The sequence below is a fragment of the Mesorhizobium sp. GW821-FHT04C10 genome, assembly GCF_059420305.1.
Genome location: NZ_JBWKTL010000001.1, coordinates 1,184,094 through 1,238,761 on the forward strand (window position 1 = coordinate 1,184,094; position 54,668 = coordinate 1,238,761).

At 64.0% G+C, this 54,668-nt stretch carries 57 protein-coding genes and 1 pseudogene (2 of these 58 cut by a window edge); 32 read left to right on the forward strand and 26 right to left on the reverse strand.

Going from position 1 to position 54,668, the window contains the following annotated elements; translation table 11 throughout:
- The 4 genes in view from AC07UC_RS05665 to rlmN are tightly spaced (each overlapping or abutting the next) and all read right to left on the reverse strand, a layout consistent with a single transcriptional unit that may run on beyond the window.
- A protein-coding gene (locus tag AC07UC_RS05665) for a hypothetical protein (RefSeq protein WP_202325332.1) crosses the window boundary here: on the reverse strand, positions 1-176 show its beginning. Its footprint begins 301 nt before the window's first position; only the first 176 of its 477 coding nucleotides appear in the window; its start codon is at positions 174-176; the stop codon falls past the left edge of the window.
- Complete coding sequence (locus tag AC07UC_RS05670; RefSeq protein ID WP_140776137.1) at positions 173-622, reverse strand: hypothetical protein; 450 nt, start codon at positions 620-622, stop codon at positions 173-175. The genes AC07UC_RS05665 and AC07UC_RS05670 overlap by 4 nt, the downstream gene beginning before the upstream one ends.
- The gene (locus AC07UC_RS05675; RefSeq protein WP_140776135.1) at positions 619-1,056 is read right to left on the reverse strand and encodes a hypothetical protein; all 438 of its coding nucleotides are present in this window, start codon (positions 1,054-1,056) and stop codon (positions 619-621) included. The genes AC07UC_RS05670 and AC07UC_RS05675 overlap by 4 nt, the downstream gene beginning before the upstream one ends.
- Complete coding sequence (gene rlmN, locus AC07UC_RS05680) at positions 1,053-2,285, reverse strand: dual-specificity RNA methyltransferase RlmN (protein WP_019862081.1); 1,233 nt, start codon at positions 2,283-2,285, stop codon at positions 1,053-1,055. The genes AC07UC_RS05675 and rlmN overlap by 4 nt, the downstream gene beginning before the upstream one ends.
- Positions 2,286-2,452: 167 nt before the next feature.
- On the opposite strand from rlmN, the gene AC07UC_RS05685 reads away from it, so the two are divergent.
- Entirely contained in the window at positions 2,453-3,808 is a 1,356-nt protein-coding gene (locus AC07UC_RS05685; protein WP_494904580.1) for a chloride channel protein, read from the forward strand.
- A 55-nt stretch (positions 3,809-3,863) separates the two neighbouring features.
- Here the strand turns inward: AC07UC_RS05685 and AC07UC_RS05690 are convergent, their stop codons facing one another.
- The 3 genes from AC07UC_RS05690 to AC07UC_RS05700 all read right to left on the reverse strand — a co-directional run bounded on the left by AC07UC_RS05690 (position 3,864) and on the right by AC07UC_RS05700 (position 5,440).
- Positions 3,864-4,367: an invasion associated locus B family protein gene (locus tag AC07UC_RS05690; protein ID WP_140776129.1), complete on the reverse strand. Its 504-nt coding sequence runs from the start codon at positions 4,365-4,367 to the stop codon at positions 3,864-3,866.
- Between the two features lie 275 nt (positions 4,368-4,642).
- Positions 4,643-5,005, reverse strand: a complete 363-nt coding sequence (locus AC07UC_RS05695) for a YkvA family protein (RefSeq protein WP_127278702.1) — start codon at positions 5,003-5,005, stop codon at positions 4,643-4,645.
- 138 nt (positions 5,006-5,143) lie between these two features.
- A complete protein-coding gene (locus tag AC07UC_RS05700) occupies positions 5,144-5,440 on the reverse strand; it encodes a 4a-hydroxytetrahydrobiopterin dehydratase (RefSeq protein WP_494904583.1) in 297 nt (98 codons plus the stop codon).
- 104 nt (positions 5,441-5,544) lie between these two features.
- Between AC07UC_RS05700 and AC07UC_RS05705 the strand changes: the two genes are divergently transcribed.
- Positions 5,545-6,060, forward strand: coding sequence for a low molecular weight protein-tyrosine-phosphatase (locus AC07UC_RS05705; RefSeq protein ID WP_140776125.1), 516 nt, complete (start codon positions 5,545-5,547; stop codon positions 6,058-6,060).
- Here AC07UC_RS05705 and thpR read toward each other — a convergent pair.
- Both thpR and AC07UC_RS05715 read right to left on the reverse strand, forming a co-directional pair.
- Positions 5,964-6,560, reverse strand: coding sequence for an RNA 2',3'-cyclic phosphodiesterase (thpR, locus tag AC07UC_RS05710; RefSeq protein WP_140776123.1), 597 nt, complete (start codon positions 6,558-6,560; stop codon positions 5,964-5,966). The genes AC07UC_RS05705 and thpR overlap by 97 nt on opposite strands.
- A gap of 127 nt (positions 6,561-6,687) precedes the next feature.
- Positions 6,688-7,332, reverse strand: a complete 645-nt coding sequence (locus AC07UC_RS05715) for an arylesterase (RefSeq protein ID WP_140776121.1) — start codon at positions 7,330-7,332, stop codon at positions 6,688-6,690.
- A gap of 87 nt (positions 7,333-7,419) precedes the next feature.
- Between AC07UC_RS05715 and AC07UC_RS05720 the strand changes: the two genes are divergently transcribed.
- The 4 genes from AC07UC_RS05720 (at position 7,420) to AC07UC_RS05735 (ending at position 12,384) form a co-directional block, all read left to right on the forward strand.
- Positions 7,420-8,124 (forward strand): ABC transporter ATP-binding protein, encoded by a 705-nt coding sequence (locus AC07UC_RS05720; RefSeq protein WP_140776119.1) that lies wholly within the window; start codon positions 7,420-7,422, stop codon positions 8,122-8,124.
- Positions 8,124-10,673, forward strand: a complete 2,550-nt coding sequence (locus tag AC07UC_RS05725) for an ABC transporter permease (RefSeq protein WP_494904584.1) — start codon at positions 8,124-8,126, stop codon at positions 10,671-10,673. Before AC07UC_RS05720 ends, AC07UC_RS05725 begins: the two co-directional genes overlap by 1 nt.
- 252 nt (positions 10,674-10,925) lie before the next feature.
- The gene (locus tag AC07UC_RS05730; RefSeq protein ID WP_202325343.1) at positions 10,926-11,699 is read left to right on the forward strand and encodes a Bax inhibitor-1/YccA family protein; all 774 of its coding nucleotides are present in this window, start codon (positions 10,926-10,928) and stop codon (positions 11,697-11,699) included.
- Between the two features lie 118 nt (positions 11,700-11,817).
- The gene (locus AC07UC_RS05735; RefSeq protein ID WP_494904585.1) at positions 11,818-12,384 is read left to right on the forward strand and encodes a GNAT family N-acetyltransferase; all 567 of its coding nucleotides are present in this window, start codon (positions 11,818-11,820) and stop codon (positions 12,382-12,384) included.
- Between the two features lie 139 nt (positions 12,385-12,523).
- On the opposite strand, the gene AC07UC_RS05740 is transcribed toward AC07UC_RS05735, so the two are convergent.
- From AC07UC_RS05740 to AC07UC_RS05750, 3 genes are all read right to left on the reverse strand, one after another.
- The gene (locus AC07UC_RS05740) at positions 12,524-12,910 is read right to left on the reverse strand and encodes a DUF2794 domain-containing protein (protein WP_202325345.1); all 387 of its coding nucleotides are present in this window, start codon (positions 12,908-12,910) and stop codon (positions 12,524-12,526) included.
- A gap of 467 nt (positions 12,911-13,377) precedes the next feature.
- Entirely contained in the window at positions 13,378-13,788 is a 411-nt protein-coding gene (locus AC07UC_RS05745; RefSeq protein ID WP_494904586.1) for an endonuclease domain-containing protein, read from the reverse strand.
- Between the two features lie 65 nt (positions 13,789-13,853).
- Complete coding sequence (locus AC07UC_RS05750; protein ID WP_140776109.1) at positions 13,854-14,639, reverse strand: DUF1223 domain-containing protein; 786 nt, start codon at positions 14,637-14,639, stop codon at positions 13,854-13,856.
- Between the two features lie 179 nt (positions 14,640-14,818).
- Between AC07UC_RS05750 and AC07UC_RS05755 the strand changes: the two genes are divergently transcribed.
- The gene (locus AC07UC_RS05755) at positions 14,819-15,502 is read left to right on the forward strand and encodes a ceramidase domain-containing protein (RefSeq protein WP_494904587.1); all 684 of its coding nucleotides are present in this window, start codon (positions 14,819-14,821) and stop codon (positions 15,500-15,502) included.
- 75 nt (positions 15,503-15,577) lie between these two features.
- Here AC07UC_RS05755 and acnA read toward each other — a convergent pair whose 3' ends face one another.
- Entirely contained in the window at positions 15,578-18,268 is a 2,691-nt protein-coding gene (gene acnA / locus AC07UC_RS05760) for an aconitate hydratase AcnA (RefSeq protein WP_494904588.1), read from the reverse strand.
- A 285-nt stretch (positions 18,269-18,553) separates the two neighbouring features.
- On the opposite strand from acnA, the gene ccmA reads away from it, so the two are divergent.
- From ccmA to AC07UC_RS05780, 4 genes are all read left to right on the forward strand, one after another.
- On the forward strand, positions 18,554-19,162 hold the full coding sequence (gene ccmA / locus AC07UC_RS05765; protein WP_494904589.1) for a heme ABC exporter ATP-binding protein CcmA: 609 nt from the start codon (positions 18,554-18,556) through the stop codon (positions 19,160-19,162).
- Between the two features lie 211 nt (positions 19,163-19,373).
- Positions 19,374-20,039 carry a heme exporter protein CcmB gene (gene ccmB / locus AC07UC_RS05770; protein ID WP_494904590.1) on the forward strand — a complete coding sequence of 222 codons (666 nt, stop codon included), beginning with the start codon at positions 19,374-19,376 and terminating at the stop codon, positions 20,037-20,039.
- A 117-nt stretch (positions 20,040-20,156) separates the two neighbouring features.
- The gene (gene ccmD / locus AC07UC_RS05775; protein ID WP_056574565.1) at positions 20,157-20,324 is read left to right on the forward strand and encodes a heme exporter protein CcmD; all 168 of its coding nucleotides are present in this window, start codon (positions 20,157-20,159) and stop codon (positions 20,322-20,324) included.
- A complete protein-coding gene (locus tag AC07UC_RS05780; RefSeq protein ID WP_140776103.1) occupies positions 20,321-20,899 on the forward strand; it encodes a DsbE family thiol:disulfide interchange protein in 579 nt (192 codons plus the stop codon). Before ccmD ends, AC07UC_RS05780 begins: the two co-directional genes overlap by 4 nt.
- Positions 20,900-21,134: 235 nt before the next feature.
- Here the strand turns inward: AC07UC_RS05780 and AC07UC_RS05785 are convergent, their stop codons facing one another.
- A complete protein-coding gene (locus tag AC07UC_RS05785) occupies positions 21,135-21,299 on the reverse strand; it encodes a hypothetical protein (protein ID WP_140776102.1) in 165 nt (54 codons plus the stop codon).
- A 272-nt stretch (positions 21,300-21,571) separates the two neighbouring features.
- On the opposite strand from AC07UC_RS05785, the gene AC07UC_RS05790 reads away from it, so the two are divergent.
- A complete protein-coding gene (locus AC07UC_RS05790; RefSeq protein ID WP_140776101.1) occupies positions 21,572-22,492 on the forward strand; it encodes an SMP-30/gluconolactonase/LRE family protein in 921 nt (306 codons plus the stop codon).
- Between the two features lie 171 nt (positions 22,493-22,663).
- Positions 22,664-22,870 (forward strand): tautomerase family protein, encoded by a 207-nt coding sequence (locus AC07UC_RS05795; protein ID WP_013892236.1) that lies wholly within the window; start codon positions 22,664-22,666, stop codon positions 22,868-22,870.
- A 44-nt stretch (positions 22,871-22,914) separates the two neighbouring features.
- On the opposite strand, the gene AC07UC_RS05800 is transcribed toward AC07UC_RS05795, so the two are convergent.
- The 9 genes from AC07UC_RS05800 to AC07UC_RS05840 all read right to left on the reverse strand — a co-directional run bounded on the left by AC07UC_RS05800 (position 22,915) and on the right by AC07UC_RS05840 (position 31,331).
- On the reverse strand, positions 22,915-23,445 hold the full coding sequence (locus AC07UC_RS05800) for an NADPH-dependent FMN reductase (protein ID WP_494908897.1): 531 nt from the start codon (positions 23,443-23,445) through the stop codon (positions 22,915-22,917).
- Positions 23,446-23,486: 41 nt separating this feature from the next.
- Positions 23,487-24,107, reverse strand: a complete 621-nt coding sequence (locus tag AC07UC_RS05805; protein WP_140776099.1) for a pyridoxamine 5'-phosphate oxidase family protein — start codon at positions 24,105-24,107, stop codon at positions 23,487-23,489.
- 96 nt (positions 24,108-24,203) lie between these two features.
- Complete coding sequence (locus AC07UC_RS05810) at positions 24,204-24,878, reverse strand: septation protein A (protein ID WP_140776098.1); 675 nt, start codon at positions 24,876-24,878, stop codon at positions 24,204-24,206.
- Positions 24,879-24,923: 45 nt separating this feature from the next.
- On the reverse strand, positions 24,924-26,576 hold the full coding sequence (gene ftsY / locus AC07UC_RS05815) for a signal recognition particle-docking protein FtsY (protein WP_494908898.1): 1,653 nt from the start codon (positions 26,574-26,576) through the stop codon (positions 24,924-24,926).
- A gap of 440 nt (positions 26,577-27,016) precedes the next feature.
- A complete protein-coding gene (gene mtaB / locus AC07UC_RS05820; protein ID WP_494904591.1) occupies positions 27,017-28,357 on the reverse strand; it encodes a tRNA (N(6)-L-threonylcarbamoyladenosine(37)-C(2))-methylthiotransferase MtaB in 1,341 nt (446 codons plus the stop codon).
- On the reverse strand, positions 28,357-29,241 hold the full coding sequence (gene dapF / locus AC07UC_RS05825) for a diaminopimelate epimerase (RefSeq protein WP_202325351.1): 885 nt from the start codon (positions 29,239-29,241) through the stop codon (positions 28,357-28,359). The genes mtaB and dapF overlap by 1 nt, the downstream gene beginning before the upstream one ends.
- An 83-nt stretch (positions 29,242-29,324) precedes the next feature.
- Positions 29,325-29,486 carry a DUF1328 family protein gene (locus AC07UC_RS05830; RefSeq protein ID WP_032932257.1) on the reverse strand — a complete coding sequence of 54 codons (162 nt, stop codon included), beginning with the start codon at positions 29,484-29,486 and terminating at the stop codon, positions 29,325-29,327.
- Between the two features lie 203 nt (positions 29,487-29,689).
- On the reverse strand, positions 29,690-30,256 hold the full coding sequence (locus AC07UC_RS05835; RefSeq protein ID WP_494904592.1) for a hypothetical protein: 567 nt from the start codon (positions 30,254-30,256) through the stop codon (positions 29,690-29,692).
- Between the two features lie 70 nt (positions 30,257-30,326).
- Positions 30,327-31,331, reverse strand: coding sequence for an MBL fold metallo-hydrolase (locus AC07UC_RS05840; protein ID WP_494904593.1), 1,005 nt, complete (start codon positions 31,329-31,331; stop codon positions 30,327-30,329).
- A gap of 262 nt (positions 31,332-31,593) precedes the next feature.
- Between AC07UC_RS05840 and AC07UC_RS05845 the strand changes: the two genes are divergently transcribed.
- The 12 genes and pseudogenes from AC07UC_RS05845 to lpdA form a co-directional block, all read left to right on the forward strand.
- Complete coding sequence (locus AC07UC_RS05845; RefSeq protein WP_140776093.1) at positions 31,594-32,133, forward strand: protease inhibitor Inh/omp19 family protein; 540 nt, start codon at positions 31,594-31,596, stop codon at positions 32,131-32,133.
- 138 nt (positions 32,134-32,271) lie between these two features.
- The gene (gene zapE, locus AC07UC_RS05850) at positions 32,272-33,471 is read left to right on the forward strand and encodes a cell division protein ZapE (RefSeq protein WP_494904594.1); all 1,200 of its coding nucleotides are present in this window, start codon (positions 32,272-32,274) and stop codon (positions 33,469-33,471) included.
- Positions 33,472-33,835: 364 nt separating this feature from the next.
- Entirely contained in the window at positions 33,836-34,804 is a 969-nt protein-coding gene (gene mdh / locus AC07UC_RS05855) for a malate dehydrogenase (RefSeq protein WP_056574603.1), read from the forward strand.
- A 45-nt stretch (positions 34,805-34,849) separates the two neighbouring features.
- A complete protein-coding gene (sucC, locus tag AC07UC_RS05860; protein WP_494904596.1) occupies positions 34,850-36,043 on the forward strand; it encodes an ADP-forming succinate--CoA ligase subunit beta in 1,194 nt (397 codons plus the stop codon).
- A gap of 4 nt (positions 36,044-36,047) precedes the next feature.
- Positions 36,048-36,419, forward strand: a complete 372-nt coding sequence (locus tag AC07UC_RS05865) for a cupin domain-containing protein (RefSeq protein ID WP_140776090.1) — start codon at positions 36,048-36,050, stop codon at positions 36,417-36,419.
- Positions 36,420-36,422: 3 nt separating this feature from the next.
- A complete protein-coding gene (locus AC07UC_RS05870; protein WP_494904598.1) occupies positions 36,423-36,920 on the forward strand; it encodes a DUF1579 family protein in 498 nt (165 codons plus the stop codon).
- Positions 36,921-36,932: 12 nt separating this feature from the next.
- Positions 36,933-37,835: a succinate--CoA ligase subunit alpha gene (gene sucD, locus AC07UC_RS05875; RefSeq protein WP_140776088.1), complete on the forward strand. Its 903-nt coding sequence runs from the start codon at positions 36,933-36,935 to the stop codon at positions 37,833-37,835.
- Between the two features lie 136 nt (positions 37,836-37,971).
- Positions 37,972-40,959, forward strand: coding sequence for a 2-oxoglutarate dehydrogenase E1 component (locus AC07UC_RS05880; protein ID WP_202325358.1), 2,988 nt, complete (start codon positions 37,972-37,974; stop codon positions 40,957-40,959).
- Positions 40,960-41,001: 42 nt separating this feature from the next.
- Positions 41,002-42,282, forward strand: coding sequence for a 2-oxoglutarate dehydrogenase complex dihydrolipoyllysine-residue succinyltransferase (gene odhB / locus AC07UC_RS05885; RefSeq protein WP_494904600.1), 1,281 nt, complete (start codon positions 41,002-41,004; stop codon positions 42,280-42,282).
- A gap of 59 nt (positions 42,283-42,341) precedes the next feature.
- Positions 42,342-42,851: a hypothetical protein gene (locus AC07UC_RS05890; RefSeq protein WP_494904601.1), complete on the forward strand. Its 510-nt coding sequence runs from the start codon at positions 42,342-42,344 to the stop codon at positions 42,849-42,851.
- Complete coding sequence (locus tag AC07UC_RS05895; RefSeq protein ID WP_140776083.1) at positions 42,848-43,603, forward strand: SDR family oxidoreductase; 756 nt, start codon at positions 42,848-42,850, stop codon at positions 43,601-43,603. The genes AC07UC_RS05890 and AC07UC_RS05895 overlap by 4 nt, the downstream gene beginning before the upstream one ends.
- Positions 43,604-43,679: 76 nt before the next feature.
- Positions 43,680-45,095 (forward strand): annotated as a pseudogene (gene lpdA / locus AC07UC_RS05900) (dihydrolipoyl dehydrogenase); the annotation flags it as partial.
- A 735-nt stretch (positions 45,096-45,830) separates the two neighbouring features.
- On the opposite strand, the gene AC07UC_RS05905 reads toward lpdA, so the two are convergent.
- Both AC07UC_RS05905 and AC07UC_RS05910 read right to left on the reverse strand, forming a co-directional pair.
- Positions 45,831-46,898: a TraB/GumN family protein gene (locus AC07UC_RS05905; protein WP_202325362.1), complete on the reverse strand. Its 1,068-nt coding sequence runs from the start codon at positions 46,896-46,898 to the stop codon at positions 45,831-45,833.
- 327 nt (positions 46,899-47,225) lie between these two features.
- Positions 47,226-48,164, reverse strand: a complete 939-nt coding sequence (locus AC07UC_RS05910) for a tyrosine recombinase XerC (RefSeq protein ID WP_494904603.1) — start codon at positions 48,162-48,164, stop codon at positions 47,226-47,228.
- A gap of 119 nt (positions 48,165-48,283) precedes the next feature.
- Between AC07UC_RS05910 and rimM the strand changes: the two genes are divergently transcribed.
- Both rimM and trmD read left to right on the forward strand, forming a co-directional pair.
- Complete coding sequence (rimM, locus tag AC07UC_RS05915) at positions 48,284-48,883, forward strand: ribosome maturation factor RimM (protein WP_140776079.1); 600 nt, start codon at positions 48,284-48,286, stop codon at positions 48,881-48,883.
- Positions 48,880-49,578 carry a tRNA (guanosine(37)-N1)-methyltransferase TrmD gene (trmD, locus tag AC07UC_RS05920; protein WP_494904606.1) on the forward strand — a complete coding sequence of 233 codons (699 nt, stop codon included), beginning with the start codon at positions 48,880-48,882 and terminating at the stop codon, positions 49,576-49,578. The genes rimM and trmD overlap by 4 nt, the downstream gene beginning before the upstream one ends.
- On the opposite strand, the gene AC07UC_RS05925 is transcribed toward trmD, so the two are convergent.
- Positions 49,560-50,312: a sulfite exporter TauE/SafE family protein gene (locus AC07UC_RS05925; protein ID WP_494904608.1), complete on the reverse strand. Its 753-nt coding sequence runs from the start codon at positions 50,310-50,312 to the stop codon at positions 49,560-49,562. The two genes, trmD and AC07UC_RS05925, sit on opposite strands and share 19 nt — an antisense overlap.
- Positions 50,313-50,640: 328 nt before the next feature.
- On the opposite strand from AC07UC_RS05925, the gene rplS reads away from it, so the two are divergent.
- From rplS to AC07UC_RS05950, 5 genes are all read left to right on the forward strand, one after another.
- A complete protein-coding gene (rplS, locus tag AC07UC_RS05930) occupies positions 50,641-51,186 on the forward strand; it encodes a 50S ribosomal protein L19 (RefSeq protein WP_027042867.1) in 546 nt (181 codons plus the stop codon).
- A 564-nt stretch (positions 51,187-51,750) separates the two neighbouring features.
- Positions 51,751-52,692 carry an IS110 family RNA-guided transposase gene (locus AC07UC_RS05935; protein WP_494904609.1) on the forward strand — a complete coding sequence of 314 codons (942 nt, stop codon included), beginning with the start codon at positions 51,751-51,753 and terminating at the stop codon, positions 52,690-52,692.
- Positions 52,693-52,809: 117 nt separating this feature from the next.
- Positions 52,810-53,223: an organic hydroperoxide resistance protein gene (locus tag AC07UC_RS05940; protein WP_494904610.1), complete on the forward strand. Its 414-nt coding sequence runs from the start codon at positions 52,810-52,812 to the stop codon at positions 53,221-53,223.
- The gene (locus AC07UC_RS05945) at positions 53,220-53,756 is read left to right on the forward strand and encodes a MarR family winged helix-turn-helix transcriptional regulator (RefSeq protein WP_494904612.1); all 537 of its coding nucleotides are present in this window, start codon (positions 53,220-53,222) and stop codon (positions 53,754-53,756) included. The genes AC07UC_RS05940 and AC07UC_RS05945 overlap by 4 nt, the downstream gene beginning before the upstream one ends.
- 157 nt (positions 53,757-53,913) lie before the next feature.
- Positions 53,914-54,668 carry the 5' portion of a transporter substrate-binding domain-containing protein gene (locus AC07UC_RS05950; RefSeq protein ID WP_494904614.1) on the forward strand. Its footprint extends 43 nt past the window's final position, so only the first 755 of its 798 coding nucleotides appear in the window; the start codon lies at positions 53,914-53,916; its stop codon lies beyond the right edge, outside the window.

The window sequence follows — 54,668 nt, forward strand, 5'->3', positions numbered from 1 at the left end:
ACGAAGGGAATCGAAAAATACAGCGAGGCGGTTGCGGCCGGCTGCGCATGCTGCGGCGCATAGCCAAGCGAGGCCAGGAACAGGATGTTGAGGAAGGCGCTCGCCGCCAGCGACGCGACGACATAGCCGAACAGGATCATGGCAAGGCGCACGATATAGGCGACGAGACGGTTCATCCCGCATCCCGCTGTAGGGGACGGCCAGACTTGCGCCCCGCCAGGAGCCAGTAGACCGACCCGGCGGCGGTGCCGGCGGTGGCCAGGAACCCGAGAAAGCCCGGATTGAACACAAAGCCTCCAGCCGAGCCGGGAACGAAAACGCCAAATGCGATGGAGGTGATCGCACCCGTGACCGCGAAATAGAACCATCCCCGCAGCGACAGCCGTTCGGCAAGCAAGATCGCGGGGCCGACGATCAGCAGCGCGCAGATCGCCACGGTCAACACGGCGAGCGGGAACGAACCCAGCCAGTCGAATGTGAAGACCAGGGACCAGTTGCCGTATTCGATCCCTTCCAGAAGGGTGATCAGCAGCACAGGCACCAGGATTGAGGTCAGCACAGCGGCGACATAACCGACTGCTATGATGGCGAAGCGCTTGAGCCCGGCGAGGGGACGGTTCATCGGGCTGTCCTGATGCGCGTGTCGCTCGGAAGCAGTCCCATGACCAGCCGGTAGACGGCGCCGCCCAGGCTACCCGCGACGATCAGGGTAATCAGCAAGTCGAGCGCGGGCCGCGTCCGCGCCATCGGATAGATCTGCATGATCGCGAACATAACGGTCCCCACCAGGGCGCCGCCGAGGATCGAAAGTGTCCATCCCCGGCGCCCGGTCAGTTCCGATACCACAATCAGCGGTACCGCGGGCAGCGCGCCATAAATGGCGACTATTATCGTGCCCGCGACCAAGGCCACCACCTGGTCTTTCAGATCGAAGAAAAGCCGGCCGCTGCGCCAAAAGATGGAAGCGTCTTCGTACAAAAGAAACACAAGGGGCATGACGAGCGAGGCTAATGCATAGGAAATGGCAACAGCCGCCAGTCGCCAAGAAAAGCTCACGCTTCGCCGTGCCCCGCGATCATCATGGCTTCCAGTGCCAGCCGGTCGACCTTGCGCATGCGCTCCGATTCCGACTTGAGCTGACCGCAGGCGGCGAGGATGTCGCGGCCGCGCGGGGTGCGGATCGGCGAGGCATAGCCGGCATTGTTGATGTAGTCGGCGAATTTCTCGATCGTCTCCCAGTCCGAGCACTGATAGTTGGTGCCCGGCCATGGGTTGAACGGGATCAGATTGATCTTGGCCGGAATGCCCTTGAGCAGCTTGATCAGGCCCTTGGCGTCCTCGATGGAATCGTTGACGTCCTTCAGCATCACATATTCGAAGGTGATGCGCTTGGCGTTCGACAGGCCGGGATAGGCACGGCAGGCGGCGATCAGTTCCTTCAGCGGATACTTCTTGTTGATCGGCACCAGCAGGTCGCGCAGATCGTCATTGGTGGCATGCAGCGAGATCGCCAGCATGACGCCGATCTCCTCGCCGGTGCGGAAAATCTCGGGCACGACGCCGGAGGTCGACAGTGTGATTCGCCGCTTGGACAAGGAAAGCCCGTCGCCGTCGGAGGCGATCAGCAGCGCCTTCTTCACCGCCTCGAAATTGTAGAGCGGCTCACCCATGCCCATCATGACGATGTTGGACACCTTGCGGCCCTCGGCCGGCACGATGGCGCCATCCGGTGTGTCGCGGTCGGGGAAATCGCCCAGCCGGTCGCGCGCTGTGAGCAACTGGGCGAGAATCTCTTCCGCCGTCAAATTGCGCACCAGCTTCTGGGTGCCGGTGTGGCAGAAGGAGCAGGTCAGCGTGCAGCCGACCTGCGAGGAGATGCAGAGCGTGCCGCGGCCTTCCTCGGGAATATAGACGGTCTCAATCTCGACCGGCCGGCCGGCGCCGCGCGGCGGAAAGCGGAACAGCCATTTGCGGGTGCCGTCGGAAGAAATCTGCTCCTCGACAATTTCGGGCCGCGCGACGGTGAAATGCTTGTCGAGCTCGGCGCGCAGATCCTTGGAGATGTTGAACATGCCGGCAAAGTCGGAAACGCCGCGCACATACATCCAGTGCCAGAGCTGCTGGGCGCGCATCTTTGCCTGGCGCTCGGGCACGATGCCGGACGCAACGAGCGCCTCGCCAAGCTCTGCGCGCGTAAGGCCGATCAGCGACGGCTTCTCGGGCGCGGCGCGGGCGCGCAACGCGTCACGGGCACCCTCAGTGGTGAGGTCGAAGGAAAGGGTCATGGTCGCACTGATATAAGCGGTTTGCGGCCGATTTCATCCATCGTGCCGGGAACTGAAGCGCGGCGCATAGCACAGGTTGAGGGCAGAGTCATGCCGGGGTAGGGGAATAGGGTAGCAAGGCAGGTCCTACTGCCCTACTCCCTATTCCCTCCCCTTCGAGGACAAACATGGCCCTTCAATCGCGAAAATATCCTCTGCTGCGGCGCTCGCGCGCGATGTGGGGCTCGCGGCGCGTGTGGCAGCCGCGCCTGGTGTTCTGGGCCGGAGCGGTCTCGATCGGCGTCATCAGCGTGCTGTTCGCGGTGCTGGCCGACAAGGCGCAGGTGCTGTTCCATGTCATGATCGATGATGGCGGCGGCTGGCGCTTCTATCTGCCGCTCATGATCACGCCGCTTGGCTTCGTGCTGTGCGCCTGGCTGGCCCAAGCTTTCTTTCCGGGCTCGCAAGGCAGCGGCATTCCGCAAGCAATCGCCGCGCGCCATCTGCGTGACGACGACGATCGCAACCACCTGCTCTCATTGCGGCTTGCGGCCGGCAAGATCGCGCTCACCATCGTCGGCCTGTTCTGCGGCGCTTCCATCGGTCGCGAAGGCCCGACCGTGCAGGTCGGCGCCTCGCTGATGCTGCAGGCGGCGCGCTGGGGCGGCATGGCGCAGGCGCGGGGCCTGATCCTGGCCGGGTCGGCCGCCGGCATCGCGGCTGCCTTCAACACCCCATTGGCCGGCATCGTCTTCGCCATCGAGGAAATGGGTCGCACCTATGAAGCGCGCACCAACGGGCTGGTGCTGACGGCGGTCATCCTGGCCGGCATCGCATCGCTCGGCCTGCTCGGCAACTACACCTATTTCGGCATCTCCAGAGACACGATCTCGTTTGCCGCCGAGTGGCCGCTGGTGCTTGCCTGCGGCGTCATCGGGGGCGGCTTCGGCGCGCTGTTCTCGCTGCTGGCGCTGAAGATCACGCGGCGGATCCGCCGCTGGCACACACAGCAGCCCCTGGCTCGCGCGCTACTGGTGGCCGCATTCTGCGGGCTCGGCGTGGCGGTGATCGGCATTGCGTCGGGCGGGCTGACCTTCGGCACCGGATACGCGCAGGCGCGCGGCGCGGTGGAGGGTACGCCGCTGCCATGGCTCTTCTTCGTGGAAAAATTCCTGGCCGGGCTGCTGTCGATGGTTTCGGGCATTCCAGGTGGCATTTTCGCGCCCTCGCTGGCGGTCGGCGCCGGTATCGGCAGTTCGCTCGGCCTTTTGTTCGGCGCCAGCGCGGGAGCCGCCGCGCTGCTCGGCATGGCCGGCTATTTCGCCGGCGTGGTGCAGGCGCCGATGACGGCTTTCGTCATCATCCTGGAGATGACCGGCAACCACGACAATGTCATCGCGCTGATGCTGGCCTCGATGCTGGGCTACGGCACGGCGCGGATGATCTCGCACGAGCCGCTCTATCACGCGCTGTCGCGCGTCTTCATCGCCGAGGCGATCCGGCGTCGGCGGGCGGAGGCCGCGCCGGAATCCGGCCATGGCTGAAAAGCAAAAGGCCGGGCTTTACGGCCCGGCCTTTTGCGTCAAAGCTAGGCTCTGCCTATTTGCACTTGGCGATCGACGACAGCGCCGCCGAAATGCCCTTCAGCGAGAAGACATAGGAGGTGGGATTGCCGCGGCCGGATTTCGCCGTCACCTTCATGTCGGTGCCGGTCTTCATGGCGGCGATCAGCACGGGTTCCTCTGCCGCGTTCTCGACCCAGGCCGACTTGCCGCGGGTGAACATCGAGAACGACTTCTTGTCGATGGTGACGGTTGCCTTGGAACCTTCCTGGAAATTGTAGCCGGCAATGAACTGCGGCTCGTAGGACACCTGCTGGCCAGGCCGCTGGCTGACAAAGAAGAACATATCGCCATGGTCGAGCGTCGGCGGCTGCTTGTCGGTCGGCACGGTCAGCACGTAGCAGACCTTGCCGCCCTGCGCCTGATAGCTGTAGGTGCCCCAGGCATTGTGCTGGCCGATCTTGGTCGCCTGCTGCGCCAGTGCCGGCGCTGCCGAGGCCGCCAGGACCAGGCTCGAAACTAGTGCTATCAATCCGCGCATCGTCTTTCCCGTATTCCAAATGGTGCGGAGGCGGGCCGCTTGGCGTCCTGCCGTCGCTTCATTTTGATTTAATCTGGGTTACCAAACGGTGAATTTCCCTCAACAAAAGGACGCTCACCCCAGGAAACCGCCGCCATTCCCGCGCCGCCGCCCTTGTCGGCAGCCGGCGCGACGTCCCTTCGGCGACTTGGAGGCCACGAAAGCGGCAAGAGTTTGACTTTTCAACCGGAGCTGCGAACGCCTCCATCCACAAGATGCGCACCGCGCGAAGACGCTCAGCCCTTGTCGGCGATGGCGTCCTTGGCGGCCTGGCGATGCGCCGGCGTGATGTGGGCGCTGACGGCGGTGATCGCGGCAGTCAGCACGGCGATGTCGTCGGTGAAACCGAGGCCGAAGATGAAGTCGGGAATGAGGTCCACCGGCAGGACGAAATAGCCGAGCGCCGCCACCAATATGCCCTTGGCGCGCAACGGCGTGTTCTTGTCCATGGCGCAGTAATAGGCGGCGACGACGTCTTCCATGAAGGGGATCTGCCGCGCGGCCTTCTTCGCCGTGCGCCAGAATTTCTCGCGCACTTCGCCCTCGCCGCCCAGCCTGTCGCCAAAGCCGAAGAAATCAAAACCGGGTTGTTGCGCCATCAATGTCTCCTGGCGGGTCTCATGCGCATCCAGGCGCATGCCTCGCGGGGAAAATGTGGTGAAAGGTGAACCCGGGTGCAAGATGCCGGCACCGATTTGGGATTCTCCGCTGTCTTGGCGACCGTGCGATACCGGGCATCAACCACCGGCAAAGCGGTTCATTCTCTTCGCCAGTGCGATGTCGAGCGCCGTGACGCCGCCGGCGTCATGGGTGTTCAGCGTCACGTCAACGGTCTTGTAGACGTTTGACCAGTCGGGATGATGATCCATCTTTTCGGCCGCCAGCGCGACGCGGGTCATGAAGGCGAAGGCTTCGGAAAAATTGTTAAAGGCGAAGCTGCGCCTGATCGAGGCGCCGTCCGTGGCCAGCGACCAGCCGCCGAGTTCGGCAAGGGCAGCGGTGATGGCGTCCTTGCTGAGTTTTTCTCTCGTCATGATGATTTCCCGTGCTATCTCGAATTTGACCCTCACCATACTGCAAGTCGCCCAAAAGTGTTTTGCGGTTTTGGGGTTCCAAATGCACAAATGGCGCATATCGAATGAGCATAACGCCCATAAATTCCATCCTTTTCGTCTGTCTCGGCAATATCTGCCGGTCGCCGCTGGCAGAGGGCGTTTTTCGCGCCGTTTGGGCCGAGCGCGGCTGGGACCGCGATATCCGGCTCGACTCGGCCGCGACCAGCGGCTGGGAGGTCGGCTCGCCCCCCGATCCACGCTCGATCGCGGTCGCGATGCGTCACGGCATCGATATTTCCGGACAGCGGGCGCGCAAGATCACGCCGCAGGATTTCTCCCGTTTCGACCTGGTCCTTGGCATGGACCGCTCGAATGTCGCCGACCTCAAGGCGCTGGCTCCGGCCGCGCGGGACCGGGTGCAGCTCTTCCTGGAGTTCGCGCACGGACAGGCGCGCGACGTGCCCGATCCCTATTATGACGGGCCGGAGGCCTTTGCCGAGGTCTATCGCATGATCCGCGAGGCGTCGGAGGCGCTGGCGACACGGCTGGCCGCGCGGGCGTCGGTGCCCGACAGCGGCCAGGCCTCCTCGACGATATAGGGGCCGCCGCCGACCGAATCGCGCGACGACATCAGGACGAAGCGGCCGATACGAAATGGCAGCGTGGAGAAATTGCCGCGGGCCGAAAGATACTGGGCGACATCCAGCGGGCTCGAATTGCGCAGCCGCGCCAAGGTCACATGCGGCATGAACTTGCGCGGATCGGCGGGAATGCCGAGCCGCTGGCAGATGCGGTCGATCTCGCCCTGAAGCCCGGCCAGATCGGGCGAGGCGGAAGCGCCGGCCCACACCGCATGCGGCTTCTTCTGGCCAAAGGCGCCGACGCCGGACAGGGTCAGCGAGAATGAGGGCCGGTGGACACGGTCCAGCGCATTGGCGATCTCGTCGGCGACATGGCCCTCGACATCGCCGATGAAGCGCAGCGTCAGATGGTAGTTTTCGACATCGATCCAGCGCGCCCCGGGCAGGCCGCCCCGGAGCAGGGACAGCGAAAGGGCGGCGTCACGCGGAATTTCGAGGGCGGTGAAAAGACGCGGCATGAAGAGCCTCCCTTCCTCGAATCGAACTGTCATCCATAGCGAATCATCGATAGTCGAATGGAGCAAGAGGTTTATTGGTCACAGGCTTTGCCAAAAGTTTCCGCAAGGGAAAGCAGTTTATCCAGCCTCATGAGCCGCCCGGGACCGCCGCGATGGTCTTCTCGACCGTCGGCAGGATACGCTCGACCATCCGGTCGACACCGCTTGCGCTCGGGTGCATGCCGTCCTCGAGTTGCAGGCCGGGCTGTCCGGCGACGCCGTCAAGGAAGAACGGATAGAGCGCGACATCGTATTTCCCCGCCAGGTCCGGAAAGATGGCGTCGAAGGCGTTCTGGTAGTCGGCGCCGAGATTGGGCGCGGCGCGCATGCCGGCGAGCAACACAGCGATCTTGCGCTGTTTGAGCTTGCCGAGCATCTCGTCGAGGTTCTTCCTGGCGATGTCGGGCGAGATGCCGCGCAGCATATCGTTGGCGCCGAGTTCGAGGATGACCAACTGCGTGCCGTCCGGCACCGACCAATCGAGCCGCGCCAGGCCGCCGCTCGTGGTGTCGCCGGAAACGCCGGCATTGGCGACGGTAACGTCATGGCCCTTGGCACGCAGCGCTGCCTGCAATTTGTCGGTAAAGCCTTGACCGGGTCCAAGCCCGAAGCCCGCCATCAGGCTGTCACCGAAGCCGACGATCTTGAAGGGCTCGGCACGCGCCGACGAAATCGCGCCGCAAATGGCCAGGAAAAGGACCAGGCCTGCGGCTATCTGGCGTTTGAAAGACATGCGGCAGGCCCCATATGACCAAGGAATTCTTCCGGCGACGGCTTCCGGCAAGCAGAGCCATCATCCCTGATATAGGACGCTTTCATTTTGACAGAAGCCGTCATCGCGCTGAAAGACGTATCCCTGACGCTCGGCGAAGGCGCGTCGTCAGTCCATGTGCTGAAAGGCGTCAGCCTCGAGGTGGCGCCCGGCGAGGCGACTGGCATCGTCGGTCCCTCGGGGTCCGGCAAGTCGACCTTGCTGATGGTGCTGGCGGGTTTGGAACGGATCGATTCGGGTACGGTACGAATCGCCGGCGAGCTGCTCAATGGCAAAAGCGAGGATCAGATCGCTTCGTTTCGTGGCCGAAACATTGGCATTGTCTTCCAGTCCTTCCACCTCATCCCCAACATGACGGCGCTTGAGAATGTCGCGGTGCCGCTGGAGCTGGCCGGCCATGCCGATCCGTTTTCGGTGGCGGCGCGCGAGCTGGCGGCGGTCGGCCTCAGCGACCGCGTCACCCATTACCCCGGCGAACTCTCCGGCGGCGAACAGCAGCGCGTGGCGATCGCCCGGGCGCTGGCGCCCTCGCCGCGCATTCTCATCGCCGACGAGCCGACCGGCAATCTCGACCAGGCGACGGGACGGCAGGTCGCCGACCTGCTGTTCGCCAAGGCGGCCGAGCGCGGCATGACGCTGGTGCTTGTCACCCATGATCCCGCGCTCGCGGCACGCTGCGCGCGCCAGGTGTCGATGCGCTCCGGCCGTATCGAGGCGCCGACCCCACCGACCCCATTGAAGGTCACCGCCTGATGCCGCTGGCACGGACGCTGAAGCTCGCCGTCCGCTTTTCGTTGCGCGAGATGCGCGGCGGCCTGTCCGGCTTCCTGATCTTTCTCGCCTGCATCGCGCTCGGCGTCGCGGCGATCGGCGGCGTCAATTCGGTTGCCCGTTCGATCAGTGCCGGCGTCGCCAATCAGGGCCAGACGCTGCTTGGCGGCGATCTTCGCTTCCAGGTCAACCAGCGCGATGCCAGCCAGGCCGAACATGGCTTCCTCGACGGGCTGGGCGTTGTTTCGCGCACCGCCAGCATGCGCTCGATGGCGCGTCTGGCAGACGGCTCCGACCAGGCGCTGGTCGAGGCCAAGGCGGTCGACGATGCCTATCCGCTCTATGGCGCGCTGGAGACGGAGCCGGCGCTGACAAAGCAGGAATTGTTCGGCGAGGAATTCGGCGTCTTTGGCGCGGCGGCGCCCGATCTTCTGTTCGAACGGCTGCATCTCAAGCTCGGCGACCGGCTGAAGCTCGGCACCGCCACCTTCGAATTGCGCGCCAGGCTGGTCACCGAGCCGGATGCCGTGTCCGACGGTTTCGGCTTCGCGCCAAGGCTGATGATCTCGACCGAAGGCCTGGCCGCGACCGGGCTGGTCCAACCGGGCAGCCTGGTCGAAAACGCCTACAAGATCCGGCTGCCCGCCGATGCCGACGAGGCGCGGCTCAAGGCCATACAGGATCAGGCGGCCAGGGATTTTCCGGAAGCTGGCTGGTCGATCCGCACGCGCGGCAACGCCGCCCCCGCCCTGTCGTCCAACATCGAGCGCTTCTCGCAGTTCCTGACGCTGGTCGGGCTGACGGCGCTGGTGGTCGGCGGCGTCGGCGTCGCCAATGCGGTGCGCGCCTATCTCGACGGCAAGCGCGGCGTCATCGCCACCTTCAAGAGTCTCGGGGCTTCCGGCGGTTTTGTCTTCACCGTCTATCTCGTGCAAATCCTGATCATAGCGGCTCTCGGTATCGCCGCTGGTCTGGTGCTCGGCGCGCTGATGCCTTTTGCCGCAAGTGCCGCGCTTCAATCCGTCATTCCGGTGCCGGCGCAAGGCGGCTTCTACCCCGGCGCGCTCGGCATGGCGGCGCTGTTCGGGCTGCTGGTGACGCTGGCCTTCGCGCTGCTGCCGCTCGGACGCGCCCGCGACGTGCCGGCGACAGCGCTGTTTCGGGAGATGGGCCTGGAAGGCCGCGGCTTTCCGCGACTTGTCTATATTGCCTCCGCCATCGGCATCGCGCTGCTGCTGGCGGTTCTGGCCATCCTCTTTTCCGGCGACCAGCGCATCGCCTCGATCTTCGTCGGCGCCACCATCTTTTCCTTCCTGGTGCTGCGCCTGGTCGGAGCGTTGGTGCAATGGGTGGCAAGGAAGAGCCCGCGCGTGCGCTCCGTGGCGCTCCGTCTCGCCGTCGGCAACATCCATCGACCAGGCGCCTTGACGCCATCGGTGGTGCTGTCGCTGGGGCTCGGGCTGACGCTGCTGGTGACGTTGGCGCTGATCGACGGCAATCTGCGGCAGCAGATCTCCGGCAGCCTGCCGGAGCGGGCGCCGAACTTCTTCTTCGTCGACATCCAGAGCAGCGATGTCGATGCGTTCTCGGCCCTGGTCGGCAAGGAGGCGCCGCAAGGGACATTGGTCAAGGTGCCGATGCTGCGCGGCCGGGTGATGGCGCTCAACGGCGTCGCCGTCGACAAGGTCAAGGTGCCGGCCGAGGGCGCCTGGGTGCTGAAAGGCGATCGCGGCCTGACCTATGACGCCAGGCAGCCGGAAAACGCGACGCTGACCGAGGGCGAATGGTGGCCGGACAATTATACCGGCGAGCCGCTGGTCTCCTTCTCGGCGCAGGAAGGCAAGGAGATCGGGCTGAAGCTCGGCGACACCGTCACCGTCAATGTGCTTGGCCGCAACGTGACGGCCAGGATCGCCAACTTCCGCCAGGTCGTGTGGGAGACGATGGGCATCAATTTCGTCATGGTGTTCTCGCCCAACACATTCGCGGGCGCGCCGCATGGCTGGATGGCGACGCTGACCGAAAAGAGTGCCTCGACGGCCGACGATGCCCGTATCCTCAATGCCGTTACCCGCGCCTTCCCCGCGGTAACGACGGTGCGCGTCAAGGACGCGCTCGATGTCGTCAACCGGCTGGTCGGCCAGCTCGGCACCGCGATCCGGGCCGCGGCCGGGGTGGCGCTGTTCGCTTCGGTGTTGGTGCTGGCAGGCGCGCTTGCCGCCGGCAACCGGGCGCGCATCCACGACGCCGTGGTGCTGAAGACACTCGGCGCGACCAGGAGGACGCTGATAACGGCGTTCTCCCTGGAGTACATGCTGATCGGATTGGCCACGGCCATCTTCGCGCTGGCCGCCGGCGGCATCGCGGCCTGGTACATCGTCGCCCGCATCATGACGCTGCCATCGCATTTCATGCCGGAGGTGGCCGTGGCAACCATCGTCTTTGCGCTGGTCATCACGGTCGGCATCGGTCTTGCCGGCACCTGGCGGGTGCTCGGCCACAAGGCGGCGCCGGTGCTGCGCGACCTCTGATCCCTCTCTAATCCTTGGCGGGACTCTGGGGCGGAGCGAGCCCTCCGCAATTAAATCTTGGTAAGGATGCCGGCCCGGAAGCCCGGAGAATCGGTATTTCGACCTCTCACGAACCGTTACATCCGGTTACGGTCTTGTTCTTGACGCGAATAACCATCATATTTCGCCACAGGCATGCTGGAGCCCCGCCAGCGGCGCCTGGGTCCGCAAGAGGCCCGACACCGGACGGGGCAGAAGCAATAGAGGATTCCAATGGCTGATCCCATTCGCAATTATCAGACGTCGGCGGTGCCCGGCGTCCGCGCCGACATCGATCAGGGCCTGCGCGCTTATATGATCAAGGTCTACAATCTGATGGGGCTTGGCCTCCTCATCACCGGCCTTGCCGCCGTCGGCACGATCATGCTGGCCACCACCACCGATCCGGCCTCGGCTGTCGCAACGCTGCCGAGCGGCGAGATGCTGACGTCCTTCGGCTATGCGATCTTCGGGTCGCCGCTGCGCTGGGTGGTGATGCTGGCGCCGCTGGCCGCCGTGTTCTTCCTGTCGTTCAGGATTCAGTCGATGAGCATCGCTGCCGCGCAGACCACGTTCTGGGTCTATGCCGGTCTCGTCGGCCTGTCGCTGTCGTCGATCTTCCTGGTCTACACCACGGCCAGCATTTCGCAGACCTTCTTTGCCACGGCCGCCGCCTTCGGCGCGCTGTCGCTGTACGGCTACACGACCAAGCGCGACCTGACGGCGATGGGCTCGTTCCTGATCATGGGCGTGTTCGGCATCATCATCGCGTCGGTGATCAACATCTTCCTGCAGTCGTCGGCGCTGTCCTTCGCCGTGTCGGCGATCGGCGTCCTGGTCTTCGCCGGCCTGACCGCCTACGACACGCAGAAGATCAAGGAGATGTATTTCGAGGGTGACGTTTCCGATGTCGCCGGCCGCAAGGCCATCATGGGCGCGCTGAGGCTCTATCTCGATTTCATCAACCTGTTCATGTTCCTGCTCCAGTTCATGGGCGACCGCCGCTAAGGCACGCTTCATGGTCTGACTGGACCATCGGGTTTGAAAAGGGCGGCCCAACGGCCGCCCTTTTCTTTTGCGCCGGCGTTTGCTGTTATCGGAAGCAGACAGAAGGCCTGCATAAAGAATGTGCACTATCGTGATACGGCCGGCCACTTCGGCCGACCTCGACACCATCACCGAAATCTATGCCGACGCGGTGACCTATGGCACGGCGAGCTACGAACTGGAGCCGCCAGACCGCGCCGAGATGGGCACGCGATTCGCAACGCTCACGGCCGGCGGCTTCCCGTATCTGGTGGCGGAAAAGGACGGGGCTGTGCTTGGCTATGCCTATGCCGGTGCCTTCCGCCCGCGCCCGGCCTACCGCTTCATCGTCGAGGATTCGGTCTATGTCGCGCCCGAGGCCAAGGGCCAGGGTGTCGGCCTCATGCTGATGCGCAGCCTGATCGCGGCTGCCGAGGCGGCGGGCTTCCGCCAGATCGTCGCGGTGATCGGCGACGGCCATCCAGGCAGCGCCTCGGTCAAGCTGCATGAAAAGCTCGGCTTCCGCCACTCCGGCCGGCTCGAAGGCTCCGGCTACAAGCACGGGCGCTGGCTGGACACGGTGTTCATGCAGCTGTCCCTGAATGGCGGCGCGTCGTTGCCGCCGGATCCGGCCTCGCTGCCTGAGCGGAAGTTCCGCGGCGCTTGAGAGGAATTGAGGAACTGAGGAACTGAGGAACTGAAGAATTGGAGAAGAAGGCGGTTTCTTCAGGCGTCGAGCCCTTTTCTTAAATTCCTCAGTTCCTCAGTTCCTCAGTTCTTCAGTTCCTCAATTCCAATTGTCCCGCTCAAGCTCCCACAACCCTGAGCTTGCTGTCGAAGACGCCGAGCACGCGGCCGAGTTCTTGCCCGCGCTTGAGGATGCGGCCGCCGGCGGCGATAACGGCGAAGGCGCCCTGTTTGCGGGCCAGTTTCGGATCCTTGACGATCTGGAACAGCGGCACTTCGCTGGCCCGGCGGAAGACGGAAAACACGGCCCTGTCGGTGAGATGATCGATGGCATAGTCGCGCCATTCATTAGCGGCGACCATGCGTCCGTAGAGCCTGAGGATCTGGTCCAGTTCACGCCGGTCGAAGCGCACAGGCTGGTCGAGGCGCTCATGTCGCGCCTCGTGCAGCGGGATCAATATTGCGGATGCGTCACCATCCCCCGTCCCGCCGCTATCGTCGCTCATGCCTCGATCCTTCAAAATGAATCTTTGCCAACCAAAGTTGGCCCCTTCGCGTTGCAATTGCAAGAGCCGGCGAAGCGGTGCGGCGCCGCGCCGTTTCCGTTGCGTCCAGTCACGTTTGCAAACCGCATGTTGGAATTGGTGATGCTTCGCCACATTTCTGCCTTTATTTATCCGCGCTCATGCCCCAATGTCCGACGAATTTACCCGTGTTGCCTGAGACGGTTCGGTCCGGCACCGGCTCGTAAACCCCAAGCCCCCCGCCCACGGGTCAGCGTCGGATCGAACCAACCTCGGTTTTTCCTTGGAAAAATCAGGTGCGACGATCCCAAAACCTAAATGACCGGCGTCAGAAGCAAGCTGACGTCGGTTTTTTGTTGGCCTTTTCCTTCTCCCCCAGGGGGAGAAGGTGGATCGGCGCGCAGCGCCGAGACGGATGAGGGGTGTTCCAGCTTGACGCCGGCGTTCGATCACCGCCACGGTTGCAGGTTGAGATCCTGTACGTAGGCAATGATGGTGTCGCAAACGCCGTTCAAATCCTTCAGCACGTCGTCGTTCCAAAAGCGCAACACACGAAAGCCTCTCGCTGTCAGTTCCGCACTACGTGTGTTGTCGTAAGATGATTCAGCGTGTTGGCTTCCATCAATCTCGACAATCAGTCCTGCCTCGACGCAGACAAAATCGGCAATGTACTTTCCGACCGGCATCTGGCGCCGGAATTTCATCCCGTCGAGCCAGCGGCCACGCAGCTCTTGCCAAAGCCTGTCTTCCGCTTCCGTCATGTCGCGCCGAAGGGAGCGAGCGAAGCGACGTTTTGGCTGGTGGAACTGGCTGATGCGGCATTGCGCAAGATTAGTTCGACGTTGCGATCCGTCCAGCACCCCTCATCCGTCTCGGCGCTATCGCGCCGATCCACCTTCTCCCACAAGGGGAGAAGGAAGAGGCGCTACGGCTTGTGGATGAAGGCGGCGCCGAGGATGGGGCCCGGCATGCCGTCCTTGCCGACCGACTGCAAAAGGACGGCGCAGCCGCCCTTCTTGGTGATCTCGCTCAGCGGCAGTTCATAGCGCTGCGCCTTGCCGTGCCACATGCCGGCGGTCTGGATGCTGGTGACGGCGTTCCAATAGGTCATCTTGCGGCCGGAGTTCTCGCCCTGGGCGATCTTGACCGTCTGCGGCGGCTCGAAATAGACGATCACGACATGGGCATCGTTGGGTCCGGTGCCAGCGTCGCCGGCATCGATGATCACGCGGTCGCTGGTACGGCTGATCTTGATTGGCACATGCATGCCTTCGCCGGATTTCGCCATGCGGGCGAGCGCGCCGTTGACCTCGCCACGATTGGCGCCGTTGACATGCACGCGGCCATTGAGGACGGCCTGCGGCGTATAGACCGAGCGGCTGCCGAAGGCGCGCATATAGTCATTCTGCCGCTCGGTGTTTTCCTTGCGGCTCAGCGTGTCCTTCCAGCCGAGATAGTCCCAATAATCGACATGGTAGGAGAGCGCGACAATATCTTCCCTGGCGGCGAGTTCGGCGAAAAACGCGTCGGCCGGCGGACAGGAACTGCAGCCCTGGCTGGTGAACAGTTCGACCACGCCCAGCGGCTTGTCGGGCTGGGCTCTCTCGGCCTGGATTCTTTCGGCTTCGCCGGCATGGCCGGCATCGGCAAAAGCCGAGAAGGCCAGCGCAAACGCTGCCAGCCACAGTGATCTTCGCCAGGCCATGACCATTCCAATTCCCGCCGGTGGCGCCGGCTTTGTTCTGATTGGTTGAAATATGTGGCAGAAGCGGAAGTCAACGGGAAGTCACGTTGCGGTGAAATTTTTGCCATTGCAACCGAAGGTAAGGGCGCAATAGGAGAGACACTGCATTTCACGACGTGGTTCGATTCGGGGATGGCATCATCACCATGTGGCAAACTCTCCTGACCCCTGTCGATCTCTATTGCGAGCGGACCGGACCTGGACTTTGGGCCGAGCCGACGAATGCTTTGACTAACCTTGCTTTCATTATCGCGGGACTATGGGGTGTGCGGGAAGTACGCCGACTGAAAACCGGGACCTTCGCCGAAGTGCTGGCCTGGTGGGTGGTGGCGATCGGTATCGGCTCGACGATCTTCCATACCTTCGCCACCAAGGGCACGGTCTGGGTCGACGTGCTGCCGATCGCCGGCTTCACGCTGGCGTACACGCTGTTTAACCTGCGCCGCTTCCTCGGGATGGAATGGGGCAAGGCGATCGCGGTCTTCGTCGTCTTCTATGCGGTGGCCGGGGCGATAAGTTTCGCCGTGCCGGATTGGCTGCGCCAGGCGTCAAACGGCACGACGGGCTACCTGCCGCCGTTCCTGGCGCTCGCCTTTTTCGGTGTCTGGGTGACGGTGAGCGGCAACCGGGCCGGCTGGTACAATCTGACCGGGTCGGCGATCTTCGTGGTGTCCGTCATCTTCCGCATGATCGACCCGATGGTCTGCGCCGGCTTTCCGCTCGGCACGCATTTCCTGTGGCACATCTTCAACGGGCTGATGCTGGGCGTGCTGCTGGCCGCCGCGGCGCGGTATGGGGCGCCGAAGGGCAGTAGGGCAGTAGGGCAGTAGGGCAGTAGGGCAGTAGGGCAGTAGGGGTCTTGCCTCCCTACTCCCTTACTGCCCTACTGCCTTATTCCCTTCCGATTATGCCGCCAAGTCGCGCAGCACGTACTGCAAAATGCCGCCGTTCTTGAAGTAGTCGAGTTCATCCAGCGTATCGATGCGACAGATGATCGGCACGTTCTTCACCGAGCCGTCGCCATAGGTGATCTTGGCGGTCATCGTCTGGCGCGGCCTGATGGCGCTCAGGCCGTCGATCTCGACCAGTTCGTCACCCTTGAGGTTGAGCGAGGCCCACGAGGTGCCTTCCTCGAAGACGAAGGGGATGACGCCCATGCCGACCAGGTTCGAGCGGTGGATACGCTCGAAGGACTGGGCGATGACGGCGCGGACACCGAGCAGGTTGGTGCCCTTGGCCGCCCAGTCGCGCGACGAGCCGTTGCCGTATTCGACACCGGCGAAGATGACCAGCGGCACGCCTTCCTTCTTGTATTCCATCGCCGCGTCGTAGATCGATTCCTCTTCCTTCGACGGGTAGTGGATGGTGTAGCCGCCCTCGCGTCCGTTCTCGCCCAGCATGTGGTTGCGGATGCGGATGTTGGCGAAGGTGCCGCGCATCATCACCTCATGATTGCCGCGCCGCGTGCCGTACTGGTTGAAGTCGGCGACGCCGACGCCATGGTCGGTGAGGTACTTGCCGGCCGGCGAGGCGGCCTTGATCGAACCCGCCGGCGAGATGTGGTCGGTGGTGATCTTGTCGCCGAACAGGCCGAGCACGCGGGCGCCCTTGATGTCGCCGATCTTGCCGAAACCGGCGGTCATGCCGGCGAAATAGGGCGGGTTCTGCACATAGGTCGAGTTGTCGTCCCAGGCATAGGTCTGGCCTTCCGGCGCCTTGACGTTCTGCCAGTACTCGTCGCCCTTGAAGACGTCGGCATATTTGCGGGCGAACAGCTCGCGGGTGACGTTCTTCTCGATGAACTCCTGGATCTCTGCCGAGCTTGGCCAGATGTCCTTGAGGTAGACCGGATTGCCGTTCTTGTCCTCGCCGAGCGGCTCGGTGGTGAGGTCCTTTGTCACGGTTCCAGCCAGCGCGTGCGCCACGACCAGCGGGGGCGAGGCGAGGTAGTTTGCCTGGACGTCGGGCGAGACGCGGCCTTCGAAGTTGCGGTTGCCGGAGAGCACCGCGGCGGCAATCAAACCCTTATCGTTGATGGTCTTGGAGATCGGCGCCGGCAGCGGGCCGGAATTGCCGATGCAGGTGGTGCAGCCGAAGCCGACCAGGTTGAAGCCGATCTGGTCGAGCTCCTTCTGCAGGCCGGATTTCTCCAGATATTCGGCGACCACCTGGCTGCCGGGGGCGAGCGAGGTCTTCACCCAGGGCTTCTGCTTGAGGCCGAGCCGGTTGGCGTTGCGGGCGAGCAAGCCCGCGCCGATCAGCACGCTCGGATTCGAGGTGTTGGTGCACGACGTGATGGCGGCGATGACGACGTCGCCATGGCCGAGGTCATGGTCGGTGCCTTCGACGGCGTAGCGCTTGGAGATCTCCGCCGCCTTCTTGTATTCGGTCTCCATCGCCTTGGCGAAGCCGTCCGGAATGCCTTCCAGCGCGACACGGCCCTCGGGACGCTTGGGGCCGGCCATTGATGGCACGACGCTGCTCAGCTCGAGTTCGAGCAGGTCGGTGAAGACCGGGTCGGCCGAGCCCGCCTCGCGCCACATGCCTTGCGCCTTGGAATAGGCTTCGACCAGCGCGATGCGGCTTTCCTCGCGGCCCGACATCGTCAGGTAGCGGATGGTCTCCGAATCGACCGGGAAGAAGCCGCAGGTGGCGCCATATTCGGGCGCCATGTTGCCGATGGTGGCGCGGTCGGCCAGCGTCATGTTGGAGAGGCCCGGGCCGAAGAATTCGACGAACTTGCCGACGACGCCCTTCTTGCGCAGCATCTGGGTGACGGTCAGCACCAGGTCGGTGGCGGTGACACCTTCCTTCAGCTTGCCGGTGAGGCGGAAGCCGATCACCTCGGGCAGAAGCATGGAGACGGGCTGGCCGAGCATGGCCGCCTCGGCCTCGATGCCGCCGACGCCCCAGCCGAGCACGCCAAGGCCGTTGATCATGGTGGTGTGCGAATCAGTGCCCACGCAGGTGTCGGGATAGGCCGTGGTTTCGCCATCCTCGGTGTTGGTCCACACGACCTGGCCGAGATATTCGAGGTTAACCTGGTGGCAGATGCCGGTGCCGGGCGGCACGACGCGGAAGTTGCGGAATGCCTGTTGGCCCCATTTCAGGAACTTGTAGCGTTCCTCGTTGCGCTCGTATTCGAGCTCGACGTTGCGGGCGAAGGCCATCGGCGTGCCGAACTCGTCGACGATGACGGAGTGGTCGATGACGAGGTCGACCGGCACCAGCGGGTTGATCTTCTGCGGATCGCCGCCGAGCGAAGCCATGGCGTCGCGCATCGCGGCAAGGTCGACCACGGCCGGAACGCCGGTGAAATCCTGCATCAGCACGCGGGCCGGGCGATAGGCGATCTCGACGCCGGCGGTGCCCTTGTCGGTCAGCCAGCCGGCGACCGCCTGGATCGATTCCTTGGTGACGGAGCGGCCGTCCTCATTGCGCAGCAGGTTTTCCAGCAGCACCTTCATCGAATAGGGCAGCTGGGCGATGCCGGTGAGGCCGTTCTTCTCGGCCTCGACAAGGTCGAAATAGACATATTCGGTACCGCCCGCGGTCAGTGTGCGGCGGCAATTGAAACTATCGAGGGATTTTGACACGTGCGATCCGTCCTTGTCTGTTCAGCCTGAAAGGGAACGGACGCCGATGGCATGCAATCACGCGCAAAGGTGCGGGTACGGCCATTTCCGCTGTCCGCTCCCAAGCAACCCGAGCCGTTCAAGGCGGCGCGTGCGCTGGTTCGGCGCAAATTCTGTTCCCGCGCCGACCGCTGGCACGGATGCACCGCATATAGAGAATTTTCTGGAATAGTTCTAGACAGTTGGAGAGCAAATTTGTGCGATGCGGCAGCGCTCGCGAAACATTGTTTTCAGGGCAGGCGGGGAATGCGGCTTATCGCCGAAAATCTGGGCGGCGAACGCGGCGGCGAGGCGGTGTTTTCCGGCATTGGCTTCGACCTCGGAGATGGCCAGGCGCTGGTCGTCACCGGACCGAATGGATCAGGCAAATCAACCTTGCTCAGGATCATCGCCGGGCTGCTGCCGAAGGCGGAAGGTCGACTGCTGATCGAAGACGGCGGCGATGACTTTCCCTCGATTGCCTCGGCCTGTCACTATCTGGGTCACCAGAATGCGATGAAGACCGCGCTGAGCGTCACGGAAAATTTGCGCTTCTGGCGCGACTTCAACGGCGATGGAGATGTCGGGGTCGAAGAGGCGCTGGAAACGGTCGTGCTTGGTGGCATCGGGCATCTGCCGTTCGGCTATCTGTCGACCGGGCAAAGGCGCCGCGCGGCGATCGCGAAACTCCTGGTCAGTCACCGGCCATTGTGGCTGCTCGATGAGCCGACGGCGGGGCTGGACAAGGCCTCGGAGGAGCGATTCGCGGGGCTGATGGCGAGGCATTGCCGGTCTGGTGGGATGATCGTCGCGGCGACGCATCTGCCGCTGGGGATCGAGGGAGCGAAGGAATTGAGGATGGGGCAGTCCTTTTGATGACAGCACTCTACGGCGCCCCCCTCTGTCCTGCCGGACATCTCCCCCACGAGGGGGGAGATCGGCTGTTGGCCCGGCTTTCGCCAATCTCCGGCATCGCAAGAGGTGCGCCGACGGCGAAGCTGCCAATCTCCCCCCTTGTGGGGGAGATGTCCGGCAGGACAGAGGGGGGCGCGAAGGAACGCCAGCCTCAACTAGGGACCACATCATAATGTGGTCGCTCTTCCTGCGCGATGTCCGCCTCAACATCCGCGCCGGCGGCGGTGCGCTGACCGGCGTCATCTTCTTCCTCGCCGTCATCGCCACCATCCCCTTCGGTGTCGGGCCGGACCTGAAGCTGCTTGCCCGCATCGGTCCGGCGATCCTGTGGATCGGGGCTCTGCTCGCCTGCCTGCTCGGGCTCGACCGGCTGTTCCAGGCCGACCGCGAGGACGGCTCGCTCGATCTCCTGGTGCTCGGCAACGACCGGCACATGCTGGCGCTGACCGTGCTGGTGAAGTGCCTCGCGCATTGGGCGGGCAGCGTGCTGCCGCTGGTGATCGCCGCGCCCCTGCTCGGCCTGTTCATGAACATGGAGCCGCTCGCCATCGGCGCCACGGCGCTCACGCTTCTGGTCGGCACGCCGGCCATCACCTTCATCGGCGCGGCAGGTGCGGCCGTCGCGGTGGCGCTGCCGCGCGGTGGACTTCTGATCTCCGTGCTGGTGCTGCCGCTGACCATCCCGGTGCTGATCTTCGGCGTTTCGGCTAGCTATGGCGCGACGGCAAATCCCGATCCGTTCCTGCAGCCCTTCCTCATTCTTGCCGCGCTGACCTTGTTTCTTGCCGTGCTGGGGCCGGTCTCGGCGGCGCTGGCCTTGCGGCATGGAACGGATTGATGTCGCCGAAGGCTCGAAGGCCGCGACGCGGCGTCCGATTGCGAAGCCGATGGCGCGAAGCTAAGGGAAGGTCATGATCGGGTACGGTGAAATGATAGCGGGAGGGGAGCGAGGCGCATGAGTGCACACGCGCTCTATGTCACCGCGGCCTATGGCATCACCGCCATTGTGCTGGCCGGGCTGATCGTCTGGATCCTGCTCGACCAGCGGGCCCGCAAGCGCGAACTCGCCGAACTCGAAGCAGCCGGCGTGCGGCGCCGTTCCGACAAGGTGGCCAAGCCATGAGCAGCGAAACCGAAACGCCGACGCGCGGTCGACGCCTGTTCGTGCTGTTGCCGCTGCTGGTCTTCCTCGGCCTTGCCGGCCTGTTCCTGTCGCAGCTGCTTTCCGGACGCGATGTCTCGGAAGTGCCGTCGGCGCTCATCGGCCTGCCGGCGCCGCCGACAAACCTGCCGGCGCTGGAGGGCTCGAACCTGCCGGGGCTGGATTCGAAAGCGTTCGCCGGCAAGGTGACGCTGGTCAACGTGTTTGCGTCATGGTGCGCGCCGTGCCGGGAAGAGCACCCGGTGCTTCTGGCGCTGTCGCAGGACAAGCGATTCGTGATGGCGGCGCTGAACTACAAGGACCAGCCGGAAAACGCCCGCCGGTTCCTCGGCGACCTCGGCAACCCGTTCCAGGCGATCGGCGTCGACGAAGCCGGCCGCGCGGCGATCGACTGGGGCGTCTATGGCGTGCCGGAAACTTTCGTCATCGGCAAGGACGGCAAGATCGCCTACAAGCATGTCGGCCCGCTGACGGCGGAGTCGGCCCGGGATCTGCTGTTGCCTCAGATCGAGAAGGCGCTGGCAGCGCCGGGTTAAGCGCACCCCCTTCTTTCGTCATTCTAGGGCGAAGCAAGGAGCGAAGCGACGCGGCGCAGACACTAGGATCCATGCCGGGACGTTGGTGACAGGCAAAGCGAACCAGGATTGGGGACTCTTCGCCGCGGATAGAACCGCTATTCCGAGCCGCTGCATTCTTTCGCTTGAAGTCGCGGCATGGATCCTCGGGTCAAGCCCGAGGATGACGAACGCGCGAGGGCCGATCAGGCAGAGATCAGCCGTAGATCTGCTTGTGGATCTGGTAGAGCATTTCCGAGCGATCGGCGCGCATGTCAGCCAGATCGCGGCTCGAGAAGCTGTCGATTTCGGCGACGAGGCGGTTGTAGTGCTTGCGCTTGGCGATGCTGCTGCGAGCGCGGTTCATGAGATCGTTGAACATAGCAAGGGTTCCTTTCGTGCCGCATTTGTCGCGGCCGGTTGTTCCTCCCTTGATCGATACGGAGCATGACATAGGAATGGTGCATTGCAAAAAGAAGATGTTGCAATGCACCATTGCACGCAGCGCATAGCCGGTTAATCGAGTCCTAAGGTGCGTCGCGGCCGCATGGCAGCTTCCTCTCCGTTTTGTCATACAAATTGCGAAGGCGCCGTCTTGCCAGATCGATCGCGGGCTGGCTTGATCTGCCGTCACGTGATGCCGGGAGGAAATGCATGGCGGCCGCAGACTATTATGAAGTTCTCGATCCGCGCTTCGCGCGCCTGTTCAATGGCAGCGCGCAGGTGGAGAAGCTGTTCACCGGATGCCGCTGGGCGGAGGGGCCGGCCTGGTTCGCAGCCGGCCGCTATGTCGTCTGGTCCGACATTCCGAACAACCGCATGCTGCGCTTCGACGAGACGGACGGCAGCGTCAGCGTCTTCCGCCAGCCCTCGGGCAATTCCAATGGCAACACCGTCGACCGGCAGGGCCGGCTGGTCACTTGCGAGCACTCGGGCCGCCGCGTCAGCCGCACCGAGCATGACGGCTCGGTCACCACCATCGCCGCCAAATGGAAGGGCAAGCGGCTGAATTCGCCCAACGACGCGGTGGTGAAATCCGACGGCTCGATCTGGTTCACCGATCCGAGCTACGGCATCGACACCGACTATGAGGGCGACAAGGCCGAGAGCGAGATCGGCGCCTGCCACGTCTACCGGGTCGATCCCGATAGCGGGGAGGTCGAGGCCGTCATCACCGACATGGTCAGGCCCAACGGGCTTGCCTTCTCGCTTGACGAGAGCCTGCTCTACGTCGTCGACACCGGCCGCACGCATGGCGCAGAGAACCCGGCGCATATGCGGGTGTTCAATGTCGGCAAGCATGGCAAGAAGGTTTCGGGCGGCAAGGTCTTCGCCGACTGCACGGCCGGCCTGTTCGACGGCTTCCGGCTCGACGCCGACGGACGCATCTGGACCAGCGCCTTTGACGGCATCCATTGCTACGATCCGGACGGGACGCTGATCGGCAAGGTCAAGGTGCCCGAGGTGACCGCCAATTGCGTGTTCGGCGGCGCCAAGCTGAACTGCCTCTACATCGCGGGCACCACCTCGCTCTATTCGGTGCGGCTGATGGTGAACGGGGCCAAGACCTATTGAGGCTGCTGGACACTCTTCTTTGGCGGGTTTTGATGGCGCTCCTGCGCATAAAAGTGGCGCCCGCCGCGCCGAAGTTGCCGAAGTTGCCGAAGCGGCCACCATTCAGTCCGTCGGAGAGGCTTTCAAAGCAGCTTCTTGCCGGGAACCAGAGAAACCCAAGGGGAGAGCGTCATGCCATTCGTCAACATCCGCATCGTCAAGGAAGTGATCGCCGCCGATCCGGCAGGCAAGAAGGCTGATATCGCCAAGAAAGTCACGGCGGCCATCATGGATGCCACCGGGCTCGGCAATGACGATGTCTGGGTGGTTTTCGAGGAGGTCAACGCCCGCGACTGGTACGTCGGCAAGACTGATGTGGAGACGCTGCGGAAGGGGTAGCTCTTCCCTTCTCCCCTTCTGGGAGAAGGGAAAGGCTGCGCCGCTCAATGCGAGCGGATGAAATCCGCGAAACCCTGCACCGCATTGCGCATTGCCAGCACCTTTTCCGGCTCAGCCAAAATGGCCTCCATCTCCGCTGGCTTCTTGCCGAGCAGGGCGATCTCCAGCCCACCATCATACATCGCGAACGACATGGTGCGCATGATCTCGGCCAGCGCCGCCCGGGCGAACAGCGAGCGGGGCGAGGCGTGGGCCAGCATGGCCGGTTTGGCGACGGCGGCGTCGCGCGAGACCAGCCAGTCGAGCGCGTTCTTCAGCCCGCCCGGCACACCATGGGCATATTCGGGACAGGAGACGATGAGGCCGTCGGCGCCGGTGACGGCGTCGATCAACCTGGAGGCTTCGCGCGGCGTGCGCTCGCCCTCGTCGTCCGGATTGAAGATCGGCAGGCGGCCGAGCCCGTCATGGACGGTGACGCGGCAGCCAGGCGGCGCGTTGCGCGCCAGTGCCGCGAGCAAGGCCGAATTGGTGGAGGCGGCCCGCAGGCTGCCGGAGATGGCAATGATGTTCAGCACAGTCGGCGAGGCCAGTTCGGACGAATCGTGTCCGAAAAAGCCTACCACATGGTCTGCTTGTAATCGTCGTCGAGCCAGCGGTCGGTCGCCTCGGCCGAATCGGCGAGCGCCAGCTGGTCGCGCAGGATCTGGCCGAGTGTCGGCAGCGTGGCACGGTCGTACCAGCTCTCCGGCTTCCACAGATCGGAGCGCATGAAGGCCTTGGCGCAATGCATGTAGGTGGCCTTGACGGCGACGACGATGACACTTTGCGGCTCCTTGCCGTCGACGGCCAGGCGCTCGCGCAGATTGGCATCGACGGTGATGCGGGCATCGCCGTTGACGCGCAGCGTCTCGTTCATGCCGGGGATGAGGAAGAGCAGTCCGACCGAGGGATTGCGCAGGATGTTCTCCAGCGTATCCAGCCGGTTGTTGCCTGGCCGGTCGGGAATGGCGATGGTGCGGTCGTCGAGAATGGCGGCGAAGCCTGGCTTGTCGCCCTTCGGCGTCACGTCGGCATTGCCGGCGCCGTCGGACGAGCCGATCAGCACGAAGGGGCTCTTGCCGATGAAGGAACGGCAATGGCCGTCGAGCGCCTTCAGCTCCTTGCGGATCGAGCCGTCAGTCGGCCGCGGCGTCTTGTAGATCGTCCGCAATTCCTCGCGCGTGGTGACGAATTCCATGGCTCTCCCCCTCTTTTTTAGTTTGGCGCAATTCCCTAGGGAAACCGCGATGCGGTTTTCCCGGGAAAACCGCTTCACACTTTTCCTGGAATTGCTCTACTTGCCTGCCTTCTCTTCCCCGCTCGCCTTGTCGTCCAGCGAATGGCGCAGGATCAGCGGCATCTGGCTGAAGGTGAACAAAAGCGTGATCGGCATGATGCCCCAGACCTTGAAGGTAACCCAGGCATCGGTGGAAAAATTGCGCCACACCACTTCGTTGACGACGGCCAGGAACAGGAAGAACAGGCCCCAGCGGAAGGTGAGTTTTTTCCAGCCTTCGGCATCCAGCTTGAAGGCTGAATCGAAGACATAGCCGAGCAGCGACCTGCCGAAGAACAGGCCGCCGAGCAGCACGCCGCCGAACAGTGTGTTGACGATGGTCGGCTTCATCTTGATGAAGATGTCGTCCTGCAGATAGAGCGTCAGCGCGCCGAAGATGAAGACGACGACGCCCGAAACCATCGGCATGATCGGCAAGGTGCGGGTCAGCAGCCAGGAGGCGATCAGCGCGATGGCCGTGGCGGCCATGAACAGGCCGGTGGCGACGAAGATCGGGCCACCGAATTCGCCCAGGACAGGGAATTTCTGCACCAGCCATTCGCCGCGCGCATTGGCGAAGAAGAAGACCAGCAGCGGCCCAAGCTCCAGCACCAGCTTGAGCAGGGGATTGACGCCTTCCTTCTTCTCTTTCTGCGGGTCGGACGGATCGCGTTCGAGAATGGGTGGGTTCATGATCTTCCTTCTTACGCACGATCCCGTTCAAAAGGGATCATGCCGTTACGCCACTCCAGCGATCGCCCTGGCGAATTCGCTTGCCGAGAAAGGCTCGAGGTCGTCGACCTGTTCGCCGACGCCGATGAAATAGACAGGCAATTTGTGCTTTGCCGCGATCGCCACCAGAATACCGCCGCGCGCCGTGCCGTCCAGCTTGGTCATCACCAGGCCGTTGACGCCGGCGATGTTGCGGAAGATCTCGACCTGGTTGAGCGCGTTCTGGCCGGTGGTGGCGTCGACCGTCTGCAGCACGGTGTGCGGCGCTTCCGGATCGAGCTTGCCCAGCACGCGCACGATCTTTTCCAGCTCCGCCATCAGTTCGGTCTTGTTCTGCAGGCGGCCGGCGGTGTCGATGATCAGCACGTCGGAGCCGGCTTCCTTGGCCTTCTCGAAGGCATCGTAGGCAAGGCCCGCCGCATCGGCGCCGAGCTTGGAGGCGATGACAGGCGATTTCGTGCGCTCGCCCCAGATCTTCAACTGCTCGATGGCGGCCGCGCGGAACGTATCGCCGGCCGCCAGCATCACCGACAGGCCGCCATCGGTCAGTTTTGCCGCGAGCTTGCCTATGGTGGTTGTCTTGCCGGTGCCGTTGACGCCGACCACCAGGATGACATGCGGCTTGTGCGAGAGGTCGAGCTCCAGTGGCCGGGCAACAGGGGTCAGCACCTTCTCCACCTCGGCGGCCATGACGGTGCGCACGTCCGTGTCGGAGACATCCTTGCCATAGCGGCTGGCGGCCAGCGCGTCGGTGATACGAAGTGCTGTCTCCATGCCGAGGTCGGCGCGGATCAGCACATCCTCCAGGTCCTGCAGCGTGTCCTCATCGAGCTTCCGTTTGGTGAAGACGCCGGCGATGTTGCCGGTGAGTTCGCGCGACGAACGGGCCAGCCCGTCCCGCATGCGCTGGAACCACGATCGCCTCGGCGCCGCCTCCGGCGCCTTCACCGGCTCGGCCTTCTGCTCGACCTTCTTGGCGACCGTCACCTTGCCGGGGGCGGGTTTCGGCTCGGGCGCTGGCTGGGGCGCCGGTGCCGGGACAGGCTGTGGTTCGGGTGTGACCTCGACGATGACAGGCTGCGGCTCGACCGGTGCGAGTGTGGCTTCGGGCGGCGTGCGCTTTACCTCCCCCTCGATGGGGGAGGTCCCGAGCGCAGCTCGGGGGTGGGGGTGACTGGCGTCGGCGCTGTCACCCCACCCCGCCGCTTCGCGTCGACCCTCCCCATCGAGGGGAGGGTGAGGCGTCGGCGCGGCTTCAGCGAGCGGCGCTACTTCCTTGATGTCCGCGAGAGGAGGCAAAGGCGCTTGAGGGGCGGCGCCTGCCTCTGAAGTCGGCTGCGCGGAAGGCGCGGCCGGTGACGGCACTTCGACCGGTGCCGGCGTCTCAGCTGGAACCTCGGCAGGCGGCGCCGGCACTTCGATCGGCGCCGGCTCTGGCGGCCTTTCCGAAGGCGTCGGCGCAACATCCGGCTCGGCTGGGGCAGGGACTTCTTGCGGCTGCGGTTCAGGCGTGGGCTCCGGAGTTTCCGGGGGAAGCGGAATTTCCTCGGGCGTCGGCGGCTCTGGAGGCTCTGGCGCGGGGGTCGGTTCCTCCTGCGGCGCGGGCTGCGGCAGAGGTTCCGGCTCGGCTGGAACGGTCGGTTCCGGCGCCGGGGGTATGGTTGGAGCGGGCTCGGGTTTAGGCTCCTCGACAGGCGCCGGTTCTAGTGACGGAGCTGCATCTGGCTCGGCCGGTGCGCCCTCTACCTCCCCCTCGATGGGGGAGGTCCCAAGCGAAGCTTGGGGGTGGGGGTGACTGGCGCTGGCGTCGGCGCCATCACCCCTCCCCGCCACTTCGTGGCGACCCTCCCCATCGAGGGGCGGGTGGGGCGCTGGTTCTGGCTCGGTCGGAGCTATCGGCGCAAGTTCCGCCTCCGGCTGCGGCGCGTCGCGCTTCAAGAACTCCGGAACGACCTGCTCGGCCGCCGGCTTCAGGGCATCGAGCTGGTCCCATTTGATCGGGGGCAGCGGGGCGGTCTCGTCGATCCGCTCCTCGACAACCTCTTTCTTGCCGAACGAAAATATCTTCTTGAAAAAACCAGCCATGCTTTTTGCGTTTCTCAGGCGGCGCGGGCGGCAAGCGGGGCTGCGATCAGCCGGATACCATCGTGGCCAGTAATTGTCGCTTCGACGATCTCGCCCGGCGCGCCGGTGCCGAGCGCGGCAAGCGTGAAGCCTTCGGTGCGGCCAAGGCCGTCACGCTCGATCAGGATCGATTGCCGGGTTCCGGACAGCGAGGCCAGATGGCGCCGATACGCGGCTTCGCCAGCGGCGCGCAGCCGGGCGGCGCGCTGCTTGACCATCTCGCGGCGCAGCTGCGGCATGCGCGCGGCGGGCGTGCCTTCGCGCGGGCTGAACGGGAAGACGTGAAGGTGGGTCAGGCCGCATTCCTCGACGATTTTTATCGAGTTCTCGAACATGGCGTCGGTCTCGGTCGGAAAGCCGGCGATAATGTCGGCGCCGAAGACGATCGCAGGGCGCAATTTGCGCACATCCTCGCAAAACCGGATCGATTGGTCGCGCAGATGGCGGCGTTTCATGCGCTTCAGGATCATGTCGTCGCCCGATTGCAGCGACAGATGCAGATGCGGCATCAGCCTGGGTTCGGTGGCGATGGCTTCGAGCAATTCGTCATCGGCCTCGATCGAATCGATCGAGGATAGCCGCAGGCGTTTCACGTCGGGCACCTGCCTGAGAATGGTCTTCACCAGCCTGCCAAGCCTGGGCGAGCCCGGCAGGTCGGCGCCGAAGCTGGTCATGTCGACACCGGTCAGCACGATCTCGGCATAGCCGTTGCCGGCGAGCCGCTTGACCTGTTCGACCACGGCGCCCATCGGCACCGAGCGCGAATTGCCGCGACCGTAAGGAATGATGCAGAAGGTGCAGCGGTGGTCGCAGCCATTCTGGACCTGGACGAAGGCGCGGGCGCGGCCCTCGATGGCGTCGACCATATGGCCGGCGGTCTCGCGCACAGAGAAAATATCGTTGACGCGGGCCTTCTCGGTGTCGTTGACGCCGAAATCCGGCAGTGCGCGATAGGAATGCGCCTTGAGCTTCTCTTCATTGCCAAGCACGAGATCGACCTCGTCCATGGCGGCGAATTTCTCCGGTTCGGTCTGCGCGGCGCAGCCGGTGACGATGATGCGCGCCCCAGGGTTGTCGCGGCGCGCCTTGCGGATCGCCTGCTTGGCCTGGCGCACCGCCTCGCCGGTGACGGCGCAGGTGTTGAAGATGACGGCGCCACCATCCAGCGCGCCGAGACCGGCGCTCTCGGCCTCGCGCCGCATCACTTCGGATTCATAGGTGTTCAGCCGGCAGCCGAAGGTCACCACATCAATGCGGCTGGGGGCCTCGGAAAGGGAGCCGTCGACGTCAGGGCTCCTGGACAGAGCAACCGACATCAGGCCGCGCTTTCGGTGTCACGGGCCCAGGTGCCGGTCGAGGGATCGAAGCTGCCGGAAAATTCCCATTCGGCCGCACCCGTCAGGATGACGTGGTCATCGTCGCGCCATTCGACATGCAGCGTGCCGCCGCCGGGGGTCAACAGGCTGACGCTGCGCCCGGTCCGCTTGGTGCGCGCCGCTGCCACCACGGCGGCGCAGGCCGCCGAGCCGCAGGCCTTGGTCAAGCCGGCGCCGCGCTCCCAGGTGCGGATGATCATGCTCTCGGGAGACGTGACCTGGGCGATGGTGATGTTGGCGCGCTCGGGGAAGATCGGGTGGTTTTCGAGCAGCGGGCCGAAGCGGTCGAGCTCATAGGACCAGACGTCGCGGTCGACCCAGAAGATGGCATGCGGGTTGCCCATCGAGACGGCGGAAGGCGAATGCAGCACAGGCGCGTCGATCGGGCCGATCTGCAATTCGATCATGCGGGTGTCGCGGAATTCCTCGGCAAGCGGAATCTCCTGCCAGCCGAAACGCGGCATGCCCATGTCGACCGAGATCGTGCCGTCGGCATGCTCCCTGGCGTTGAGGATGCCGGCGCGGGTCTCGAAGGTGAAGGTTTTTTGGCCAGTCTCGGCGGCAAGCGCCTGGACGACGCAGCGCATGCCGTTGCCGCAGGCCTGCGCACCGGTGCCATCCGAATTCAGGATGTCGACATAGTAGGCCGTGCCCGGTGTCTTGGCGTCATGGATCGCCATGATCTGGTCGAAACGGGTCGCGGCATCGGCGTTCAGCGCAAGGGCGGCCGCCGCCGTCACCCGGTCGGCACGGCCGCGCATATCGGCGACGATGATTTCGTTGCCGATGCCGTTCATCTTGGCGAAGGGGGCGGTGCCTGCCATTCTTCCGGTCATTCCGTGTCCATTTGGCGCTATATGGCGGAAACGGGCGGGAATTACCAGTGCGCAGGCGCCTTCGAGGTCTCTTAGGTCACCGCGAAGATGCCGAGCACGACCAGCAGGAAGATGACGAGAACGATGCCGATGAGGATGCGCGCGCCGGTGGCGGCGGCTCCGGCCAGCGCCGGCATGCCGAGCAGGCTCGCCGCCGCGGCGATGATCAGGAGAATGATGATCCATTTGATCATGGGAATGCCTCGCAAACCGACAGATTTTGAAACCGCATGAAGAACGCGGCTGTCGTGCCTGGGTTCCCGCGGTTTGCGAGGCGATGTCAGTGCTAAAACCTAAAGCGCGTCGCGTTGAAGTGGATTCATGCGCCGCGCTTTAGGCCTCTGTTTTTATGCATGTCGCTGCTCCCAAAACCGGGATCACTTCTGGGCGACATGCATCAGCCCGCGATCTCGATATCGGTGCTGAAGGGTGCGGTCTTGGCCGAGTTCTGGTCATGCATGAGGAAATTGCATTTGTATTTCCCGGGCGGCAGTCCATCGAGGGACAGGTCGAGCTTGAAGAAGAGTTCGCGGTTGTGCGAGCGGGACGCGACCTGAACGCTGCCGATTTTCTCGAAGGTGCCCAGGGCTTCGCCCGAGTCCGAAAGCACGGTGAGGTCGACGGAAAGCGCGATCTGGCTGTTGCCGAGGCCGTCCGACCCGTAGCCATAGCCGACCGGTTCCATATAGAGCACGACCTTCTCGCCGGGCTTGTAGATGTGGTTGGCACGCTCGCTGTAGATGCCGAAGCCGCTGGCCGTGTCGACCTGTTTGACATTCTGCACGGCGAGCGGCATCGCTTGCCACAAGGCTTCCTCGGCGCCGCGGAATTTCTCCAGCGCGCCGGCTCCGTCCCCTGCCTGCAGTGCCTTTTCGGCGTCGGCGGCGCGATCGGCGATGTCTCCGGCATAGGCCACCGAGGTGGAGATTGTGGCAGCAAGCAGGGCAGCCAGGATCGATTTCATAGGATGCGTCTCCGTTCTTTGAGATGGTGGGCGAAACCCTCGTGGGGTAGACGCCAAACCCTGCCGGAGTTCAAGGCACTCTCCAGACTTCACCAGGCCGCAGGGCTCGAAAGCGCTCCCGTGGCATGCCCTCGGCGTCAAGCGCTTCGGCAAGTTTGCGGACCGGCTCGTCCATCGGCTCGTCGGTGAGCTGGAAGGTGCCCCAGTGGCAGCCGGCGGCGAAGGCGGCATCGCACAGCTTCATGCCTTGCACCGCTTCCTCCGGGTTCTGGTGCTGCGGCGCCATGAACCAGCGCGGCTCGTAGGCGCCGATCGGCAGGATGGCGAAGCGGAAGCCGCCATGTTTCGCCGCCATCAGCCGGTAGTTGATGCCGTCGTGGAAGCCGGTGTCGCCGGCGAAATAGATCTTGCCGCCCGGCGTCTCGATGACGAAGCCGGCCCACAATGCCATGCGCCGGTCACGCGCGCCGCGCGCCGACCAGTGATGCGCCGGCTCGATGTGGACGAAAACGCCGTTACCGAAATCGACCCTGTCACCCCAGTCATATGCCGAAAGACGCATGCCGGGAACCGCCTCACTGATTAGGACATCGTTGCCGAGCGGGGTGACCACCAGCGGATGATGGCCGGCCTTGAGCTGCTTCAGCGTGGCGAGGTCGAGATGGTCGTAGTGATTGTGGCTGACCAGGACGAGGTCGATCGGCGGCAAGTCGGGGAAGGCGATGCCCGGCGGATTGACGCGTCGTGGCCCGGCGAAGGAAAACGGCGAGGTGCGTTGCGACCAGACCGGATCGGTGAGGATGTTCAGCCCGGCGGTCTGGATCAGCAAGGTGGAGTGACCGACCATGGTCACCGTGAGTTCGGCACCCTCGACCTTCGCGGCTGGCCTTGCCTGCGAAAAGGGGCTCGGACTCGTCGCGGGCCATTTCGCGCGCTGGCCGTTGAACTGCCATTTCAGCAGATCCACGAAGCGGCCGGGCATCCGGCCGCCCGGATTGAAGAACAAGGTGCCATCGAAATGATCGCTGGGCGGACCGCTGTAATAGCGGTTGGCGGCTTTCTTTCTCGCGGCCAAGGTCTGCTCCAGCGTTTCGGCCTCTAGACATAGGTCCTGCGCCGATCGGCGCAAGCGCCGAATGGCGAAGGCGGAAGCTGGGATCGCGGAGGCCGAGCAGCAAGCCGTCCGGTCCATCCTGATTGCGATAAATTTGCAACAAATCTTGCTGCAAACCCTATTTTAACCATATCGGGTTGAAATTTCGCCACCTTCTCCATCTTGGTGGGGGTGAGAGATTGCGCGGACGGCGTCCCCCCAGCCGGATCCGACGGAGGTTGGAATGAATTTTTCGAAAAGCGGCTTGGTGGCCGTATCGCTGGCGGCGCTCGTTGCGAGTGGCTGCTCAACCTCACGGTTCTCGTCGATGGACGACCAGCAGCCGGCGCCACTGCAGCCGGCCCCGGCTGGCCAGGTGACCTCCAACCAGTTGCCGCCGCCGGCCTCGCCCGGCGCCACCGACCCGTCGCAGTTCCCGACCGCCCCGGCGAATACGCAGGTCGCGTCCTTGCCGCCGGACGGCTCGGCACCCGCCGGTGCCTCGGATCTCAGCGCGGCAAGCGTCGCCGGCGTCTGGAACGCCAGCGTTTCCGGCCAGAGCTGCAAGATCGCGACGCCGCAGACCAAGTTCGGCGCCGGCTTCCGCGCCGGGCCGCTGCACTGCCCGGCGCCGATCGATGGTATCAAGTCGTGGAATGTCGCCGGCAAGCAGCTGACGCTTTATGACGAGAATGGCGGTTCGCTGGCGCGGCTCTATTCCTCGGGTGGCTCGAAATTCGACGGTCAGACTTCCAGCGGGCAGCCGATTTCGCTTACAAGGTAAGCTGGATATGCCGATATTAAGGTGATGCCGGCCTGTGAACGGCGGCTTCTCGAAAGCCGACATTCTCGGCTTGGCCTGACCTGAATCTCAACACCTAGTCCTCCCCGGAGCATCCTGCTCTGAACAACGACGTGACCGATGCATCTGCGTGACGGCCTCCAGACCCATGCGACCGTCAGGCAGCGCTACGACCATCTGGTGGAAACCGGCGCGATCGAGCGCGATCCGGCGCAGGAGCGCATTGCCGCCGCGCTCGACCGGCTGACATCGGAAATCTCGGCAAAACGGCTGGCGCACAAATCCAGTGCGCTGGGCTGGCTGTTTGCCCGCAAGCGCGAGACGCGGGAAATCGTCAAGGGCCTCTACATCCATGGTGGCGTCGGCCGCGGCAAGACGATGCTGATGGACATGTTCTTCGAGCTGCTGCCGGTCCGGCGCAAGCGTCGCGTCCACTTCAACGACTTCATGGCCGACGTGCAGGACCGCATCCAGAAGCATCGGCAGGCGCGCAAGAACGGTGACGTCAAGGAAGACGATCCGATCCCACCCGTGGCAAAAGCCCTGGCCGAGCAAGCCTGGGTGCTGTGCTTCGACGAGTTTTCCGTCACCGACATCGCCGACGCGATGATCCTGTCCAGGCTGTTTTCGGCGCTGTTCGCCAATGGCGTGGTGCTGATCGCCACCTCGAACGTGGCGCCGGAGGATCTTTACCGCGACGGGCTCAATCGCCAGCTGTTCCTGCCTTTCATAGGCATACTGGAACGGCACGCACAGGTGCTGTCGCTCGACAGCGACAAGGATTACCGGCTGGAAAAGCTCGCCCGGACGCCGGTCTATGTCACGCCGGCCGACGCGGAAGCCGACCGCGCGCTCGACGAGGCCTGGCAGACGATGACGCGTGGCGCGCCGACGGCCGCGACATCGCTGACGCTGAAGGGCCGGCAAGTCGTGGTGCCGGCTGCCGCCGGCGACGCGGCGCGGTTTGCCTTCGCCGATCTCTGCGAAAAACCCCTCGGCGCGCGCGATTTCCTGGCGATCGCCGGACGCTTCTCGACGGTCTTCATCGAACACGTTCCGGTTCTGGGCGAGGGCAAGCGCAACGAGGCCAAGCGCTTCATCCTGTTGATCGACACGCTCTACGACCACCATGTGCGCCTGGTGGTGAGCGCCGAGGCGCCGCCGCAAGAGCTCTACGTGGCCAAGCGCGGTGTCGAGGTGTTCGAGTTCGAACGCACCGCGTCACGCCTGATCGAGATGCAGAGTCGCGACTGGCTGGAAGACTGGGCTGAGCGGCGGAAAGAGAAGCTCGCCCCGGAAGCGTCGCGCGCGCAGGCGTAAGGGGACAGTTTCCGAAAGGCCGCGATCCTTCTCGCTCCTTTTTCTCGCCGAGTTTTGACGCTCACATCCTCGGCGGCCAGCATCACAAGGGCGTCATCGCCTCTTCAAGCCTTCTGATTGTCATCCTAATTGTGTAATCTCAAGCAGATCGTCTTACAAACTTTGACGTTTACGTAAATCCCAAACCATCTAACCGATTGAAAACGCTCACTCCAAAATAATCGATTGAATTTATCTTGCACCGGGGCTATTGGGTGCGGCGAAATCTCGCGGGTTTCCTCAGCATTCCGGCCTCTTCCTCGGCACCGTCATCAAGTCGTCAAAGATTTCGGCGCAGTCACAGACAAAGGGAAAACATCCTCACATGGCACGCAACAAGATAGCGCTTATCGGCTCGGGAATGATCGGCGGCACGCTCGCCCACATGATCGGCCTCAAGGACCTCGGAGACGTGGTGCTGTTCGATATTGCCGAGGGCATCCCGCAAGGCAAGGGGCTCGATATCGCGCAGTCGTCGCCGGTCGATGGTTTTGACTCCCGGCTGACCGGCGTCAACGACTATGCCGGCATCGAGGGAGCGGATGTCTGCATCGTCACCGCGGGCGTGCCGCGCAAGCCGGGCATGAGCCGCGACGACCTGCTGGGCATCAACCTCAAGGTCATGGAACAGGTCGGCGCCGGTCTCAAGAAGTACGCGCCGAAGGCCTTCGTCATCTGCATCACCAACCCGCTCGATGCCATGGTGTGGGCGCTGCAGAAGTTTTCGGGCCTGCCCAAGACCCATGTCGTGGGCATGGCCGGCGTGCTCGACAGCGCACGCTTCCGCTATTTCCTGGCCGAGGAGTTCAAGGTTTCGGTCGAGGACGTCACCGCCTTCGTGCTCGGCGGCCACGGCGATTCCATGGTGCCGATGATCCGCTATTCGACGGTTTCGGGCATTCCGCTGCCCGACCTCGTCAAGATGGGCTGGACCTCGAAGGAAAAGCTCGACCAGATCGTGCAGCGTACCCGCGACGGCGGCGCCGAGATCGTCGGTCTGCTCAAGACCGGCTCGGCCTATTACGCGCCGGCCGCCTCGGCAATCCAGATGGCCGAAGCCTATCTCAAGGACAAGAAGCGCGTGCTGCCTTGCGCGGCGCACCTCTCCGGCCAGTATGGCGTCAAGGGTACCTATGTCGGCGTGCCCGTGGTGATCGGCGCCGGCGGCGTCGAGCGCATCATCGAGATCGACCTCAACAAGGCCGAGCAGAAGATGTTCGAAAGCTCGGTGGCGACGGTGCAGGGCCTGACCGAGGCCTGCGTCAAGATCGCGCCGCAGCTCGCCTCGAAGTGAACCCCACCAAAAACAACCCCGGCAAAGACCTGGAGATAGTTCCCCATGAACATCCATGAATATCAGGGCAAGGCGCTGCTGAAGAGCTTTGGCGCGCCGGTGGCCGAAGGCGTGCCGGTGTTCAAGGCAAGCGAGGCGGAAGCGGCAGCAAAAGCGCTGCCCGGCCCGCTCTATGTGGTGAAGAGTCAGATCCATGCCGGCGGCCGCGGCAAGGGCAAGTTCAAGGAACTGTCGCCCGACGCCAAGGGCGGCGTGCGGCTGGCGAAGTCGGTCGCCGACGTCGTCGCCAACGCCAACGAGATGCTCGGCCACACGCTGGTGACCAAGCAGACCGGTCCGGCCGGCAAGCAGGTCAACCGCCTCTATATCGAGGACGGCGCCGACATCGAACGCGAGCTTTATCTTTCGATCCTGGTCGACCGTTCCGTCGGCCGTATCGCCTTCGTCGTCTCGACCGAAGGCGGCATGGACATCGAGGCGGTCGCCCATGACACGCCGGAAAAGATCATCACCGTCGCCATCGACCCGGAAAAGGGCGTCACGGCGGATGATGTGAAGAAGCTCAACGCGGCCCTCAAGCTCGACGGCGACGCGGCGAAAGATGGCGGCACGCTGTTCCCGATCCTCTACAAGGCCTTTGTCGAGAAGGACATGAGCCTGCTCGAGGTCAACCCGCTGATCGTCATGAAGAATGGCCGGCTGCGCGTGCTCGACGCCAAGGTGTCGTTCGACAACAACGCGCTGTTCCGCCACCCGGACGTGCTCGAACTGCGCGACACGACCGAAGAGGACGAGAAGGAGATCGAGGCGTCGAAATACGACCTCGCCTATGTCGCGCTCGACGGCAATATCGGCTGCATGGTCAACGGCGCCGGCCTTGCCATGGCGACGATGGACATCATCAAGCTCTATGGCGCCGAACCCGCCAACTTCCTCGATGTCGGCGGCGGCGCCTCCAAGGAGAAGGTGACGGCGGCGTTCAAGATCATCACCAAGGACCCTGCGGTCAAAGGCATACTGATCAACATCTTCGGCGGCATCATGAAGTGCGACATCATCGCCGAGGGCGTCATCGCCGCGGTCAAGGAAGTCGGCCTCAAGGTTCCGTTGGTGGTGCGCCTGGAAGGTACCAATGCCGAGCTCGGCAAGAAGATCATCAACGACAGCGGCCTGAACGTGGTGTCGGCCGACGATCTCGATGACGCGGCCAAGAAGATCGTGGCGGCGGTGAAGGGCTGAGCGGATGCCTCCGCGCAAGATAAATCTGGTCGAGGCGGCGGATCAGAAGATCACCAAGGTCTTCGATCCGCACATCGCCGGCGACGTCAACGACAGCCAGGCGAAGGTCGCCAAGTTCGGCGAGGCTTTCGACTGGCACGCGCATGAGCATGAGGACGAAGCCTTCCTAGTGCTGCGCGGTCGCATCGCCATCGATTTCCGCGACGGTCCGGTCGAGCTCGGCGAGGGCGATTTCATCGTCGTGCCGCGTGGCGTCGAGCATCGGCCGCGTTCGCTGACCCAAGAGCCCGTGGTGCTGATGTTCGAGCCGTCGACGACGCTCAACACCGGCAATGCCAAGAGCGATCTCACCGTCACCGACCTGAAGCGGCTCTGACCGATGAACGCGGCTTCCTTCTCCTCGCTCTCGGCCGATCACCAGCGCCTGCAGGCGCTGGTCGGCGCGTGGCGTGGCGAGGAGGAGGTGGCGGACACACAATGGGCCGATGGCGGCACGGCGACATCGGAGGTGCTGGCGGAGGCACAATTCGGCGGCCTGTTCGTGGTGCAGCGCTACCGCCAGCGCCGCGACGGCACGATTTCCTTGGGTTCGCACAACGTGTTCGGCTTCGACCAGCAGAACAGCGTCGTCACCATGCACCAGTTCGATTCGATGGGTTTCGTGCCGGCCTCGCCGGCCACGGGCACGTGGAACGGCGGCGAGCTCAATCTGGAGCGGTCATCACCGCGCGGTTCGGCGCGCGTGACGTATATTTTTGACGATGCCGACACCTACCGCATGCGATTGCATTTCAAACCCGCCGGCAGCGATGCATGGCAAGACATGGTGAGCGGCGTCTACAAGCGCGTCTCGCCTTCCTCGATCAACGGCTTTTAGAAAAGGGCTCCGATGTCCATTCTCGTCGACAAGAACACCAAGGTGCTGGTGCAGGGCCTGACCGGCAAGACCGGCACGTTCCACACCGAACAGGCGCTGGCCTATCACGGCACCAAGATGGTGGGTGGCATCCATCCCAAGAAGGGCGGCGAGACCTGGACCGGGTCGAAGGGTGAAAGCCTGCCGATCTTCGCCACCGTCGCCGAAGGCAAGGAAAAGACCGGCGCCAACGCTTCGGTCATCTATGTGCCGCCGGCGGGCGCCGGCGAAGCGATCCTGGAGGCGATCGAGGCGGAAATCCCGCTGATCATCTGCATCACCGAGGGCATTCCGGTGATGGACATGGTCAAGGTCAAGGCGCGGCTCGACCGCTCGACCTCGCGGCTGATCGGGCCGAACTGCCCCGGCGTGCTCACGCCCGACGAATGCAAGATCGGCATCATGCCCGGAAACATCTTCCGCAAGGGCTCGGTCGGCGTTGTTTCGCGCTCGGGAACACTTACCTATGAGGCCGTGTTCCAGACCACCAATGTCGGCCTCGGCCAGACCACCGCCGTCGGCATTGGCGGCGATCCCGTCAAGGGCACCGAGTTCATCGATGTGCTCGAGATGTTCCTCGCCGACGACGAGACCAAGTCGATCATCATGATCGGCGAGATCGGCGGCTCGGCCGAGGAAGACGCCGCGCAGTTCCTCAAGGACGAAGCCAAGCGTGGCCGCAAGAAGCCGATGGCCGGCTTCATCGCCGGGCGCACGGCGCCGGCAGGCCGCACCATGGGCCATGCGGGCGCGGTCATCTCCGGCGGCAAAGGCGGTGCCGAGGACAAGATCGCGGCAATGGAATCGGCCGGTATCAAGGTCTCGCCGTCACCGGCGCGGCTTGGCACGACGCTGGTTGAAGCCATCAAGGGCTGAATCTGGCGCGGGTTATGGAATGAGGGCCAACGACGGTTCGTTGGCTTTTGAGGGGACAAGAAGGGCGGGTGAACCGCCCACTATCGCGGCTCTGCCGCAAACGTAAGGAGACGGAGCGCGGCTCCGCTGAAACGACATGGCAAGACAAGATCAGGCCAACGACCAATTTTCGCTCACCTCATTCCTCTATGGCGGCAACGCCGATTACATCGACGCGCTCTATGCCGCCTATGAAGACGATCCCGCCTCGGTCAATCCCGAATGGCAGGAGTTCTTCGCTGGTCTGAAGGACGATGCCGGCGATGTACGCAGGAACGCCAAGGGTGCCTCCTGGGCAAAACCCTCCTGGCCGCTGCAGGCCAATGGCGAGCTGGTGTCGGCGCTCGACGGCAATTGGGGCATTGTCGAGAAGCATCTGGAAAAGAAGGTCAAGGACAAGGCGGTCACCAACGGTGTCGTTCTTTCCGACGCCGACGTGCACCAGGCGACGCGCGATTCGGTGCGCGCCATCATGATGATCCGTGCCTACCGCATGCGCGGCCATCTGCACGCCAATCTCGACCCGCTCGGCATCGCCAAGCCGCTCGAGGATTACAATGAATTGTCGCCCGAGAATTACGGCTTCACCGAAGCCGACTACGACCGGCCGATCTTCCTCGACAATGTGCTCGGGCTCGAATTCGGCTCCATCCGGCAGATGCTGGAGATCCTGACCCGCACCTATTGCTCGACGCTCGGCGTCGAATTCATGCACATCTCCGACCCCGAGGAAAAGGCATGGATCCAGGCGCGCATCGAAGGCGCCGACAAGGAAATCTCGTTTACCGCCACCGGCAAGAAGGCGATCCTCTCGAAGCTGGTCGAAGCGGAAGGCTTCGAGCAGTTCATCGACGTCAAGTACAAGGGCACCAAGCGCTTCGGCCTCGACGGCAGTGAAGCGCTGATCCCGGCGCTGGAGCAGATCGTCAAGCGCGGCGGCCAGCTCGGCATGAAGGAGATCGTGCTCGGCATGGCCCATCGCGGCCGCCTGAACGTGCTCAGCCAGGTGATGGCGAAGCCTCACCGCGCCATCTTCCATGAGTTCAAGGGCGGCTCGGCAGCCCCCGACGAGGTCGAAGGCTCGGGCGACGTCAAGTACCATCTCGGCGCCTCGTCGGACCGCGAGTTCGACGGCAACAAGGTCCACCTGTCGCTGACGGCCAACCCTTCCCACCTGGAAATCGTCGACCCGGTGGTGATGGGCAAGGCGCGCGCCAAGCAGGATTACCTGTTCGGCCGCGGCCGCGAGGAGATCGTGCCGCTGGAAGAGCGCGCCAAGGTGCTGCCCCTGCTCCTGCATGGCGACGCCGCCTTCGCCGGCCAGGGCGTGATCGCTGAAATCCTCGGCCTGTCGGGCCTGCGCGGCCACCGCGTCGCCGGCACGCTGCATTTCATCATCAACAACCAGATCGGCTTCACCACCAATCCGCGCTTCTCGCGCTCGTCGCCCTATCCGTCCGACGTCGCCAAGATGATCGAGGCGCCGATCTTCCACGTCAATGGCGACGACCCTGAAGCCGTGGTCCACGCCACCAAGGTGGCGATCGAATTCCGCATGAAGTTCCACAAGCCGGTGGTCGTGGACATGTTCTGCTACCGCCGCTTCGGCCACAATGAGGGCGACGAACCGGCTTTCACCCAGCCGATCATGTACCGCAACATCCGCACCCACAAGACGACGGTGCAGATCTATGGCGACCGTCTGATCGCCGAGGGCCACATCACCCAGGCCGAGCTCGACCAGATGAAGGCCGACTGGCGCGCGCATCTGGAATCCGAATGGGAAGTCGGCCAGCACTACAAGCCCAACAAGGCCGACTGGCTCGATGGCGCCTGGTCCGGCCTGCGCACGGCCGACAACCAGGACGAACAAAGGCGCGGCAAGACCGCCGTGCCGGTCAAGACGCTGAAGGAAATCGGCAAGAAGCTGACCGAGGTGCCGAAGGGTTTCGAGGCGCACAAGACCATCATCCGTTTCCTCGAAAACCGCCGCGAGGCGATCGAATCCGGCGAAGGCATCGACTGGTCGACGGCCGAGGCGCTGGCGTTCGGCGCGATCCTGCTCGACGGCAATCCGATCCGCCTGTCGGGGCAGGATTCCGAGCGCGGCACCTTCTCGCAGCGCCATTCCGTGCTCTACGACCAGCGCGACGAGACCCGCTACATCCCGCTCAACAATCTGTCGGCGGCGCAGGCCGGCTACGAAGTCATCAACTCGATGCTGTCGGAAGAGGCGGTGCTGGGCTTCGAATATGGCTACAGCCTCGCCGAGCCGAAGGCGCTGACCTTGTGGGAAGCGCAGTTCGGCGACTTCGCCAACGGCGCCCAGGTTGTGTTCGACCAGTTCATCTCGTCGGGCGAACGCAAGTGGCTCAGAATGTCGGGTCTCGTCTGCCTGTTGCCGCACGGCTATGAGGGCCAGGGCCCGGAACATTCGTCCGCCAGGCTGGAGCGCTTCCTGCAGCTTTGCGCCGAAGACAACATGCAAGTGGCCAACTGCACCACGCCGGCCAACTATTTCCACATCCTGCGCCGACAGCTGAAGCGCGACTTCCGCAAGCCGCTGATCCTGATGACGCCGAAGTCGCTGCTGCGCCACAAGCGGGCGGTGTCGACGTTGCCGGAAATCTCGGGCGAGAGTTCGTTCCACCGGCTGCTGTGGGACGACGCGCAGCTGTTGCCCAACCAGGCGATCAAGCTCACCAAGGATTCCAAGATCCGCCGCGTCGTGCTGTGCTCGGGCAAGGTCTATTACGACCTCTACGAGGAGCGCGAGAAGCGCGGCATCAACGACATCTACCTGCTGCGTGTCGAGCAGCTCTATCCGTTCCCGGCCAAGGCGCTGATCACCGAACTGTCCCGCTTCCGCAACGCCGAGATGGTATGGTGCCAGGAGGAGCCCAAGAACATGGGCGCCTGGTCGTTCATCGACCCGTATCTGGAATGGGTGCTGGCGCATATCGACGCCAAGCATCAGCGGGTGCGCTACACCGGCCGGCCGGCGGCCGCGTCGCCGGCGACCGGCTTGATGTCCAAGCACCTAGCCCAGCTCGCCGCCTTGCTCGAAGACGCGCTCGGCGAATAAAGCAGGCGAATAGAACAGAACCGACAAGAACGGACAGGCACAATGGCTACCGAAATCCGCGTTCCCACTCTCGGCGAATCCGTCACCGAGGCGACGATCGGCAAATGGTTCAAGAAGGTCGGCGATGCCATTGCCGTCGACGAACCGCTGGTCGAGCTCGAAACCGACAAGGTGACGGTGGAGGTTCCGGCCGCGGCCGCGGGCATCCTTTCGGAGATCGCGGTCAAGGAAGGTGAAACGGTTGGCGTCGGCGCGCTTCTGGGGTCGATCTCGGCCGGCGGCGCCGCCGCCGCACCCGCGACCAAGCCGCAGGCCGTGGCGCAGGCTTCGAGCCCGGATGCGGCGCAGACCACCAAGCAGGCCGCGGCCGAGACCGCCAAGATCGCCGGCGATGCCGGCGCGGTCGAGCCGCGCTCGATGCCGCCGGCGCCGGCCGCCGCAAAACTGATCGCCGAGAACAATCTGTCGGTCGACCAGCTTTCCGGCTCGGGCAAGCGCGGCCAGGTGCTGAAGGGCGACGTGCTCGACGCCATCTCCAAGGGCGCGCCGTCGCAGCCGGCCGAGACGCCCAAGGCGGCTCCGGCGCCGATCGCGGTGCGTGCGCCATCCTCGGGTGACGATGCCTCGCGCGAAGAGCGCGTGCGCATGACCAAGTTGCGCCAGACCATCGCGCGGCGGCTCAAGGAAGCGCAGTCGACCGCGGCCATGCTCACCACCTTCAACGAGGTCGACATGTCGGCGGTGATGGCGCTGCGGACCAAGTACAAGGACGTGTTCGAGAAGAAGCACGGCGTGAAGCTCGGCTTCATGGGCTTCTTCACCAAGGCCGTCACCCACGCGCTGAAGGAAATCCCGGCGGTCAATGCCGAGATCGACGGCACCGACATCATCTACAAGAACTTTGCCCATGTCGGCGTCGCCGTCGGCACCGAGAAGGGCCTCGTCGTGCCGGTCGTGCGCGATGCCGACCAGATGTCGATCGCTGAGATCGAGAAGGAAATCGGCCGGCTGGGCATCGCGGCGCGTGACGGCAAGCTGTCGGTCGCCGACATGCAGGGCGGCACGTTCACGATTTCCAATGGCGGCGTCTACGGCTCGCTGATGTCGACGCCGATCCTCAATGCGCCGCAATCGGGCATTCTGGGCATGCACAAGATCCAGGACCGGCCGGTCGTGGTCGGCGGCCAGATCGTGATCCGGCCGATGATGTATCTGGCGCTGAGCTACGATCACCGCATCGTCGACGGCAAGGAAGCCGTGACCTTCCTGGTGCGCGTCAAGGAGAGCCTGGAGGATCCGGAACGGCTGGTGCTTGATCTCTAGGGGTTGGTGCTGATCCGGAGTTTACACTGCAAGCCGGAGGAAGGGATCTGCGCAGCAGGATGACGACTCGTCCCCTTAGGAGCGTTTTGATCTCGACCATCGTGGGCGGCATGGCGCTGGCTGTGGCCGGCGCGCATGCCGCCTGCCCGATCGAACTCGCGGTCTATGGCGATGCCCAGAGCGGCAGCGAGATCGACTTTACCCCGACCGGCACCTCGGCCACCGTCACCAATACATTCCGCATGATCCTCGACAACAATGTGGTGCTGAACGGCATCGTCATGTGGAACGAAGGTGTTTCCAGGCCGAACGGCGCGCTGATGTACAAATGCCCGGAAGGCGACACCACCGGCGATGAACTCGCCGCCTGTACCCCTTGGCACGGCGTCATCTATACGTCGGACGACAAGGGCAGCATCGGGCTCTTGCCGGCGGAAGGCGTCGATGCGCCGAAGACGCTGATCCTGCCGGATCTCGGTCCGATGCTGCATCAGTCAACCGCCTATGGCGGTAGCGGCTTTTCGAAAGTGCCGTCGGATGTGTTTACGCTGAAGGGATGTCAGGAATGAGCGAGGCGCAAAAAGTGCTGTTGGTCACCGGCGGCAGTCGCGGCATCGGCGCCGCCGTCTGCCGGCTCGGGGCCAAGGCCGGCTATCGCGTGGCAGTCAACTATGCCTCGAACCGGGCTGCCGCCGATGCGCTGGTCGGCGACATCAAGGCCGCCGGCGGCGACGCTTTTTCGGTCAAGGGCGATGTCGGCAGCGAGGCCGATATACTGGCCATCTTCGACGCGGTGGATCGCACCTGGGGCAGGCTCGATGCCTTCGTCAACAATGCAGGCATCGTCGACGCCAAGGCGCGCGTCGACGAGATGAGCGTGGCACGGCTCGAACGCATGATGCGCATCAATGTCGTCGGTTCCATCCTCTGCGCCCGCGAGGCGGTCAAGCGCATGTCGACCCGCCACGGCGGCAAGGGCGGAGCGATCGTCAATATCTCGTCGGCCGCGGCGGTGCTGGGCGCGCCGGACAATTATGTCGACTATGCCGCGTCCAAGGGCGCCATCGACACGCTCACCGTCGGGCTCGCCCGCGAGGTGGCGCTGGAAGGCATCCGCGTCAACGCGGTGCGGCCGGGCATCATCGACACCGACATCCACGCCTCCGGCGGACAGCCGGACCGGGTGGCTCTGATCCAGGACACGCTGCCGATGAAAAGAGCCGGCACCGCCGATGAAGTCGCCGCTGCCGTTCTCTATCTTCTATCCGACGCCGCGTCCTATACGACAGGCGCGATCCTGAATGTCAGCGGCGGCCGCTGAGCGCTCTCAAGCAGTTCGAGCATGATGTTATCCGAAAACCGCGTCGCACTTTTCGGCATCATGCTCAAAACAGAAGGACAGTATCATGGCTTATGACGTCGTTATCATCGGATCGGGACCCGGCGGCTATGTCTGCGCCATCAAGGCGGCACAGCTCGGGCTGAAGGTCGCGGTGGTCGAGAAGAACGCGACCTTCGGTGGCACCTGCCTCAACATCGGCTGCATCCCGTCCAAGGCGCTGCTTTATGCCTCGGAAATGTTCGCCGAGGCCGGCCATTCCTTCGATACGCTCGGTGTCGAGATCGCCGCACCGAAGCTGAACCTGAAGAAGATGATGGCGCACAAGGATGCGACTGTGTCGTCCAACGTCAACGGCGTCGCCTTCCTGTTCAAGAAGAACAAGATCGATAGCTTTCGCGGCACCGGCAAGGTGCTCGCGGCCGGCAAGGTGTCGGTCACCGGCGAGGACGGCAAGGTCGAGGAGATCGAGACGAAGAACATCGTCATCGCCACCGGTTCGGATGTCGCCGGCATACCCGGCGTCAAGGTCGATTTCGACGAGAAGGTGATCGTGTCGTCGACGGGCGCGCTGTCGCTGGACAAGGTTCCCGGCCATCTGGTGGTGGTCGGCGGCGGCGTCATCGGGCTCGAGCTCGGTTCGGTGTGGGCGCGGCTCGGCGCCAAGGTCACCGTGGTCGAGTTCCTCGATACGATCCTCGGTGGCATGGACGGCGAGGTCTCCAAGCAGTTCCAGCGGCTGCTCTCCAAGCAAGGCTTCGAGTTCAAGCTCGGCGCCAAGGTCACCGGCGTCGCCAAGGCCAAGAAGGGGGCGACCGTCACCTTCGAGCCGGTGAAGGGCGGCGCCGCCGAGACCATCGCGGCCGATGTCGTGCTGATCGCCACCGGCCGCCGCGCCTTTTTGGACACTCTTGGTCTCAAGGAAGCGGGCGTCGAGGTCGACGAGCGCGGCCGGGTCAAGACCGACGGGCATCTCAAGACCAACGTGCCTGGTATCTATGCCATCGGCGATGTCATCGCCGGGCCGATGCTGGCGCACAAGGCCGAGGACGAGGGCGTGGCGGTGGCCGAAACCATTGCCGGCCAGGCCGGCCATGTGAACTACGAGGTCATTCCGAGCGTCGTCTACACCAGCCCCGAAATCGCCTCGGTCGGCAAGACCGAGGAAGAACTGAAGAAGGCCGGCATCGACTACAAGGTCGGCAAATTCCCGTTCAGCGCCAATGGCCGGGCACGCGCCATGCTGCACACCGACGGCTTCGTGAAAATCCTCGCCGACAAGGTCAGCGACCGGGTGCTTGGCGTGCATATCGTCGGCTTCGGTGCCGGCGAGATGATCCACGAGGCGGCGGTGCTGATGGAGTTCGGCGGCTCGTCGGAGGATCTCGCCCGCACCTGCCATGCGCATCCGACGATGTCGGAAGCGGTGAAGGAGGCGGCGTTGGCCACCTTCTTCAAGCCGATCCATATCTAAGGCCTTTCATAAACTCTACTCCGGCGGCCATCTGGTGCGGCTTTCTCCGCTTCTCACAGCGCCGCGCGCCCTCTTGGACGCGCAAAGGACGCTGTGACACTTTTGACTGGCGCATGATCCTTTCCGAAAATCGGACCGTTTTTCGGGGTCATGCGCTGCACACGGACCCAAATGTCCGCTGCGCTCCGGTTCTCGAAAACCACACCAGCTGACTCACCGGAGCGAGTTTCTGGAAAGGCCTTCCAGGCGTCATCGCTCAAAGCAAAACGGCCCGCTTTTCAGCGGGCCGTTTGTATCTGGTATCGAGCCGATCAGTTGGCCGGTGCAGGCGCCGGAGCGGGTGCGGGCGCTGGTGCCGGAGCAGGCGCGGGTGCCGGCGCAGGGGCCGGAGCTGGCGCGGGAGCCGGTGCTGGCTCTGGTGCCGGAGCGGGCGCTGGGGCCGGGGCCGGTGTGCTGGCCGCCGGCGCTTCGGCGGGTGCCGGATGCTCGCCGCTTCTGCCGAAAACGTAATACGCGACAATCGCCAGGATAACGACGACCAGCGCAATCAGCCAGGGGCTGCCGCCACCGCCGCTTGGCCTGGGAGTGTCGTTCGATGGATTCGCCATAAAAGTGTCCTCCGTGGATGAAAATAATCAATCAACAGCCATCAACGCGCAACCGTTGAATGGGTTTCACGCTAGGGAAGGAAAGCGCCGAAAACGCGGCGTTTGGGTCCTTCCGCTGCCATCCGACTCAATTGACGGCGGTGACAGTATAGCCGGCTTTGCGGAAATCCTCGACCAGTCCTTCCGGGCCGGGAAGGTGCAGCGCGCCGACCGCCATGAAGGCGTTGCCTTTGGCCAGGATCGGCTCGGCATGATCGATCATCACCTTGTTGCGGCTGGTGATCATGGTTTCCTCGAAGGCCGCATAGCCGGCCGCGTCGTTCTGCTCTTCGGGCATGGCGGCGCGGAACAGCGGCCAGAACATGCCGGTTTCGCCGCGCTGGTAGAGCAGGATCATGGTTTCGTTGATGTCGTTGACCTTGTCGCCGAGCTTCAACGTGTCGACGAGGCCCTTCATGTGAAAGGCGAGCGGCAGCGAGGCCATGGCGCGCAGCTGGCTCTCGGCCGTTTCCAAACCTTCGACCGGCTTGCCGGCGGCCTTGGCGCCCTCGGCCAGCTTGACGTCAAGCACCGGGGCGCCGCCGGACTGGCGGGCGAGTTCGCAGGCCGGAAGCGCCATCATGGCCGAAAGCATCCACGGCTTCATCTTGGCGACGGTTGCCGGCGGAATGCCGCGCGCATCGAGCGCGGCATTCATGGCCGCCGCTTCGTCCGGCGACAGCAAGGACGACAGCGTCGTGGAGTCGGTGAACATCATCAGGTCCGGCTCCTTGAGCATCGCCGTCATCATCTTCTGCTTGTCGAGCACGTCGGTGGTCTCGATGATGAGGGTGCCGGCGGCGTCAAAAGCCTTCTGCGCCTGCGGCGGCAGCGTGGTGACGCGCGGGTCGGTCATGTGCATGGTGCCGAACAGGTAGGATGGCTGCTCGCCTGGTTTTTCCAGCTTCCACAACAGGCCCTTGCCGTTGAGCGTCGCGGCGGCTTCGGCCTCGATCTTGCTGTAGGCGGCAGGGCTGCTCTTCCGCAGGGCCGACACCATGTCGGCGCCGGTGCAGGTCGGGATTTCCGCATGTGCCCTGCCGGTCGCGAACAACAGCACGGCAAGGAAGGACAGGAAAAACAGCACGTTGAGCGCGACAAGCAGCTTCAGCGAGATGGAAGCTGCGCGGTCGGCGATGGCAATGACGCGTTTCATGACACCTTTTCTAGAGGTGAAAAGCGGCAAAACGGTTAATTGGGGGATTGAAATTGTCTTCGACCGGCTGTGACTTCGTCATCCACGGGCGGAGCAAGGAGCGAAGCGACGCGGCGTAGACCCGAGGATCCATGCCGGGACTCTCGAGCGCCGCAACGGTGCAGAATCCTGCTCCGCTGCACCCGTCAGTAAGGTCGCGGCATGGATCCTCGGGTCTCCGCGACGCCGCTGCGCGGCTGCTCCGCCCGTGGATGACGAAGTTGGGAACGCTTCGGCTAATCACGAATGTTTATGAGGCCACCGATACCTGTGCGGCGCCATCGGCGTTCACGCCCTCGGATGCGCCGATTCGTAGATTTCGAGCAGCCTCGCCGTGTCGACGCCGGTGTAGATCTGCGTCGTCGACAGGCTGGCATGGCCGAGCAGCTCCTGGATGGTGCGCAAATCGCCGCCTCTGCCGAGCAGATGCGTGGCGAAGGAGTGGCGCAGCGCGTGCGGCGTCGCCGTGTCGGGCAGGTTGAGCGCCGAGCGCAGTTTCGCCATGTCGCGCTGGATGATGGCCGGGTTGAGCGGGCCGCCGCGCGCGCCGCGAAACAACAGGCCTTTCGGGTCGAGATGATGGGGACAGAGCCGGCGGTATTCGGCGATTGCCCGGAGCGCCACCGGCAGCACCGGCACCAGCCGCGTCTTGCCGCCCTTGCCGGTGACGCGCAGCACCGTGTCGGCCTCCGAGGCTAGATCGGCGCCGGCGAGGCCGAGCGCTTCCGAGATGCGCAAGCCCGAGCCGTAGAGCAGCGTCAGCACGGCTGCGTTGCGGGCAGCGATCCAGGGCTCTTCCGCCAGTTGACCTTCCATGGACACAACCTGCTTGGCGTCGCTTGCGGTCAGCGGTTTGGGCAGTGACTTGGGCTGGCGCGGCGCGCGCAGGGCAGTGGCACCCGCCGCATTGGCGAGACCGCGCTGTTCCAGGAACCGCAGCAGCGAACGGATGCCGGCGAGACCCCGGCCGAGCGTACGGGCGCCGACGCCTTGGTTGCGGCGGGCAGCAAGGAAGCCGCGCAGATCGGCCGGGCGCAGATTGGCGATATCGGAAATGCCGGGCGAGCCGCCGCAATGGCCGGTAAGGAAATGCAGGAACTGGCGCGTGTCGCGCTCATAGGCCTCCACTGTCTCGGGTGACAGGCGACGTTCACGCGCGAGCATCTTCAGCCAGCTTTCACGCGCCGCCTGGAGATCGGGTTTGGCCGGGATGAGGAATTCCTGCATGACGGCATTCTCGAGTATTCGGGTTAGGAAGCGGTGAAGAGCCCGTCATTGAAATGACAGCGGGCGATCATTGAAATGACACCGGGCTGGGGCTAGAGCAGGCCAAAGGATATTTCGCGATGAGCAAGCCGCAAAACCCCGTCCAGATGGCCGTTATCGGCGCCGCCCACGGCATCAAGGGCGAACTCAGGGTGAAAACCTTCACCGGCGAGCCGATGGCGCTGGCCGATTATGGCCCGCTCTATGCCAGGGATGGCCGTGCCTTCCAGATAACGGACATAAGGCCGGCCAACACCGTCGTCGTGGTGCGCTTCAAGGGCATCAGCGACCGCAACGCGGCCGAGGCGCTCGCCGGCACGGAGCTGTTCGTCGACCGCTCGATGCTGCCCGACGATGGCGAGGAGGACGAGTTCTATCATGCTGACCTGATCGGGCTGGAAGTCCGCGACGATACGGGTGCCGCGCTCGGCAAGGTGGTCGCGGTGCACAATTTCGGTGGCGGCGACATTCTCGACGTGACGCTTTCCGGCCGCAAGGGTGTGCTGATCCCGTTCACGCAGGCCGCCGTTCCGCAGGTGTCGATCGCCGAAGGTTTTGTCCGCGTCGATCCGGCGGCAGCCGGGCTGGTCGAGGACGAGGATGGCGAAGCGCCGCGCGAGGAAGATTTCGATCCGAAAGGCAGGCCGCGCGGACCGCGCGACGCCGGGGGCAACCGGTGACGTTCAAGGCTTCGGTGCTGACGCTCTATCCCGAGATGTTTCCCGGCGCGCTCGGCCTGTCGCTGGCGGGCCGCGCGCTGGAGGCCGGCACATGGTCGCTGGAAGCCATACAGATCCGCGACTTCGCCACCGACAAGCACCGCACCGTCGACGACACGCCGGCCGGCGGCGGTGCCGGCATGGTGATGCGCGCCGATGTGTTGGCCAGGGCGATCGACCACGCCTCTGCGGGAGGCGATTTGCGTCCGCGACTTTTGATGAGCCCGCGCGGCAAACCGCTGACGCAGACGCGGGTGCGGGAACTCGCCGCCGGGCCGGGCGCCGTCATCCTGTGCGGCCGCTTCGAGGGTGTCGACCAGCGGCTGATCGAGGCTCGTGGCCTGGAAGAGGTGTCTATCGGCGATTTCATCCTTTCCGGCGGCGAGCCGGCGGCGCTTGTTCTGCTCGACGCGGTGGTGCGGCTGTTGCCCGGCGTGATGGGCAACGCCGTGTCCGGCGAGGAAGAGAGCTTTGAAAACGGCCTGCTCGAACATCCGCACTACACGAGACCGCAGGAATTCGAGGGACGGGAGATTCCCGAAGTGCTGATCTCCGGCAATCACAAGAAGATCGCGGCATGGCGGCGTGCGGAGTCGGAAGCGCTGACGAAAGAACGGCGGCCGGATCTGCTCGGCGATCAGCCCTTGCCGAAATAATAAAACGCCAGAAACAGGCCGACGGCGATGACGAAGCCGCGCACCACGTTCTGCGGCACGCGCTTGGCGATCCAGACGCCGGCATAGCCGCCCAGCGCGCCGCCGGGGATCATGACGATTGCCTGCGGCCAGGCGACGACGCCACCCGAGACGAAGACGACAATGGCGACAGCCGCGATGACCACCGCCAGCATGTTCTTCAGCGCATTCAGCCGGTGGTAGTCGCCGGCCTGCGTCAGGCCAAGCGTTGCCAGCATCATCACGCCCATGCCGGCGCCGAAGAAGCCGCCGTAGATGGCGGTGATGAATTGCGCCAGCGAGCCGGCGAGTGAGCTCACCGATGCCTCTTGGCCGGGTTTTGGCGCCGGCCTCAGCCATGGTCCGGCGGCAAACAGCGCCGTTGCGCCCAGCAGCAGCCACGGCACCAGGACGCGAAACGAGGGATTGTCGAGCGCCAGCAGGATCAGGGCGCCCGCCAGTGCGCCAATCGCCGAGATGAGGCAGAGCAGCAGGGCGCCGCGCCAGAAATGCCTGATGTCGTCCCGATAGGCTAGCGTCGAGGTGATGTAGCCTGGAAATTGGGTAACCGACGAGGTGGCGTTGGCGACGATCGGCGGCACGCCGACCAATGTCATGGCGCCAAAGGTGATGAAGGTGCCGCCGCCGGCGACCGCGTTGGCAGCGCCGGACAGGAAGCCCGCCAGGAAAAGCAGGATGGCGTCGAAGACAGACATGGAATGCCGCCGCGGAAACTGTGGTATTCCAGGCTTAGGAAGCCTGGCTGGCGGGCGCAACCCGGCAAGGCCGGTAATACAATGGTGCCATGCAGGCAAAAAAGACTCGTGCTCGGGCGTGACAAAGCGCCGAAATAGCTGTATGTGCGCGCCGAACCGGAAGAAAAATCTGCCGGGCCCGTCAACAATGACGGTGTAGTCGCCCCTGTCCGATGTCTTGGAGACAAAAATGTCTCGGAGACAAAGGACATAGCCGAGCGGTCAATGGAACTGCAAGGCGAGCGCAGGGCGCTCTGACTGTCGGAAGAACAAGAAGTGGACTATTGAGATGGATATTCTCCGTCAGCTCGAGGCCGAGCAGGCCGCCAAGATCGAAGCCAAGCGCAAGCTCCCCGAATTCCAGCCCGGCGACACCGTGCGCGTCCAGGTCCGCGTGACCGAAGGCACCCGCACCCGCGTCCAGGCCTATGAGGGCGTCGTCATTGCCCGCGCCGGCTCCGGCTTCCAGGAAAATTTCACCGTCCGCAAGATCTCCTACGGCGAAGGCGTCGAGCGCGTGTTCCCGGTCTACTCGCCGATGGTCGAGGGTGTCGAGATCGTGCGTCGCGGCAAGGTGCGTCGCGCCAAGCTCTATTACCTGCGCGATCGTCGCGGCAAGTCGGCCCGTATTTCGGAAAACACCGGCGTGCGCGCCCGCAAGCTCAACGATGAGGAGCGCGACGCGCTGAACGCCGAGAAGGCCCGCATCGAGGCCGAGAAGGTTGCCGCTGCCCAGGCGCTGGCCGCCGAGACGGCCGCCAAGGAAGCCGCCGAGAAGAAGGCCGCCGCCGAAGCTGAGGCCGCCAAGGCCGCTGAAGCGACCCCGGCCGAATAAGATTTTCGGCAATCTCATTCAAAAAGGCGGCTTCGGCCGCCTTTTTTCGTTTTGGCGAACAGCCAAGGGCCACCTTCAGTGATAGCCCTCCCGGTTCCCATCAAATTCACGTTTGCGGGCCACCTCAGCGATTGGCCGAAACATCTGCGCTTCGTCATCCACGGGCGAAGCAAGGAGCGCAGCGACGCGGCGCAGACCCGAGGATCCATGCCGCGACTTCTGAGCGCCGCTACGGTGCAGAACCGGCTGGTTTAGCGCTACCCTCAGTCTGAACCGCCGCGCTCGTGTCGACCGTCACGGCATGGATCCTAGGGTTTCCGCGACGTCGCTTCGCGACTGCTCCACCCCAGGATTGTTTGAGAAGGATCGGGTAGTCTGGCGGCCGGGACTGCGGCCCATCACAACCGGCAGTCCCGGCGGCAGGCGACCGTCCCTGGGATCGGGCAACACCCGACGTCATCATGGTCCCTGCCGTTTTTGTCCGCCATCGCTTGGAGAGTTGATTGGCCGCTGGCTCGCGCCACGCCCGCAAACAATCCGAAGCCTGACAAGGATACCACCAGCATGGCCTTCTTGCACCAACAACCGAAACTGTGCCTCGGCCTCGATATCGCCAAGGACACCATCACCGCCGCCGATGGCACCACCACCCATGTCATCGACAACCAGCGACGCACGATCCGCGCCTTCCTCAAGAGCCACAAGCAGGCAGACCTTGTGGTCTGTGAACCGACCGGTGGCCATGAAGGCCTGCTGCTCGAAGAGTGCCTGCGTGCCGGCATCGCCTGCCATCGCGCCGACACGCTCAAGGTCAAGAGCTTCATCCGCTCCTACGGCACCCACGGTAAGAGCGATGCCATCGATGCCGCGATGTTGAGAGCCTACGGTCGCGAACGCTGGGAAAAGCTGACCCTTTGGCAGGCTCCGGACCCCCACGAGACCCGCTTGCGCGCCTTGGTGCGCCGCCGCCAGGAGCTCATCGCCATCAAGATCGCCGAGAAGAACCGCGCCAAGGCACCTGGTGCTCGAGACCTCGCCGCCTCCTTCGAGGCCGTGATCAAAGTCGTCGAGCGTCAGATCCAGGCGATCGATGCAGCCATGCGCGAGCTGATCGCCAACAGCAGCGCCCTCAAGCATCGAGCCGCCATCTGCACGGCCATGGACAGTCTCGGCCCAATCGTGGCCGCCAAGCTGCTGGCCATCTTGCCCGAACTCGGCACCATGACACGTCGAAAGGCTGCCGCGCTTGCAGGGCTCGCGCCTCATCCAAACGACAGCGGACAAAAGCAAGGCTACCGCAAAATCCGTGGCGGACGACCGGAGATCAGGAGCATGCTCTACATGCCCGCATTGCACGCCGCTGCCGGAAGGGGCGAGTTCGCAACCTTCTACAAACACCTCATCGCCAACGGCAAAAAGCCAATGGTGGCCATCGCTGCAGTCATGCGAAAGATCGTCGTCACCCTAAACGCCAGGCTCAGAGACGCCACCATTCCTCAGAGTTGATGACGAAGTCCGGGATTCCCGCCGTCGTTCAAAGATAGCAAACACAGCAGCTAGAGGCTTGACGGCACATTATCTTTTGTACTAAATAATCGTACACAAGATAATTGGAGACATGATATGGCACTTTATACCGCACAGGCTCACGTCACCGGTGGCCGCGCCGGCCATGGCGAGACCAGCGATGGTCTGCTCAAAGTCGATCTGGCGATGCCCAAGGAGCTTGGTGGACCGGGCGGCGCCACCAATCCCGAGCAGCTTTTCGCCATCGGCTACGCTGCCTGCTTCGAAAGCGCCATCCGCTTCGTCGCGCGCAAACAGAAGCTGCCGCTCGAGGATGCGGCGATAACCGCCACCGTCAACCTGCTTCCCAATGGCGAAGGCTTCAAGCTCGGCGTCGCGCTAGCGGCGGAGACGAAAGGCCTTGATCAGGCGACTGCTGAGGCGCTTGTATCGGAGGCACACAAGATCTGCCCCTATTCGAACGCCATCAGGGGCAATGTCGACGTAGCGCTTTCGGTAAAGGCGGCATGACGACAAAAGTCGAAACGAGAGCCAAAAATGCCCCGGCGGAGGCCGCCGGGACGTTTCACGTGCCGCGGCTCGATCAGCAGCTGTGCTTCGCGCTCTACTCGGCGAGCGGGCTGATGACCAAGGTTTATCGCCCGCTGCTCGAGCCGCTTGGTCTCACCTATCCGCAATATCTGGTGATGCTGGCGCTGTGGGAGCACGCGCCGAGCACCATTGGCGCGCTTGGCGAAGCGCTGGGCCTGGATTCCGCGACGCTGACGCCACTGCTCAAGCGGATGGAGGCGGGTGGGCTCGTCACCCGCCGGCGCGATGCCGCCGACGAGCGCCGGGTGCTCGTCGAGCCGACCGCCAAGGGCCAGGCGCTGCGTGCTCACATGAAGCATGTGTCCGCCGCACTCGCCTGCAGCGTGCCGCTGGAGCCTGGCGACGTGAAAGTCCTGCACGCCACACTCACCCACCTTGTCGCCGGTCTGCGCAACGCTGTGACCGATGATCGATCAGCGGATGCGGAAGCGCCGGTCTCCGGCTCGAGATAAGCAGATCATCCCGAAATCCCTGAATTGAGGGCATTGGAATCCCCTTTCACGCGCGCTGACGCAGCGGACCGTCTTGCATGGCGTTTGCGGGAAGCTAAAGTCGGCGCCGGATTTCCTGTAAGCCCATCTGGGCGCTTTCAATTTTCGGGAGTGTGTCATGACCAAGTCGAAACTGCTGCTGGCCGGCCTGCTTGCCCTCGTCCTGGCGCCTGTTGCCGCTTTCGCGCAGGCGCTGCCCGACTTCGGCGGCAAAAAGGTGGTGGTGGTGACCGAAAACGCCTATCCGCCGCTGCAGTTCATCGACGCCAAGACCGGCAAGCAGATCGGCTGGGAGTATGACGCGATGAACGAGATCGCCAAGCGGCTCAACTTCAAGGTCGAGTACCAGAACACCTCCTGGGACGCGATGATCCAGGCCGTTTCCGATAACCAATACAACATCGGCATGACCGGCATCACTATCAAGGACGACCGCAAGGAGAAGGTCGATTTCTCCGACCCCTATATGCGCTCGGAGCAGTTCATGCTGGTGCGCGGCGACGAAAGCCGCTTCACCGACGCCAAGACCTTTGGGGCCTTCAAGGACGGGCTGATCGGCGCGCAGGCCGGCACCACGCCTTTCTACACCGCCGTCTACAGCGTGCTCGACGGCAATGAGCAGAACCCGCGCATCAAACTGTTCGAGACGTTCGGCGCCACGGTGCAGGCACTGAAGTCGGGCGACGTCGATGTCGTGCTGACCGACGGCACCGCCGGCAAGGGCTATGTCGATGCGTCGGAGGGCAAGCTGAAGCTCATCGGCGGACCGCTCGGCACCGAGGATTTCGGCTTCATCTTCCCGAAAGGGTCGGACCTGGTGAAGCCGGTCAACGCCGCGATCGCGGCGCTCAAGGCGGACGGGACGTTCGACGC

What these genes read in the sequence shown, in the direction of transcription:
- AC07UC_RS05670 (WP_140776137.1), bottom strand. Translation starts at nt 622, where the DNA reads ATGAACCGTCCCCTCGCCGGGCTCAAGCGCTTCGCCATCATAGCAGTC.
- rlmN (WP_019862081.1), bottom strand. Translation starts at nt 2,285, where the DNA reads ATGACCCTTTCCTTCGACCTCACCACTGAGGGTGCCCGTGACGCGTTG.
- AC07UC_RS05685 (WP_494904580.1), top strand. Translation starts at nt 2,453, where the DNA reads ATGGCCCTTCAATCGCGAAAATATCCTCTGCTGCGGCGCTCGCGCGCG.
- AC07UC_RS05690 (WP_140776129.1), bottom strand. Translation starts at nt 4,367, where the DNA reads ATGCGCGGATTGATAGCACTAGTTTCGAGCCTGGTCCTGGCGGCCTCG.
- AC07UC_RS05695 (WP_127278702.1), bottom strand. Translation starts at nt 5,005, where the DNA reads ATGGCGCAACAACCCGGTTTTGATTTCTTCGGCTTTGGCGACAGGCTG.
- AC07UC_RS05700 (WP_494904583.1), bottom strand. Translation starts at nt 5,440, where the DNA reads ATGACGAGAGAAAAACTCAGCAAGGACGCCATCACCGCTGCCCTTGCC.
- AC07UC_RS05705 (WP_140776125.1), top strand. Translation starts at nt 5,545, where the DNA reads ATGAGCATAACGCCCATAAATTCCATCCTTTTCGTCTGTCTCGGCAAT.
- thpR (WP_140776123.1), bottom strand. Translation starts at nt 6,560, where the DNA reads ATGCCGCGTCTTTTCACCGCCCTCGAAATTCCGCGTGACGCCGCCCTT.
- AC07UC_RS05715 (WP_140776121.1), bottom strand. Translation starts at nt 7,332, where the DNA reads ATGTCTTTCAAACGCCAGATAGCCGCAGGCCTGGTCCTTTTCCTGGCC.
- AC07UC_RS05725 (WP_494904584.1), top strand. Translation starts at nt 8,124, where the DNA reads ATGCCGCTGGCACGGACGCTGAAGCTCGCCGTCCGCTTTTCGTTGCGC.
- AC07UC_RS05730 (WP_202325343.1), top strand. Translation starts at nt 10,926, where the DNA reads ATGGCTGATCCCATTCGCAATTATCAGACGTCGGCGGTGCCCGGCGTC.
- AC07UC_RS05735 (WP_494904585.1), top strand. Translation starts at nt 11,818, where the DNA reads ATGTGCACTATCGTGATACGGCCGGCCACTTCGGCCGACCTCGACACC.
- AC07UC_RS05740 (WP_202325345.1), bottom strand. Translation starts at nt 12,910, where the DNA reads ATGAGCGACGATAGCGGCGGGACGGGGGATGGTGACGCATCCGCAATA.
- AC07UC_RS05750 (WP_140776109.1), bottom strand. Translation starts at nt 14,639, where the DNA reads ATGGTCATGGCCTGGCGAAGATCACTGTGGCTGGCAGCGTTTGCGCTG.
- AC07UC_RS05755 (WP_494904587.1), top strand. Translation starts at nt 14,819, where the DNA reads ATGTGGCAAACTCTCCTGACCCCTGTCGATCTCTATTGCGAGCGGACC.
- ccmA (WP_494904589.1), top strand. Translation starts at nt 18,554, where the DNA reads ATGCGGCTTATCGCCGAAAATCTGGGCGGCGAACGCGGCGGCGAGGCG.
- ccmB (WP_494904590.1), top strand. Translation starts at nt 19,374, where the DNA reads ATGTGGTCGCTCTTCCTGCGCGATGTCCGCCTCAACATCCGCGCCGGC.
- ccmD (WP_056574565.1), top strand. Translation starts at nt 20,157, where the DNA reads ATGAGTGCACACGCGCTCTATGTCACCGCGGCCTATGGCATCACCGCC.
- AC07UC_RS05780 (WP_140776103.1), top strand. Translation starts at nt 20,321, where the DNA reads ATGAGCAGCGAAACCGAAACGCCGACGCGCGGTCGACGCCTGTTCGTG.
- AC07UC_RS05785 (WP_140776102.1), bottom strand. Translation starts at nt 21,299, where the DNA reads ATGTTCAACGATCTCATGAACCGCGCTCGCAGCAGCATCGCCAAGCGC.
- AC07UC_RS05790 (WP_140776101.1), top strand. Translation starts at nt 21,572, where the DNA reads ATGGCGGCCGCAGACTATTATGAAGTTCTCGATCCGCGCTTCGCGCGC.
- AC07UC_RS05795 (WP_013892236.1), top strand. Translation starts at nt 22,664, where the DNA reads ATGCCATTCGTCAACATCCGCATCGTCAAGGAAGTGATCGCCGCCGAT.
- AC07UC_RS05805 (WP_140776099.1), bottom strand. Translation starts at nt 24,107, where the DNA reads ATGGAATTCGTCACCACGCGCGAGGAATTGCGGACGATCTACAAGACG.
- AC07UC_RS05810 (WP_140776098.1), bottom strand. Translation starts at nt 24,878, where the DNA reads ATGAACCCACCCATTCTCGAACGCGATCCGTCCGACCCGCAGAAAGAG.
- mtaB (WP_494904591.1), bottom strand. Translation starts at nt 28,357, where the DNA reads ATGTCGGTTGCTCTGTCCAGGAGCCCTGACGTCGACGGCTCCCTTTCC.
- dapF (WP_202325351.1), bottom strand. Translation starts at nt 29,241, where the DNA reads ATGGCAGGCACCGCCCCCTTCGCCAAGATGAACGGCATCGGCAACGAA.
- AC07UC_RS05830 (WP_032932257.1), bottom strand. Translation starts at nt 29,486, where the DNA reads ATGATCAAATGGATCATCATTCTCCTGATCATCGCCGCGGCGGCGAGC.
- AC07UC_RS05835 (WP_494904592.1), bottom strand. Translation starts at nt 30,256, where the DNA reads ATGAAATCGATCCTGGCTGCCCTGCTTGCTGCCACAATCTCCACCTCG.
- AC07UC_RS05845 (WP_140776093.1), top strand. Translation starts at nt 31,594, where the DNA reads ATGAATTTTTCGAAAAGCGGCTTGGTGGCCGTATCGCTGGCGGCGCTC.
- zapE (WP_494904594.1), top strand. Translation starts at nt 32,272, where the DNA reads ATGCATCTGCGTGACGGCCTCCAGACCCATGCGACCGTCAGGCAGCGC.
- mdh (WP_056574603.1), top strand. Translation starts at nt 33,836, where the DNA reads ATGGCACGCAACAAGATAGCGCTTATCGGCTCGGGAATGATCGGCGGC.
- sucC (WP_494904596.1), top strand. Translation starts at nt 34,850, where the DNA reads ATGAACATCCATGAATATCAGGGCAAGGCGCTGCTGAAGAGCTTTGGC.
- AC07UC_RS05865 (WP_140776090.1), top strand. Translation starts at nt 36,048, where the DNA reads ATGCCTCCGCGCAAGATAAATCTGGTCGAGGCGGCGGATCAGAAGATC.
- AC07UC_RS05870 (WP_494904598.1), top strand. Translation starts at nt 36,423, where the DNA reads ATGAACGCGGCTTCCTTCTCCTCGCTCTCGGCCGATCACCAGCGCCTG.
- sucD (WP_140776088.1), top strand. Translation starts at nt 36,933, where the DNA reads ATGTCCATTCTCGTCGACAAGAACACCAAGGTGCTGGTGCAGGGCCTG.
- AC07UC_RS05880 (WP_202325358.1), top strand. Translation starts at nt 37,972, where the DNA reads ATGGCAAGACAAGATCAGGCCAACGACCAATTTTCGCTCACCTCATTC.
- odhB (WP_494904600.1), top strand. Translation starts at nt 41,002, where the DNA reads ATGGCTACCGAAATCCGCGTTCCCACTCTCGGCGAATCCGTCACCGAG.
- AC07UC_RS05890 (WP_494904601.1), top strand. Translation starts at nt 42,342, where the DNA reads ATGACGACTCGTCCCCTTAGGAGCGTTTTGATCTCGACCATCGTGGGC.
- AC07UC_RS05895 (WP_140776083.1), top strand. Translation starts at nt 42,848, where the DNA reads ATGAGCGAGGCGCAAAAAGTGCTGTTGGTCACCGGCGGCAGTCGCGGC.
- AC07UC_RS05905 (WP_202325362.1), bottom strand. Translation starts at nt 46,898, where the DNA reads ATGAAACGCGTCATTGCCATCGCCGACCGCGCAGCTTCCATCTCGCTG.
- AC07UC_RS05910 (WP_494904603.1), bottom strand. Translation starts at nt 48,164, where the DNA reads ATGCAGGAATTCCTCATCCCGGCCAAACCCGATCTCCAGGCGGCGCGT.
- rimM (WP_140776079.1), top strand. Translation starts at nt 48,284, where the DNA reads ATGAGCAAGCCGCAAAACCCCGTCCAGATGGCCGTTATCGGCGCCGCC.
- AC07UC_RS05925 (WP_494904608.1), bottom strand. Translation starts at nt 50,312, where the DNA reads ATGTCTGTCTTCGACGCCATCCTGCTTTTCCTGGCGGGCTTCCTGTCC.
- rplS (WP_027042867.1), top strand. Translation starts at nt 50,641, where the DNA reads ATGGATATTCTCCGTCAGCTCGAGGCCGAGCAGGCCGCCAAGATCGAA.
- AC07UC_RS05935 (WP_494904609.1), top strand. Translation starts at nt 51,751, where the DNA reads ATGGCCTTCTTGCACCAACAACCGAAACTGTGCCTCGGCCTCGATATC.
- AC07UC_RS05940 (WP_494904610.1), top strand. Translation starts at nt 52,810, where the DNA reads ATGGCACTTTATACCGCACAGGCTCACGTCACCGGTGGCCGCGCCGGC.
- AC07UC_RS05945 (WP_494904612.1), top strand. Translation starts at nt 53,220, where the DNA reads ATGACGACAAAAGTCGAAACGAGAGCCAAAAATGCCCCGGCGGAGGCC.